At 74.5% G+C, this 46,929-nt stretch carries 38 protein-coding genes (1 of these 38 cut by a window edge); 17 read left to right on the top strand and 21 right to left on the bottom strand.

Features of this window, described 5'->3' with window-relative positions; all coding sequences use genetic code 11:
* Nucleotides 1-317, bottom strand: a 317-nt coding sequence (locus CLV70_RS25115) for an AfsR/SARP family transcriptional regulator (protein WP_146164151.1), incomplete at its 3' end; no start/stop codon positions are given.
* 122 nt (nt 318-439) lie between these two features.
* Between CLV70_RS25115 and CLV70_RS25110 the strand changes: the two genes are divergently transcribed.
* Nucleotides 440-2,014, top strand: a complete 1,575-nt coding sequence (locus CLV70_RS25110) for an FAD-dependent oxidoreductase (protein WP_211303868.1) — start codon at nt 440-442, stop codon at nt 2,012-2,014.
* A gap of 32 nt (nt 2,015-2,046) precedes the next feature.
* On the opposite strand, the gene CLV70_RS25105 is transcribed toward CLV70_RS25110, so the two are convergent.
* Nucleotides 2,047-2,397: a transcriptional regulator gene (locus CLV70_RS25105; protein WP_106129068.1), complete on the bottom strand. Its 351-nt coding sequence runs from the start codon at nt 2,395-2,397 to the stop codon at nt 2,047-2,049.
* A gap of 5 nt (nt 2,398-2,402) precedes the next feature.
* Nucleotides 2,403-3,083 (bottom strand): hypothetical protein, encoded by a 681-nt coding sequence (locus CLV70_RS25100; RefSeq protein WP_106129037.1) that lies wholly within the window; start codon nt 3,081-3,083, stop codon nt 2,403-2,405.
* Nucleotides 3,084-3,148: 65 nt separating this feature from the next.
* Between CLV70_RS25100 and CLV70_RS25095 the strand changes: the two genes are divergently transcribed.
* From CLV70_RS25095 to CLV70_RS25090, 3 genes are all read left to right on the top strand, one after another.
* Nucleotides 3,149-3,616, top strand: a complete 468-nt coding sequence (locus CLV70_RS25095; RefSeq protein WP_106129036.1) for a hypothetical protein — start codon at nt 3,149-3,151, stop codon at nt 3,614-3,616.
* A 123-nt stretch (nt 3,617-3,739) separates the two neighbouring features.
* A complete protein-coding gene (locus tag CLV70_RS41235; protein ID WP_245908442.1) occupies nt 3,740-4,174 on the top strand; it encodes a hypothetical protein in 435 nt (144 codons plus the stop codon).
* A 5-nt stretch (nt 4,175-4,179) separates the two neighbouring features.
* Nucleotides 4,180-5,322 carry a methyl-accepting chemotaxis protein gene (locus CLV70_RS25090; protein WP_245908441.1) on the top strand — a complete coding sequence of 381 codons (1,143 nt, stop codon included), beginning with the start codon at nt 4,180-4,182 and terminating at the stop codon, nt 5,320-5,322.
* On the opposite strand, the gene CLV70_RS25085 is transcribed toward CLV70_RS25090, so the two are convergent.
* On the bottom strand, nt 5,312-10,573 hold the full coding sequence (locus CLV70_RS25085) for a diguanylate cyclase (protein WP_158277823.1): 5,262 nt from the start codon (nt 10,571-10,573) through the stop codon (nt 5,312-5,314). The genes CLV70_RS25090 and CLV70_RS25085 overlap by 11 nt on opposite strands.
* Nucleotides 10,574-10,859: 286 nt before the next feature.
* Nucleotides 10,860-11,708 (bottom strand): LysR family transcriptional regulator, encoded by an 849-nt coding sequence (locus CLV70_RS25080; RefSeq protein WP_106129034.1) that lies wholly within the window; start codon nt 11,706-11,708, stop codon nt 10,860-10,862.
* A 147-nt stretch (nt 11,709-11,855) separates the two neighbouring features.
* On the opposite strand from CLV70_RS25080, the gene CLV70_RS25075 reads away from it, so the two are divergent.
* Nucleotides 11,856-13,640, top strand: coding sequence for a serine/threonine-protein kinase (locus tag CLV70_RS25075; RefSeq protein WP_106129033.1), 1,785 nt, complete (start codon nt 11,856-11,858; stop codon nt 13,638-13,640).
* A 4-nt stretch (nt 13,641-13,644) separates the two neighbouring features.
* Here CLV70_RS25075 and CLV70_RS25070 read toward each other — a convergent pair whose 3' ends face one another.
* Nucleotides 13,645-14,664: a synaptic vesicle VAT-1 family membrane protein gene (locus CLV70_RS25070; protein ID WP_106129032.1), complete on the bottom strand. Its 1,020-nt coding sequence runs from the start codon at nt 14,662-14,664 to the stop codon at nt 13,645-13,647.
* Nucleotides 14,665-14,742: 78 nt separating this feature from the next.
* Nucleotides 14,743-15,330, bottom strand: coding sequence for a TetR/AcrR family transcriptional regulator (locus tag CLV70_RS25065; RefSeq protein WP_106129031.1), 588 nt, complete (start codon nt 15,328-15,330; stop codon nt 14,743-14,745).
* Between the two features lie 137 nt (nt 15,331-15,467).
* Here CLV70_RS25065 and CLV70_RS25060 point away from each other — a divergent pair, with 137 nt between their 5' ends.
* Nucleotides 15,468-16,361 (top strand): aldo/keto reductase, encoded by an 894-nt coding sequence (locus tag CLV70_RS25060; protein WP_106129030.1) that lies wholly within the window; start codon nt 15,468-15,470, stop codon nt 16,359-16,361.
* Between the two features lie 12 nt (nt 16,362-16,373).
* Here the strand turns inward: CLV70_RS25060 and CLV70_RS25055 are convergent, their stop codons facing one another.
* A complete protein-coding gene (locus CLV70_RS25055; protein ID WP_146164150.1) occupies nt 16,374-19,682 on the bottom strand; it encodes a S8 family serine peptidase in 3,309 nt (1,102 codons plus the stop codon).
* Nucleotides 19,683-19,835: 153 nt separating this feature from the next.
* On the opposite strand from CLV70_RS25055, the gene CLV70_RS25050 reads away from it, so the two are divergent.
* The 4 genes from CLV70_RS25050 to CLV70_RS25035 all read left to right on the top strand — a co-directional run bounded on the left by CLV70_RS25050 (nt 19,836) and on the right by CLV70_RS25035 (nt 23,755).
* Nucleotides 19,836-21,932: a 2Fe-2S iron-sulfur cluster-binding protein gene (locus CLV70_RS25050; protein ID WP_106129067.1), complete on the top strand. Its 2,097-nt coding sequence runs from the start codon at nt 19,836-19,838 to the stop codon at nt 21,930-21,932.
* 70 nt (nt 21,933-22,002) lie between these two features.
* Nucleotides 22,003-22,419: a nuclear transport factor 2 family protein gene (locus CLV70_RS25045; RefSeq protein WP_106129028.1), complete on the top strand. Its 417-nt coding sequence runs from the start codon at nt 22,003-22,005 to the stop codon at nt 22,417-22,419.
* 31 nt (nt 22,420-22,450) lie between these two features.
* Nucleotides 22,451-22,996: a TetR/AcrR family transcriptional regulator gene (locus tag CLV70_RS25040; RefSeq protein WP_106129027.1), complete on the top strand. Its 546-nt coding sequence runs from the start codon at nt 22,451-22,453 to the stop codon at nt 22,994-22,996.
* 21 nt (nt 22,997-23,017) lie between these two features.
* Nucleotides 23,018-23,755: an ATP-binding protein gene (locus CLV70_RS25035; RefSeq protein ID WP_425440215.1), complete on the top strand. Its 738-nt coding sequence runs from the start codon at nt 23,018-23,020 to the stop codon at nt 23,753-23,755.
* A gap of 4 nt (nt 23,756-23,759) precedes the next feature.
* Here the strand turns inward: CLV70_RS25035 and CLV70_RS25030 are convergent, their stop codons facing one another.
* Together CLV70_RS25030 and CLV70_RS25025 are read right to left on the bottom strand one after the other, a co-directional pair.
* Complete coding sequence (locus CLV70_RS25030; protein WP_106129026.1) at nt 23,760-24,125, bottom strand: STAS domain-containing protein; 366 nt, start codon at nt 24,123-24,125, stop codon at nt 23,760-23,762.
* Nucleotides 24,126-24,326: 201 nt separating this feature from the next.
* Complete coding sequence (locus CLV70_RS25025; RefSeq protein WP_245908440.1) at nt 24,327-25,010, bottom strand: TetR/AcrR family transcriptional regulator; 684 nt, start codon at nt 25,008-25,010, stop codon at nt 24,327-24,329.
* A 154-nt stretch (nt 25,011-25,164) separates the two neighbouring features.
* Between CLV70_RS25025 and CLV70_RS25020 the strand changes: the two genes are divergently transcribed.
* Both CLV70_RS25020 and CLV70_RS25015 read left to right on the top strand, forming a co-directional pair.
* Nucleotides 25,165-26,415 (top strand): cytochrome P450, encoded by a 1,251-nt coding sequence (locus CLV70_RS25020; protein ID WP_425440214.1) that lies wholly within the window; start codon nt 25,165-25,167, stop codon nt 26,413-26,415.
* 10 nt (nt 26,416-26,425) lie between these two features.
* The gene (locus CLV70_RS25015) at nt 26,426-26,635 is read left to right on the top strand and encodes a (4Fe-4S)-binding protein (RefSeq protein ID WP_106129023.1); all 210 of its coding nucleotides are present in this window, start codon (nt 26,426-26,428) and stop codon (nt 26,633-26,635) included.
* Between the two features lie 7 nt (nt 26,636-26,642).
* Here CLV70_RS25015 and CLV70_RS25010 read toward each other — a convergent pair whose 3' ends face one another.
* Nucleotides 26,643-27,455 (bottom strand): SAM-dependent methyltransferase, encoded by an 813-nt coding sequence (locus tag CLV70_RS25010; protein WP_245908438.1) that lies wholly within the window; start codon nt 27,453-27,455, stop codon nt 26,643-26,645.
* Between the two features lie 262 nt (nt 27,456-27,717).
* Between CLV70_RS25010 and CLV70_RS25005 the strand changes: the two genes are divergently transcribed.
* Nucleotides 27,718-28,545, top strand: coding sequence for an SDR family NAD(P)-dependent oxidoreductase (locus tag CLV70_RS25005; RefSeq protein WP_106129021.1), 828 nt, complete (start codon nt 27,718-27,720; stop codon nt 28,543-28,545).
* Here the strand turns inward: CLV70_RS25005 and CLV70_RS25000 are convergent.
* From CLV70_RS25000 to CLV70_RS24985, 4 genes are all read right to left on the bottom strand, one after another.
* Nucleotides 28,538-29,197, bottom strand: coding sequence for a response regulator (locus tag CLV70_RS25000; protein WP_106129020.1), 660 nt, complete (start codon nt 29,195-29,197; stop codon nt 28,538-28,540). The two genes, CLV70_RS25005 and CLV70_RS25000, sit on opposite strands and share 8 nt — an antisense overlap.
* Nucleotides 29,194-30,348 carry a sensor histidine kinase gene (locus CLV70_RS24995; protein ID WP_106129019.1) on the bottom strand — a complete coding sequence of 385 codons (1,155 nt, stop codon included), beginning with the start codon at nt 30,346-30,348 and terminating at the stop codon, nt 29,194-29,196. Before CLV70_RS24995 ends, CLV70_RS25000 begins: the two co-directional genes overlap by 4 nt.
* Nucleotides 30,345-31,181, bottom strand: a complete 837-nt coding sequence (locus tag CLV70_RS24990; protein ID WP_106129018.1) for a CPBP family intramembrane glutamic endopeptidase — start codon at nt 31,179-31,181, stop codon at nt 30,345-30,347. The genes CLV70_RS24995 and CLV70_RS24990 overlap by 4 nt, the downstream gene beginning before the upstream one ends.
* Before the next feature lie 144 nt (nt 31,182-31,325).
* A complete protein-coding gene (locus tag CLV70_RS24985) occupies nt 31,326-31,895 on the bottom strand; it encodes a TetR/AcrR family transcriptional regulator (RefSeq protein ID WP_106129017.1) in 570 nt (189 codons plus the stop codon).
* 109 nt (nt 31,896-32,004) lie between these two features.
* Between CLV70_RS24985 and CLV70_RS24980 the strand changes: the two genes are divergently transcribed.
* The 3 genes from CLV70_RS24980 to CLV70_RS24970 all read left to right on the top strand — a co-directional run bounded on the left by CLV70_RS24980 (nt 32,005) and on the right by CLV70_RS24970 (nt 36,428).
* Entirely contained in the window at nt 32,005-32,550 is a 546-nt protein-coding gene (locus CLV70_RS24980; protein ID WP_106129016.1) for an AAA family ATPase, read from the top strand.
* A 57-nt stretch (nt 32,551-32,607) separates the two neighbouring features.
* Nucleotides 32,608-33,129, top strand: coding sequence for a MarR family winged helix-turn-helix transcriptional regulator (locus CLV70_RS24975; RefSeq protein ID WP_245908437.1), 522 nt, complete (start codon nt 32,608-32,610; stop codon nt 33,127-33,129).
* 95 nt (nt 33,130-33,224) lie between these two features.
* Nucleotides 33,225-36,428, top strand: coding sequence for a TIM-barrel domain-containing protein (locus CLV70_RS24970; protein WP_106129015.1), 3,204 nt, complete (start codon nt 33,225-33,227; stop codon nt 36,426-36,428).
* A 24-nt stretch (nt 36,429-36,452) separates the two neighbouring features.
* Here CLV70_RS24970 and CLV70_RS24965 read toward each other — a convergent pair whose 3' ends face one another.
* The 6 genes from CLV70_RS24965 to CLV70_RS24940 all read right to left on the bottom strand — a co-directional run bounded on the left by CLV70_RS24965 (nt 36,453) and on the right by CLV70_RS24940 (nt 43,637).
* Complete coding sequence (locus CLV70_RS24965) at nt 36,453-37,217, bottom strand: IclR family transcriptional regulator (protein WP_106129014.1); 765 nt, start codon at nt 37,215-37,217, stop codon at nt 36,453-36,455.
* A gap of 56 nt (nt 37,218-37,273) precedes the next feature.
* On the bottom strand, nt 37,274-38,128 hold the full coding sequence (locus CLV70_RS24960) for a helix-turn-helix transcriptional regulator (RefSeq protein ID WP_106129013.1): 855 nt from the start codon (nt 38,126-38,128) through the stop codon (nt 37,274-37,276).
* A gap of 72 nt (nt 38,129-38,200) precedes the next feature.
* Nucleotides 38,201-39,784: a serine/threonine protein kinase gene (locus CLV70_RS24955; RefSeq protein ID WP_146164149.1), complete on the bottom strand. Its 1,584-nt coding sequence runs from the start codon at nt 39,782-39,784 to the stop codon at nt 38,201-38,203.
* A gap of 217 nt (nt 39,785-40,001) precedes the next feature.
* Nucleotides 40,002-41,375 (bottom strand): DNA polymerase IV, encoded by a 1,374-nt coding sequence (locus CLV70_RS24950; RefSeq protein ID WP_106129011.1) that lies wholly within the window; start codon nt 41,373-41,375, stop codon nt 40,002-40,004.
* A gap of 56 nt (nt 41,376-41,431) precedes the next feature.
* Complete coding sequence (locus CLV70_RS24945) at nt 41,432-42,952, bottom strand: alpha/beta hydrolase (protein ID WP_106129010.1); 1,521 nt, start codon at nt 42,950-42,952, stop codon at nt 41,432-41,434.
* 112 nt (nt 42,953-43,064) lie between these two features.
* The gene (locus CLV70_RS24940) at nt 43,065-43,637 is read right to left on the bottom strand and encodes a nuclear transport factor 2 family protein (protein WP_106129009.1); all 573 of its coding nucleotides are present in this window, start codon (nt 43,635-43,637) and stop codon (nt 43,065-43,067) included.
* A gap of 219 nt (nt 43,638-43,856) precedes the next feature.
* Between CLV70_RS24940 and CLV70_RS24935 the strand changes: the two genes are divergently transcribed.
* Nucleotides 43,857-46,929 carry the 5' portion of a SpvB/TcaC N-terminal domain-containing protein gene (locus CLV70_RS24935; protein WP_106129008.1) on the top strand. The gene runs 4,049 nt beyond the window's last position, so the window shows 3,073 of its 7,122 coding nt (coding positions 1-3,073); it begins with the start codon at nt 43,857-43,859; its stop codon lies off the right edge, out of view.

Genomic DNA, 46,929 nt, shown 5'->3' with positions numbered 1-46,929 from the left:
AAGCGCAGGGCGTCGACGTCGGCGGGGTCCACGTTCAGCCGGTAGCCGCCCGCGACCTGGGTGACGTCGTCGGCCGAGCCGAGCGCCCGGCGCAGCCGCGAGACCAGGGCCTGCAACGCGTGCGCGGGGTCGGCCGGCGGCTTCTCGGGCCAGATCGCGTCGACCAGCACCGCCGGCTCGACCGGGCGGCCACCGGCGAGCGCGAGCCGCACGAGCAGTCCCTGAAGGCGGGCACCCGCGACGGGTAGGACGGTGTCACCCCGGGACGCGCGGAAGGCGCCGAGCAGCGTGACGCGAAGCGGTGCACCCCCGTCCATCCACCGATCTTCCCGCGGCCACCGCCGGGTGCCCAAATCCGGTCGTGTGAGCGGCGTGTGCGGGCCGTGTGAGCGTCCCGGCCCACTCTGTGGCTGCCCGACACGACCAACGGAGGCAACCGATGACCGAAACGACCCGCGGCCGGGACCGGACCCCGGACGCCGCTCACCCGACCATGTCTGACGTCATCATCGTGGGAGCCGGCCCGGTGGGGATGTTCCTCGCCTGCGAGCTCGCTCTGGCCGGCTGCTCCGTCGTGGTGCTGGAGCGGGATCCGGAACCCCGCTCGGAGTGGACGGCGATGCCGCTGGGCATGCGCGGCCTGTCGCCGGCCTCGGTCGAGGCGTTCTACCGCCGCGGGATGCTGGAGGCGCTGCTCGCGGCGTCCGGGGCCCGGGAGGATCCCGGCGTCAAGCCCGACGTGGCCGAGGCGCCGCCGCCGCGGGCCGTCAGCCACTTCGCCGGCCTGAGTCTCGACGCGGCCGCCATCGACGTCGCCGCGCTGCCCTTCCGGCTGCCGAGCCCGGCGATGGAGGGGCTGATGACCAGCCTCGAGGCGGTCGGGACGGTGCTGTCCGGCCGCGCGGCCCAGCTCGGCGTGCGGATCGTGCGCGGCGCCGAGGTCACGGCCGTCGGCCAGGACGACGGCGGGGTGGTCGTCCGGGCCGGGGAGCAGGAGTACGCGGCGCGCTGGCTGGTCGCCTGCGACGGCGGCCGCAGCACCGTACGGGGGCTCGCGGGCTTCGACTTCACCGGCACCGATCCGCGGCTCACCGGGTACGCCACGCGCGTCACCCTCGACGATCCGGACAAGCTGCGCCTCGGGTTCCACCTGACGCCCACCGGCATGTACGTCCGCACGCCGTTCCCGGGGCACCTGGGCATGATGGACTTCGACGGGGGCGCGTACGACCGGTCGCAGCCGCCGGGCCGCGAGCACCTCCAGGCGGTCCTGCGCCGCGTCTCCGGCACCGACGTGTCGGTCGACGAGGTCCACCTGGCCTCCACCTTCACCGACCGGGCCATGCAGGCGACGACGTACCGCCGGGGACGGGTGCTGCTCGCCGGCGACTCCGCGCACATCCACTCGCCGCTCGGCGGGCAGGGCCTGAACCTGGGCATCGGCGACGCGATGAACCTCGGGTGGAAGCTCGCGGCCACCGTGCGCGGGGACGCGCCGGAGGGGCTGCTGGACACGTACACCGGCGAGCGCCATCCGGTCGGGGCCCGGGTGCTCGACTGGTCCCGGGCGCAGGTGGCGGTGATGCAGCCGGGTCCGCTCGCCCCGGCGTTGCAGGCCCTGATCGGCGAGCTGCTGGGGACCCGGGACGGCACGACCTACGCGTACGAGCGGACGTCGGGCACCGCCGTCCGCTACCCCCTCGGCGGCGAGGACCCGCTGATCGGGCGCAACGCCCCGGACCTGCGCCTGGCGGACGGCCGCGGCGTGGGTGACCTGCTCCGGGCCGGGCAGGGCGTCGCGCTCGACCTCACCGCCGGCGGCACCCTGCACGCCGCGGCGGCGGGCTGGGCGGACCGCGTCCGGTACGCCGCCGGCCCGGCGCGGAACGACCTCGGCCGCGGCGCGGTGCTGATCCGGCCGGACGGAGTGGTCGCGTGGGCCGGCGAGCGCGACCCCGATCCGGCGGCGTTCGCGCGGGCCGCCACCCGGTGGTTCGGGCCCGCGCGCGGGTGACGACCACCCGTCGCACCGGACCGGTGGCGCTGTCACCGGTCCGGTGCGGTGTCCGTGGTCTCGATGCGGCTGATGAGCAGCTTCAACCGGGCGATCTCCGCGGCGAGCGCGGCGTCCCCGGCGGCGGTGAGGGTGATCCACGTGCGCCCGCGGCGGCCCTCATAGCCCTTCTCGACGCCGATCATCCCCGCCGCCTCCAGCACGCTCAGGTGCTTGGAGAGGTTGCCGGCGGTCAGCTGCAACTGGTCGCGCAGGTAGCCGAACTCGACCCGGCGGGCCTCGTGCGCGATGGTGAGGATGCCCAGCCGGACCCGCTGGTGCACGACCTCGTCCAGGCCGGTGACCGGATGGCCGTCGGCCCGCGGCCCGGTGCCGCCGGCCACGGCGGTCACCGCTGCCGCCGGCGGGCCAGCGCGAAGCCGGCCGCGCCCAGCAGCAGGGCGGCGGCGCTGACGATCTGCTGCGGCAGGAAGGCCGCCCGGATCCCCCAGCGGGGCTCGAAGTCCATGCCGAAGGTGACCGGCGCGAGCACCAGCACCAGGTAGCCGGCGGTGAACGCCAGCAGCGGGACGTTGCGTTCCAGCCGGGCCAGCACCAGCAGGGCGACCCCGATCATCCCCCAGGGGGTGAGCAGCCGGTCGAACACGAGCACCCACTCCGGGAACCGTTGCGGGTGACTCGGGAAGTACAGGGCCGCCGCCACCCACGCGGCGGTGAACAGGGCGGTCGTCAGGGCACCGGTGATCGCGTACGGGAGCACGCGCGCACCCAGCCCCCGGGCCCGGGCGGCGCGCACGTACCAGACGGCGATCGCCGCGTACGCCAGCAGCAGCGCGGGCGGCCAGTAGAGCAGCACGCCCCGCCGGGCGAATTCGCAGCCGCCGCCGGGGGCGCAGTGGACCTTCATGCCGTACCAGTCGAACGGCATGCCGGCGAGCGTCACGACGGCCAGGACCAGCAGCGCGAACCAGGTGACGCGCTGATCGCGGCGGACCCGGTGGGCGAGGGTGCGTACGTCCGACAGGAGCCGGCGGGGATCGCCGCCGGCGGGCACCGATTCAGTGGTCATGCCAATAGGTTTCCACAGCAAACCGATTGGCGCCAGTCCTTCGGGAAGTCCGTTAGGGTGTCGCGATGGCCGGCGAGCTCGTCACCGCGATCACTTCCCTGGGCGGCGTGGTGCTCGGTGGTGGTCTCTCGTTCCTGGTGCAGAACAACACCCAGCGCATGAGCGCGCGCATCGAGCAGCGCAAGCAGGACCTCGCCCGGGCCGAGAGCCGCCGCGCCGAGCAGCTCACCCATCTGGAGCGCTTCATCGCGGTGGCCGCCGAGGCGGAGCGCGTCGCGTTCGGGCGGCCCGGCGACTTCGTTCCCGGTGACGCGTGGTCCGCCTCCGCCCAGGAGGTGATGCAGCGGCTCTGGGTCGCCGAACGGATGCTCCAGGTGCTCTATCCGTCCGGCGTGCACACCGCGGCCCGTGCGTATTTCGAGCGGATCAACGGCGCCGTCTGGGAGGGCGTGCCGCAGATCGAGTCGCTCTACGCCGAGCTGGATGTGCTGAGGGGCGCCTTCCTCGCCGCGTCGCGGGCCGCCATCGGCTGAGGCCGCCGCCTGATCGATCATGCATCGATGCCCCGGGCCTCACGGAATCGCGAATCGGCCTCGCGGACGAGGCCGGGTCAACGAGGATTCCCGGAGGAGAGCAACTCATACGGGGGTGTGAGGATGGGCGTGGCGCGGGCGTTCGACAACCGTTCCCTGAGGACGAAGATGAGCGCGGCGATGCTCGCGGCGATCATCAGCGGCCTGGTGGTCGGTGCCGTCGGGATCCAGACGGTGCAGCGGCTGAACCGTGATGCCGAGGCGGCGCAGCGGCATACCGCCGTCGTCGACACGGCGGTGGCCGCGTTCGGCAAGAACATCGAGGCGTACAGCGGCGGCCTGTGGGCGGCGGAGCTCTTCCCCGGGCTCGCCGACGTCATCAAGGACGGGCAGAACGAGAGCCAGCAGGCCATCACCGACGCGCTGAACGGGCTGCGGAAGGCCCTGGCGAGCGACGCGAAGGGCGTCGCGCTCGTGGGCAAGGCCGAGCAGGACTGGAAGGCGTTCGTCGCGTACCTCACCTCGGTGCCGGCCGAGAAGCGTCCGGCCAGGACCTGAACGCGGTGCTGCAGAACTACCAGACCCTCTACGGCGCGCTGGCCGCGGACGAGGCCGGCCTGCGGGAGCGGGCGGCCGCGGCGACCAGCCAGAGCATCCGCACCGCCCAGGACCGGGCGTGCAACGCCATGCTGACCATCGGCGTCCTGCTGACCGCCGGCATCGTCCTGAGCATCCTGATCGGCCTGCGGGTGATGAACGGCATCCGCCGCGCGGTACGCGGCGTCGCCCACCTGGCCGAGGGCCTCACCCGCGGCGACCTGACCCGCACCTCCGGGGTGACCGCCACCGACGAGGTGGGCCGGATGGCCGGCGCGCTCGACGACGCCATCGGCCGGCTGCGCGCCGACATCGTGCAGCTGGCCGGCACCGCCACCACGTTGCAGGGCGCCGCCGGCCAGCTCACCGCCGTGTCCGGCGCGGTCGACGCGGCCGCCTCGGACGCCTCCACCCGGGCCGGCTCGGTGGCGCAGGCGGCCCGGGCGGTGTCCGACAACCTTCAGGTCGTCTCGACCGGCTCCGACGAGGTCGGTGCGTCGATCCGCGAGATCTCGGTCTCCACCAGCGAGGCGTCCGAGGTGGCCGCCAAGGCGGTCGAGGTCGCCACCGCCACCAACACCATCGTCTCCCGGCTGGGCGAGTCGTCCAGCGAGATCGCCACCGTCATCAAGGTGATCACGTCCATCGCGGAGCAGACGAACCTGCTCGCCCTCAACGCGACCATCGAGGCCGCCCGCGCCGGCGAGATGGGCAAGGGCTTCGCGGTGGTGGCCGGAGAGGTCAAGGATCTGGCGCAGGAGACCGCGAAGGCGACGGACGACATCTCCCGCCGGGTGCAGGCCATCCAGGCGGACACCGGCAGCGCGGTGACCGCGATCGCCGAGATCTCGGCGATCATCGAGCGGATCAACGGCATCCAGCTCACCATCGCCTCCGCGGTCGAGGAGCAGACGGCGACCACGGGGGAGATGAACCGTACGCTGACCGGCGCCGCCACCGGCGCGGGCGACATCGCCGCCGGCATCAACGGGGTGTCCGAGGCGGCCCGGCGCACGACCGAGACCGTCGGCGACACCCGCCGGGCGGCCGACGACCTGATCACCGCCGCCCAGCAGCTGCAGACCCTGGTGACCCGCTTCAGCTACTGACCGCCCGGTGCTGCACCACCCGGTCGCGGCCCGCGCGCTTGGCGTCGTAGAGGGCCGCGTCCGCGTTGTTCAGCAGCGTCTGGAGGTCCTCCGTACGATCGTCGGCCACGGCCAGGCCGACACTGATGGTGATCTCCAGCGGCCCGGCCCCGGTGGGTACGGGGGTCTCGGTGACCGCCGCGTGCACCCGGGCCGCCGCGGCCCGCGCCGCTTCCGGCGGGCAGGTCTGCAACAGGATGGCGAACTCCTCGCCCCCGTAGCGGCAGAGCACGTCCGCCTCCCGGCAGGCGCGTTCCAGCCGGTAGGCCACCTCGCGGATCACGTCGTCGCCCACGGCGTGGCCGTACGTGTCGTTGACCCGCTTGAAGTGGTCGATGTCGATCATGGCGACGGCGTGCGGCTCCGGGTTGCGCTGCCGGGCGCTGAGGTAGCGCGTCGCCAGGTGGAAGAAGTGCCGGCGGTTGAACAGGCCGGTGAGCCCGTCGCGGATCGCCAGGTCCTGCGTCTGCCGGAAGAGCAGCGCGTTCTCCAGCGCGATCGTGCCCTGCCCGGCCAGCGCGACCGCCAGGTCCACCTCGGCCTCGGTGTACCGCCGGTCTCCCGCGGCGGCGGCCAGGATGAGGCCCCGGTGCTCGCCGCGGACCGTCAGCGGCAGCGCCAGCCAGGTGAACGTGCCCGGTCCGAGCAGGTCGGGCAGCGGATCGGTGCCGCTGGTGACGTTCGCGGTGGCGAGCAGCGCGGTGAGGCGCGGGTCGGCACCGGTGTCGACCGGCGCGCCGTCCAGCGGGCCGGCACCGACGACCGTGTACTTCTCGGCCTCCGACTGGCGGTGCAGCAGGACGGCCTGATCGACGTTCAACAGTTCCCGTACGGTGCCGAGCAGGGTCGAGGTCACCTGCTCCAGGTCCAGGTCCGCGATCAGCCGGCTCATCGTGCGGTGCAGCGTGCGGGCGGTGTCGCGCTCGCGGCGCGTGGCCTCCACCGCCACCTCCAGCTGCGCCGCCCGCGCGGTCTCCAGGGCGACGGCGACATGGTTGATGATCGCCTGCAGCAGCTCCAGGTCGGCGCCGGCGAACACGCCCTTGGCCACCCGGCTGTCGAGGTAGACCACGCCGAGAGTGCGGCCCTTGAGCAGCAGCGGCGCGACCATGATGCTGCGCAGGCCGTGCGCGACCGTGCTCAGCGAGCCGAGCGCCGCCCCCTCGTCGCTGCCGGTCACCACGAGCGGCGTGCCGGTGGCGTGCACGCGTTCCACGAGGCTGGAGCCGTACCCGGTGAGCTGCTCGATGTCCGCGCCGGCGCTGTCGCGGCCCAGGTACGGCAGCAACTCGTCGGCGTCGTCGGCGGTGAACAGGAAGGCCCGTTCGGCGCCGAGGATGCGGATGATCTCGTCGAGCGCCACCCGGGTGACCTCGGCCGGGTCGAGCACGGTGCTCGCCGCCACGCTGACCTCGCGCAGCGCGTCGAACCGGCGCTGGGTCAGGTCGCCCCGGCCGACGACGGCCGACGAGGTCTGGTGGGTGGAGGGACCGGCGGAGACGTCGAACTCGGCGCGGATCCACCGGGCGCGCACCGGCCAGCCGTGATCCGTGGCGATCATCAGGGCGGTACGGGCGTGCCGGGACGCCGGGCCCGGCCGGTCGAGGGCGCGGCAGGCCCGCGCCCGGACGCGGGCGATCTCGTACTCCAGCACGGGCATGTCCAGGTCCGCGGCGGCGTCGTCCAGGCGGGCGAGCCCGGCCAGCGCTGCCTTGTCGTCGCCGCACAGCTGTCGCAGGCTCGCCCGGGCGACCCCGTGCGCGGCCTTCAGGACCGGCCCGTTGGCGGCGTGGCCCAGGGCCGCCACGGCCTTCCCGGCCTGCTCGAGCGCCTCGCCGCGCGCGTCCGCCGGAAGTGCGGCGGCGCGCGCCAGCCGCCCGAACGCCCGGACCATCCAGGCGCAGCGGATCGGGCCGACGGCCGACCGTACCGTGATGCCGGTGGCGTGGAAGGCCGCGACGGCCTTGTCGAACTCCTCGCCGTGCTCGTTCTGCTCCAGCAGCACGAACATGGCGGCGGCGGCGACGCTGACGCGCAGCATGGCGTTGCCGGGATTGGCGTCCACCTGCGCGCGCATCTCCGCCAGCCGGGACGCCGCCTCCGCCGGCCGGCCGGCCAGGGCCGCGATGACGGCGTCGGCGACGCCGGCGAAGCTGTCGGTGAGCAGGCCGCTGCCGGCACCCACCTCCCGGGCGCGTTGCTGCCATTCCGTCGCCCGGCGCAGGTCACCCCGGTACGTCGAGTACACCTGGAGCAGCCCCGCCGCGGCGAAGTACGGTCCCGCGTCCAGCCACTGCCCCTCGGTGCGCAGCATCCGCTCGAGGTAGTCGCCGGTGGTCGCGGACATCGGCTGCATGGCGTCGTAGTAGATGCTCTGGTTCATCCGCATCTGCGCGATGAGCCGTGGGTCGCCCAGCGGTACGGCCGCCGCGATGGCCCGTTCCATCCGGCGGTCCGCCTGGCGCAGGCGCCCCATCAGGGCCTCCAGCGTGCCGAGCGTGGTCTGCGCCAGCAGGTACTCCGGGCCGTCCGCCAGCCGTTGCGCCAGCGGCAGGGTGCGCAACGCCAGGGCGCCCGTCGCCGGCACCCGCAGGGCGACGTTGGCGGCGGCGGCGCACGCATCCACCAGCACGAGGCGGCGGCGCAGGCGCTCGGCCTCCTCGCCGGACGCCACGCGCAGCCGGGCCGGCAGGGCGCTCAGCGCCAGTCCCCAGCCGACCTGGCCGATCGTGGAGAGGATCCACTGCCGGGGACGCTCCGGTAGCGGGTGGCCGAGCTCCGCGAGTCCATGCCCGGCGGCGGTGAACGCGTCGTGGCCCTGCAACCGCATCATGTACGTGCGGGCGAGATGCGTGTGGATCAGCGCCCGGCGCAGCTCGTCGGTCTCCGCCTCCAGCGCGGCGTGCAGCTCGGCCACCGCGAGGGGGTAGTCGCCCGTGGTGGACGCGGCCTGGCCGAGGTCGGCGTGGAACCGGGTGTCCAGCGCGACGCCGTGCTCGGCGGCCACCCGGGCCGCGGCGGTCAGCAGGTCGAGCGCCATGGTCGGGGCCTGCTGGCGCAGCGCGAGACGGCCGGCGGCCACGGCGGCGGCCACCGCCCGGTCCGGGGTGTCACCGACCCGGCCCCGGAGATAGTGCCGGGCGATCTCGTACGCGGCCGTGCCGTCGCCGCCGCCGAGCCGCCCCCACTGCTCGGCGATCCGCTGGTGGGTGTCCCGCCGCGCCGCCTCGTCCAGGCCGCCGAGCAGCGCCTCCCGGACCCGATCGTGCACGAAGAGATACCCGCCCCCCGGCGCCATCTCGATCAGGTGCCGGGACACGGCCTCGGCGAGCAGCCCGCGGGCGTCCTCCACGTCCAGCCCGGCCGCCGCGGCCACCAGCGGCAGCGGGAACCGTACGCCGACCGCGGCCGCGACGGTCAGCACCTCCCGCGCCCGCGGGCCGACGCTGTCGATGCGCCGCAGGACCAGGTCCATCACCTCGGCGGCGAGCGGGATCGCGGCCAGGCCCGACTCCTCCAGCACCCAGCCACCCCAGGACGGGCGCAGCAGGCCCGCGTCGATGACGGCGTGCAGGTACTCCAGGGCCGCGAGCGGGTTCCCGCCGCCCCGGCCGGCGAGCCGGGCCAGCAGCGCGGCCGGCGGCGCCGACGCGCCCAGCTCGGCGGTGAGCAGGGCGGCGATCGCGGCCTCGTCCAGCGGCGCGAGGCTGATCCGTACGTCGAGCGCCCCGCCCATGTCGGCCTCGAACGCCGCCACCGCCGCCCGGCAGTCCTCGTCGTCGCGGGCGGTCGCCACCAGCAGCAGCGGTACGTCCGACGCCACGGCGGCCAGGCGGCGCAACACCTGCCGGGAACCCGGGTCGCACCACTGCACGTCGTCCAGGTGCAGCAGCAGGCCGTTCTCCGTACGCGCGAGCCCGGTCAGGAACGCGGTCACGGCCTCGGCCAGCTGGGTCTCGTAGTCGCCGCCCGGCAGATCGGCCGCGTCGACCATCGTCGCGAGGGTCGGCGACACCGCCCGCAGCAGGGCGGCCGTCGGCGCCACGAGCTCGCGCAGCCGCCGCCGCGCCGCCTCGCCCTCGGGCCCACCGCGGGACCGCGCGCGGCGGGCGTACCCCTCGATCATGTCCCGCAGCGCGGCCAGCGGCACCGAGCCCTCCGCGACCGCCTTGCCGTGCAGGGTCACGCCGTGCCCGGCCCGTACGGTCGCCGCCAGCTCGCGGACCAGCCGGCCGCGGCCACCGCCCGCGGGGCCGGAGACCAGCGCCATGCCGCCGTAGCCCGCCGCCGCCCGCCGCCAGCGGGCCGCCAGCTGGGCCGCCTCGGCGGCGCGGCCGATGAGCGACCGGGACCCGGGCATCTCCCGCGCGGCGCCGGCGGTGTCGAGCGGAAACGGCTCGTGCTCGCCCGCCCTGATCCGCTCGAGGTCGGCGCTCAGGCCCTGGGCGCTCTGGTAGCGGTCGTCGGGGTCCTTCGCCAGCAGCCGGGCCACCACCCGGGCCAGGGCCGGTGGAGTGCCCGGCGCCACCGAGGCCAGGTCGGGCGCGGGCACGGCCAGGTGCATGCGGACGAGCTCGGCGACGTCCGGCGCGGTGAACGGCGGTACGCCCGTCACGCACTCGAACAGCACGACGCCCAGCGCGTAGAGGTCGGCCCGGGCGTCGACCATCCGCCGCAGCGCGCCGGTCTGCTCGGGCGCGGCGTAGAGGAACGTGCCGACCGCGGCGTCCTCGTCCTGGTCGCCGGCGCGGGTGGCGAGGCCGAAGTCGAGCAGGCGGGCGTACCCGGCGGTGGTGACCATGATGTTGTCGGGCTTGAGGTCGCGGTGCACCAGGCCGGCGCTGTGGGCGCTGGTCAATGCGTCGGCGAGCTCGGCGCCGAGCCCGGCGGCCCGGTCGGCCGGGAGCGGGCCCCCGGCCAGGATCTCGGTGAGGGTCTGCCCGTGCACCAGGTCCATGACCAGGTGCGGCCGGCCGTCGACGGTGGCGACCTCGTGGATCTTCACCAGGCCCGGGTGGTCCAGGCAGGCGAGCAGCGTGGCCTCGCGGCACAGCGCGGCCGTGCGGCCGGCCCCGGCCGGCCCGGTCAGGACCTTCACGGCATAGTGCTCGCCCGTACGCCCGGGGCCGGCCGTCCTGCGGGCCTCGTACACCACGCTGCCGGCGCCGCGGCCGAGCTCCCGGACCGGCTCCAGGCCGGGCAGACGCTGCATACCCTCCCGGTCGGCAGTTCGCCCGGCGAACTGAGCCACCATGATCAGCGCGGCGGCCCGACCCCTGCTCGCCCTCCCGCCATCGCGTCCGCGCGGCCTGCTCGGCGGCGTTCTCCGTCCCTGCGGCCTTCTGCGTGCGGCGGCGTTGTCCGTCCCGGCGGCCTTCTGCGTGCGGGCGACGTTGTCCGTTTCGGCGGTGTTCCGGCCTCGGCGGCGTTTTTCGGCCCGGCGGCGTTTTTCGGCCCGGCGGCGTTCTCCGGCTCGGCGGCGTTCTCCGGCCCGCGGGTCAGAGGCTGGCGGCCGTGCGGACGAGGGCGGCGACCGCCTGCGAGCGGCTGTGTGCCGGCCAGGCGAGCACGGTGGTGACGTGCGGTGCGTCCGTGAGCGGCACCGCCTTGTGGGCGCTCCACAGCCATGCCCGGGCCGAGGCGCAGATGACGGCCGAGGTGTGGCCGAGCGCGATCAGCTGGGCCAGCTGGGACAGGTCCTGGATCTCCGGGCCGGGGCCGGGCTCGTACGTGCCGTCCTGGCGGGGCCAGCGGGCGACCGGCAGATCGGGCACGTCGGCGATGTCGGCCGTGGTCAGCGACGGACGATCGGCGAGCGGATGCGCGGCGGGCACGATGACGACCTGCTGCTCGGTCAGCAGATCCTCGGTGTCGAAGCCGGCGAGGGCGTCGAACGGCCGCTGCATGAACGCCACGTCGGCGCGGCCGTCGCGCAGCATCCGCGCCTGGTCGCCCATGCCGCACAGCACCACGTCGATCTCGGCCGAGCCGGGTTCGGCGGCGTGCGCGTCGAGGAGCTTGCGCAGCAGCTCGTGGTTCGCGCCGGCCTTCGTGGCCAGCGTCAGGCGGTTCGTGGAGGCCGCCGCGCGGCGGGTGCGGCGAGCGGCCGCCTCGGCGCTGTCCAGCAGGGCGCGGGCCTCGTCGAACAGCACCCGGCCGGCGTGGGTCAGGGTGACCCCGCGGCGGTCGCGGTCCAGCAGGGTGACGCCGAGGCGCCGTTCGAGCTGCTGGATGGCGCGGGACAGCGGCGGCTGGGCGATACCGAGCCGCCCGGCGGCCCGGCTGAAGTGCAGTTCCTCGGCCACGGTGACGAAGTACCGCAGCTCACGGGTCTCGAGCGTGTCCACCGGACAACGATACTGCGGTGATACCGCCGCGGTATGACAGCGCCGCGAACGGCGGTCGGCCGAGTGCCGGCCGAGTGCCGGGCGGGAGTGCCGGAGGGCGGCCGGCCGAGGGCGCCGGGCGGGGGGTCGAGCGGGTAGATTGCGGGGATGGCGGAGGGGGCGGCCCGGGTGATCGCGGGTCGTTACCGTCTGACCGGGCCGCTCGGGCGCGGCGGGATGGGCGTGGTGTGGCGCGCGCACGATGTTCTGCTCGGGCGGGACGTCGCCATCAAGGAGATTCACGGACCGTACGCCGGGGATGTCGATCTCGTGGTGCGCCGGGCGTTGCGTGAGGCGCAGGCAGCCGCCCGGTTGCGGCACCGGGGCATTGTGACCGTCCACGATGTCGTCACGTCGCAGGGGCGGCCCTGGATCGTGATGGAGCTGATCCGCGGCCGGTCGCTGGATCAGGTCATCGCCGCGGACGGGCCGCTGCCGCCGGCCTCCGCCGCCGCGGTGGCGCTCGAGGTGCTCGACGCGCTGGAAGCCGCGCACGGCCAGGGAATTCTGCACCGCGATGTGAAACCGGCGAACATCCTGCTGGCCGGCGACCGGGCGGTGCTGACCGACTTCGGGATCGCGGCCATCGACGGCGCCACCGGGCTGACCGGCACGGGACTGATCATCGGGTCGCCGGAATATCTGGCGCCGGAGCGGATCAGCGGGCTCCCCGCCACGGCGGCGGCCGACCTGTGGGGGCTGGGCGTCACGCTGTACGCGGCGCTGACCGGGCGGTCGCCGTTCCACCGCGAGGATACCCGGACCACACTGGCGGCGGTGCTCGCCAGCGATCCGGTGCGGGTGGACAGTCCGATGTGGCCGGCCGTGCGAGGGCTGCTGGAGAAGGACCCGGAGCGGCGGCTCACCGGGCCCGACGTGATGCCGATGCTGACGGTCCTGGCGGAGACCCCGCTGCCCGGGCGGCCGAAGACGTTCCTGCCCGGCCGCGCCCGCCCCGACGACGTGTCCCCGCCCCCGGCACCCCAGCCGGAGAGGCGGGAGAGGCGGGAGAGGCCGGAGCCGGAGAGGCCGGAGCCGGAGCCGGAGAAGCCGGAGCCGGGGCCTGAGCCGGAGAAGTCGCCGGCCCCCGCCCCGCCCGCGAAGCCGGTGCCGACGCCGGCCGTAACGCCGGCACCGGCACCGCCCGTGGAGCCGGCCCGGGCGAAGCCGGCGCGGAGCCCGGCGCCGCGGCCGGTCGTCACCAGGCTCGACACCGCGCCCGTCCGCCGCAAACCGCTCGGGATCAGGATCGCCGAGGTCCTCGTCGCCCCCGTTCTCGCGATCGTGCTGCTGGGCGTGGCGGTGTGGCTGGGCGAGCGCCGCTCCGACACCCCGGCCGCCGGTGATCCGCCCGTGTCCGCCGGTTCGTCGGCCGGCCGGGCGAATCCCGTCGTGGCCCCGTCGAAGCCGTGGTCGCCGCCGCCACCGCCGCGCGGCTACGAGACCGTCACGGGGGAGGGCTTCAGCCTGGCCGTACCGAAGGAATGGGCGAATTCTTATCCGCCCGGGTGGCAGGCGCCCGGCGGCCGGCTCGCGAACCCCCTCGTCAAGGTGGAGGTCAACTACGGGCCGCGGAAGAAGGGGTCCACGGCACGGTCCCTGCTGGCCGACGACGGGGACGAGCGGCCCGTACGCAAGACGGACCTGCCGGTGATCGCGGGCGCCGGGAGCGTGAGCGAGGCCGAGTACGTGACCACCCTGCCGAAGTATCCGATCTGGGGGCATCGGCGCGAGATCCACCGGATCGTGCTGACCGCCGCCGGCACCGCTTCGTACACGATCGTCGTGCGGGTGTGGTCGAACACCTCGTCGGGCCTGCGGAGGGACTGGGCGAAGTACCGGCCCGTGCTGGTGAAGATCCTGGACAGCTTCCGGATCAGGCCGGCGGCGTGACCGGTCAGGGCACCAGCACGACCTTGCCGACGTTGCGGCGCTCGCCGATCCGGCGGTGGGCCGCCGCCGCCTCCTCGAACGGGAAGACCGCGTCGACGCGCGGCCGCACCGCGCCCGCGCGCCACAGCTCCAGCACGGCCTCGAGCTCCTCGCGCAGCAGGTCCGCGCGGTTCCAGAGGTGGCCGAGGTTGACCCCGCTGACCGTGTGGTTGCGGTCCATCAGCCCGTACGGGGTCAGCAGCGGCACCCTCGCGAGCTGGCTGGCCATCCGCCGCAGGCTGCGCCGCTCGCCGGTGCTGAGGTTCGCGAAGCCGTACGCGACGAGCTGACCGACCGGCCGCAGCAGCCTGAGGCCGCGCCGCCAGTCGCGACCGCCGAGCGGGTCCAGGACGAGATCGGCGCCCTCGCCGCCGGTGAGTTCGCGGATCCGGGCCACGTAGTCCTCGGTGCGGTAGTCGATCGGGTGGGTGCAGCCCTCCTCGCGCAGCACCTCGTGCTTGGCCGCGGACGCCGTGCCGAACGTGACGACGCCCGGCACCGTGCGGCACAGTTGCAGCACCGCGATGCCGACGCCTCCGGCGGCCATGTGCACGACCACGCGGGCCCCCGGGCGCAGGTTCGCCACCCGGAACAGCATGTGGTACGCCGTCAGGTAGTTGACCGGCAGCGCGGCCCCGTCGGTGAACGTGAGGTCGTCGGGCATCGGCACGACCCGTTCGACCGGCGCGCAGACCGCCTCGGCATGTCCCCCGAAGCGCACCAGCGCCTGCACCCGCTGTCCCACCTCGACGCCCGTGACGCCCGCGCCGAGGGTGTCGACGACGCCGGCCACCTCGTAGCCCACGACGCACGGCGGCTCCGGCGCGTCCGGGTAGAGGCCCTGCCGCGCCATGACCTCGGCGAAGTTCAGGCCGGCGGCGCGCACCGCGATGCGTACCTCGCCGGGGGCGGGCTGCGGGCCGGGGCTTTCGCGTACGGCCAGCACCTCGGTGCCCCCGGCCCTGGTGATCCACACGGCGCGCATCGATGCTCCGTTCCTGGGCGACCCCTTGGACAGCAGGCTAGTAGGCCGGCTCGCTCGCGTCGCCGCCCGCGGTGAGCGTCAGCGGGCGCGCAGCCCGTCGAGGACGAGCGAGAGGACGCCGTCGGATTCCGCCTCGATGGCGGGGGAGCTCCACTCGGCGGCGTGCGAGGGATCCACGAAGCGGGTGACCGCGTGGAAGACGTCGCGGGCGAGCAGCGCGGGGTCGCCGGGCGCGAAGTCGCCGCCGGCCATGCCGTCGGCGACGATCGCGCGGATGAGGTCGAGGAGGGCGGCGACGTGGGCGGCGGAGACGGCGCTGTGCTCGGCGGCCAGGACCCGGAAGGTGGCGAACAGCTCCGGGTCCTCCCTGGCCTTGCGCCATTTGACGGCGAACATGGTGGTCAGCAGCCGGCGGAGGCGGTCGGGCGGTGCCAGGCCGGGCTCGCGGGTGGCCGCGACGAGGTCGCCGCGCACCCCGTCGAGCCAGCGCCGGATGACCGCCTCGCGCAGCGCCTGCTTGGACGCGAAGTGCCGGTACACGCTGCCGTGGCTGACGCCGAGCGCCCGCGCCACGTCGAGCACGGTGGCCTTGCCGGGGCCGTGGCGGCGCAGCACGTCCTCGGTGGCCGACACGATCGTGGCCGCGTCGAGTGGCTCTGCGCGCATGGATCTCCTCACCGGTCCGACAGTTTCCCCAGTATGTCAGCCCGATCGGGCAGACTCCGGCTGACAATATTTGAAATCTGTCATCTAGAACTTGTACGGTGGCCGCACCCGTCAGCACCCGCCCGAGGAGCTCCGCGATGACCGTCCCGACCGCCCCGTTCGCCGGCCGTACCGTCTTCCGGGCCGGCTTCGGCGCGCTGCAGCTCGAACGGCTGAGCGACCGCCGCGCCGACGCCGTCGCCCTGCTGCGCCGCGCGGTCGAGCTCGGCGTCGACCACGTCGACACCGCCGAGTTCTACGGCTTCCGCTTCGCCAACGAGGTGATCCGCGAGGCGCTGCGGCCCGGGGACGGCGTGCTGGTCGTCACGAAGGTCGGCGCCGACCCGGTCGAGGGCGGGCGCCCGCCGCTGCGGCTGGCGCAGCGGCCGGAGGAACTGCGCGCCAGCGTCGAGGACAACCTGCGCAGCCTCGGCACCGAGCGGCTCGACGTCGTCAACCTGCGCCGCGCCGACACCGGTCCGGGCGTACGGGCCGAGGGCGACCAGGCGGTGGACCTCGACGACCAGCTCGCGACCATGACCGCCCTGCGCGACGAGGGCAAGATCGGCGCCATCGGCCTGAGCAGCGTCACCATCGACGGCCTCCGGCGGGCCCTGCCCGCGGGCATCGTCTGCGTGCAGAACGCGTACAGCGTCGTGTCCCGCGACGACGAGGGCATGCTGCGGCTGTGCGCGGCCGAGGGCATCGCCTGGGTGCCGTTCTTCCCGCTCGGCGGCGCGTTCCCCGGCCTGCCCAAGGCGACCGACGAGCCGGTGGTGCGCGAGGTGGCCGCCGCGCTGGACGTGACCCCCGCCCAGGTGGGCCTCGCCTGGCTGCTGCACCACGCGCCGAACGTGCTGCTCATCCCCGGCACCGCCGACCCGGACCACCTGGCGGCGAACGTGGCCGCCGCCCGGATCACCCTCGACGCGGCGACGCTCGCCTCCCTCGACGCCATCGAGTCGCGCTCCAGCGACATCGCCCTCGGATAGCCGGCGGGAGCCTCAGTACCGGAAGGCGTTCATCACGGTCTGCTCGACCACCCCGCCGTCCTCGCCGGTCGCCGTGCTGCGGAGGGAGACCGTGCCGCTGCCCGCCGGCCGCGTGATCAGCGCGGTGCCGGTGCCCCGGCTCTGCTCCACCGCCTGCCGCGCCCAGGTGCGCCCGCCGTCGTACGAGAGGTCCAGCGTCACGTCCCGGATCGGCGCGGCGGCCGAACCCGGCTGGCGCTCGGCACCGAACGCCAGCGTGTAGCGGTCCTCGCCGAGCACCCTGTTGCGGTCGTCCACCTGCGGCCGGAACCGCAGCATCGACAGAGGCAGGGGCTCCGCCGAGCCGGTCCGCGCCGAGGCGAACGTCCAGGTGATCATGTTCTGGGTGGCGAGCCCCACGGCCGGGCGCCGGCCGGTGTTGACCATCAGCCGGTAGGTGGCCGCCGCGGCCGGGACGGTGGCGTCCAGGGCGAGGTACGACTGAGCCGTGACGGTCTCGCCGTTGCGTTCCAGGCGTACGGCGGTGCCGACGGTGATCGCGCTGCCGTAGCGGCCCTGGTCGTCGCTGTACATGGTGGGGGCGCCGACGATCCGGTCGCCGTCGCGCACCAGCGTGCCGGAGCCCGGGGTGAAGGCGGGCCCGAAGACGGCGCGGTTCCACCGCTGGGTGTACTCCTCGCCGGCCCGGAACGTGCGGGGCTCCGCGACGACGCTGTTCGCGTACGTGGGCACGCCCGGCGGGAAGTCGGCAATCCCGAGCGCGTTGTGCCAGAACTGGGTCTCCCAGCGGACGCCCGGTTCGCCGGTGAAGTAGTCGGTGCGGCTGCCGGGCAGCGCGGACTCGACGCCGGTGGCGAAGTCGTCCGGCCCGTGGTCCGGCCAGTACGGCGTGTGGAACACGTCGCCGGTCGAGCCGTCCACCGCGGACGCCATCTCCTGCCGTACGGCGGCGGCCCCGGCCGTGCCGACCGTCCGCGACCAGCCGTCCAGCACCCCCGGCTCGGCGAGCGCCACGTTCAGCGTCCACGGGCTGCCGGTGCCGTGGCCGTCGCTGCCGGGCTCGGCGAAGCCCGCGCTGATCCGCGACTCGACGTGGTCCTCGGCGCCCTTGCCCACGCGGGCGCTGAACACCTCGCCGAAGGGGCCGCCGATCCCGTACGCGAGCAGCGCCCCCGCCCCGACCGTCGCGGCCACGTTGAGATAGCCGCCGATCTGCACGGCACCCGGGCGGTCGTTGGTGAGCGCGACCGCCTTGCCGAGCCGGGCGTCCATGGTGAGGTCGGCGTCCTCGCGCAGATCGAGCTCCGGGTCGGTGAGCATGGTGACGGTACGCCCGGTCCCGGCGAGCGTCATGACCGTCGACGACACCAGGTACCGGCCGGCGGGCAGTCGCAGCTCCAGCTTGCCGCCGCTGAGCTGGTCGGTGCGCCGCACGATGCGGTTGTCGAGCCCCGCCACGACGACGCGGGCGATGGAGGTGGGCGCGCCGTCGCGGTCGAGGTGGCGCAGGGTCAGGCGGACGGACGGCTCGCGGTCGAGGCCGATCGGCGTCCGCACGCCGACCCCGTCGCCCGTGGCGGTCAGCACGCCGCCGAACGTGCCGGGCCGGGTCGCCGTACGCGCGTCCACGACGACGTCCACCGCGGCCGAGCCGCCGGCCGGCACGGTGACCGAGTCCGCGCCCAGCCGGAACATGCCCTCGGGCGCCGGCCCGTCCAGCGCGGTACGCCCGGCGAGGCTGAGCGCGAGGGTCACGTCGGCCGGGCCGTCGTTGCGGTAGGTGACCGTCCGGGTCGCCTCCGCGCCGTCCGGCGTCACGTCGTCCACCTGCACGGTCGCCGGCGACGTCGTGACCGTCTGCGTGACGGCGCGGCCCACGTCGAGCCGCCCGGCCCCGGCCCGGTACGCCGACACCTCGGGCGCCGTGGGGTGCGCGGAGCCGGTCAGCGCCGCCCTGAGCTGCTCCGCCGTCCACTCCGGATGCTGCTGGGCGAGGATCGCGGCGGCGCCGGCGACGTGCGGTGCGGCCATCGAGGTGCCGCTCAGGGCGACGTACCCGCTGCCGCTGTCCACGCTCGCGGCCGCCGCCGCGGTGATGTCGCTGCCCGGCGCGGCGATCTCGGGCTTGAACACCCCGGCGTCGGCGCGCGGCCCGCCGCTGGAGTAGTCGGCGACGACGTCCTTCTTGGTCGTCGCCGCGACCGCGAGCGCCGCGTCCGCGCTGGCCGGCGACTCGACCGCGCCGTTCGCGCCGCCGTTGCCCGCGGCGACGACGAACAGCGTGCCGTACTCGCGGCTCAGCGTGTCGACGGCCTGCTCGAGCGGGTCGGTGCCGGGCTCGTCGGGGGCGCCGATGCTGATGTTGACCACCCGCAGCCGCAGGTCGGCCGCCATCCACCGCATCGCCTCCAGCATGGCGGACTCGGGGCAGAACCGGTCGGGGCACACCTTGCCGCTGAAGACCCGGGCCCCGGGCGCGATCCCCCGGTAGCGCCCCTCCGAACGCTGCCCGCCGCCGGCGATGGTGGACGCGACGTGCGTGCCGTGGCCGGTGGCGTCCGTCAGGCCCGTACCGGTGAAGTCGCGCTGCTCGACCCGGCCGGCCAGGTCGGGATGGGCGGTGTCCACGCCGCCGTCGATCACGCCGACCGGCACGCCCGCGCCGGTCAGCCCGGCGGCCCACGCGGCGGGCGCGCCGACCAGCGCGGCGCTCTCGTCCAGCCGCAGCTCGCGCTTGCCGTCGAGCCAGACCTTGGCGACCTCGGACCGCAGCGTACGGGTGCCGCCCGCGGCCGGAGCGGTGAGCGCCTCCCACAGCGCGGCGGCCCGGCCCCGGCGCTGCTCGACGGCGAGCCCGTCGACGGCCGCCAGATCCTTGACCACCGTGGCGTCCGCGGCGGCGGCCCGGGAGCGCACCGCCCGCTCGCCGCGGTCGCCGCCGGCGTACTCGACGATCAGCGGCGGGCCCGCCCGGCCGTCGTCGTAGCCCGCGTCGAGCAGCGTGGTGATGTCGAACAGCCGGGGGTCCAGCCTCCCGGCGCCGAGCAGCGGCAGGGCGTCGGCGGGCACGACCTCGAGCCGGCCGCCGTAGCGCCGGGTCAGGAAGGGCACGTCCGCGCGGCCGGGGGAGGGCAGCCGGACGACGCCGTGGCCGTCCGGCCGGACCGCGAGCCGGTCACCGGTGATCAGGGTGACGACGCGGGCGCCGGCCGGGGTTCGCACCGGGCCGTCCGGGACGGCGGCGGCGGGGGACGAGGGCGCCACCGCCAGGGCGGCGGCGAGGGGGAGCAGGCACGCGGCGGCTCGGGTACGCAGAAGCACGGCCGTCACTATAGGGGATTGTTAGGAGCTTTAACAGATTCGTATCTGTCGACGCCTTCTCGCCTCGGGCCTCCGCGACCGAGACCTGTGAGGTCTCGGAGTGATGCAAACGTTGTCTTGGACACCACAGTGGACGCGCCGAACAATCGGGGCATGCAGCGGATCACGACCCTCGGCGAGCTCGAAGCGATCATCGGCAGACCCCCGGACCTGGTACTGCGCAAGGAGATCGGCATCCTCGACGAGGGGTGCCGCGGCGTCCTGGCCGCCGCGCCGCTCGCCGGGCTCGGCTACCGCGATGCCGCCGGGCGGTCCCGCACGATCCTGGCCGGCGGTCGTCCCGGCTTCGCGTGCGCCGACTCGCCCCGCCGGCTCTCGCTCACCCTTCCCGGCGGCGCGGCCGCTCCCGCCGCCGGGACCGGGGTCTCGCTCGTCTTCCTGCTGCCGGGGATCGGCGAGGTGCTGCGCCTCAACGGCTCGGTGCACGAGGTCACGGACCGCCTGGTCGTGGCCGTGGAACAGGCGTACGTCCACTGTGCCCGGGCCGTGCTGCGGTCCGCGCTGTGGGGGCCGCCCCGCCCGGTCGCGGTCGCCGGCGCCCCGGCCGGGGACGGGCCGCTCGCCGCGCCGCCGGTCGCCGCGTTCCTGGCCGCGGCGCCGTTCCTCGTCGTCTCGTCGTGGGACGCCGGCGGTGGCAGCGACACCAGCCCGCGCGGCGACGGCCCCGGCTTCCTGCGGATCCTCGACGGCCGCACGCTCGCGCTGCCGGACCGGCGGGGCAACAAACGCGCCGACACGCTGCGCAACGTGCTGGGCGACGACCGGATCTCGGCCGCGGTGCTCGTGCCGGGCCGGCTCGACGTGCTGCACCTCGGCGGCCGGGCCCGGATCACCGACGACCCCGCGCTGCTCGCCACGATGGCCACCGGCGGGCAGGTCCCGCACGCCGCCGTGCTGTTCACCGTCGACACGGCGGACCTCCGGCCGGACGGCGTGCTGGCCTCGGCCGGGGTGTGGGACCGCGGCCGGCATCTCGACCCGGCGACCGCGCCGGACCTCAACGCCGTCGCCATGGGGCACCTGGCCGCCAACGTCGCCGGCGGCTGGAAGGGGCGGCTGCTGGGCCTGATCGGCAAGCCGGTCACCGCCTTCCCGCGGCTCACCCGCCGCCTGCTCGCCGCCGGCTATCGCAGGCAACTGCGCAGCGAGGGGTACGCCACCGGCACGCCGGCCGCCCCGCGGCCCGGCCGCGCGGTGCGGGTCGCCGAGGTGGTGCGGGAGACGCCCGAGGCCACGACGCTCGTGCTCGAGGACCCGGCGGGGGAGCCGTTCGACTTCCTGCCCGGCCAGTTCTTCACGCTGGTCCTCGACATCGACGGGCGCGGGGTGCGGCGGGCGTACTCGGCGTCGTCCGCGCCCGGCTCGCGGCGGCTCGCCCTGACGATCAAGCGGACCCCGGGCGGGGTCTGCTCGGCGTACGTGCAGGACCGGGTCCGTCCCGGCGACGAGCTGCGGGTGCTCGGCCCGTCCGGCTCGTTCCACGTCGCGCGGCCACCGAAGGAGCTGGTGCTGCTGGCGGCCGGGAGCGGGATCACCCCGGTGATGAGCATCCTCCGGGCCACCCTGGCCACCGCGGCGGACACGCGGATCACTCTGCTCTACGGCAACCGTACGGAATCGGGCATCATCTTCGGCCGCGAGCTGACCGCCCTGGCCGGCGCGCACGACCGCCTCACGGTCCGCCACGTCCTGTCGCGTCCCGGTCCGGACTGGGCCGGCCCGCGGGGACGGCTCGACCCGGACACCGTACGCCGGGAGCTGACCGCCCTCGCCCCCGGCGCTGAGGCCCACTACTACGCCTGCGGCCCCGCGCCCATGCTCGACGGCATCCGCGCCGTCCTGGACGCGCTCGGGGTGCCCGCCGACCGCCGCCACCAGGAGCTCTTCAGCGCCGCCCCGGCCGGATCCGCCACCGGCACGGATCAGCGGCTGACCGTCGGGAACCTCGGCACGGTCGCGGTCGCCGCCGGCCGGACGCTGCTGGCCGCCGGGCTCGAGGCGGCGCTGCCCATGCCGTACTCCTGCACGGTCGGCAGCTGCGGCGAGTGCCGCGTCCGCCTGCGGCGCGGCGACGTGACGATGGCCGAGCCGAACTGCCTGACCGGCCCGGAGCGCGCCGAGGGCTGGATCCTCGCCTGCGTCGCCCGTCCGCTCACTGACACGGAGATCGATCTTGACGGCGCCTTATGAGAGTGGCTAATTACTTACCAGCGACGCGGTGTCATGGAAGATGCCGTTCTCACAGGTAGGAGACTGGTGAGTGGATAACCACAAGACGGTGCGTTCCGGCGCCCAGCAGGCGTTCCTGAGGCACGTCGAGCTCCTCGGGGCGGGGCGCGGCGCCGAATGGGCGGAGTTGTTCACCGAGGACGGCGTCCTGGAGTTCCCGTACGCGCCGCAGGGCTACCCCCGGCGGGTCGCGGGCCGCCGCGACCTGCTCGCCCACCAGGAAGGCTTCGCGCGGACCTTCCGGGTGGAGTTCACCGGGGTGCGGTTCCACGAGACCGTCGACCCGGCGCTGGTGATCGCGGAGCTGGAGTGCGACGGCGTCGCCCTGGCCACCGGGCGGCCGTACCGGCAGAAGTACATCTCGCTCGTCGAGACCCGGGACGGCCTGATCAGCCGCTACGTCGACTACTGGAATCCGCAGGTGGTCGCCGAGGCCCTGGCGGCTTGACCCGCCGCCCGGGAATTGGTTGATTACTCGCATGGCAACCGGGGTGCGGCAGCGGTCGACCGCGGCGCAGAGGCGGGACACCGTGCTGCGCACGGCTGTCGCCGCCTTCGCCGCGCGCGGGTATTACGGCACCTCCACGATGGAGGTGGCCGCGGCGGCGGGGATCTCGCAGGGGTACCTCTACCGGCTGTTCAAGGACAAGCAGACGCTGTTCGCCGCCGTGGTCGACCACTGCTCGGATCGGCTGCGCGAGTCGGTGGCCGCGGCGGCGGCGACGGCGCGGAGCACCGAGCCGCAGGACGTGCTGGAGGCCCTGACGGCGTCGTACGACGAGGTGATCGCCGACCGGGAGCTCCTGATGATCCTCCTGCACGCCCAGGGGTGCGCGGGTGAGCCGGTGATCGGTGAGGCCGTGCGCCGCTGCTACGCCCGTCAGGTCGAATACGTCCGCGCCGTCTCCGGCGCCGCCGAGCAGCAGATCCGACGCTACTTCGCGGATGCCCTGCTCAGCAACGTCATGGTGGCCATCGATGCGGCCGCGGTCGACGCGCCCTGGGCCCGCACGCTGCGCGCGTAGGCGGTGCGGCGGGAGGTCACAATGGGGGCTGTGCCCGCTGTCCACTGCGAGATCGTCCAGGTCGGGACCCGGACGCTGGTCCACCTGACCGGTGAGCTCACGCTGCCCGGCGTGCCCGCGGTGCGTGCGGTGCTGGCGAAGTGCCTGGTCGAGCAGCCCGACGCGCTCGTCGTGGACCTGGCCCGGCTGACGGTCGCCGAGCCGGCGGCGCTGTCGGTGTTCCCGGCGGTGAGTCGCCAGGCGGCCGTGTGGCCGGGCACGCCGCTGCTCATCTGCGTCCCCGGCCCGGCGCTCGCGGCGGCGCTGACCGGCGGCGGCTACGGACGGCTCAAGGTCTTCCCCAGCGTGGCGCAGGCCCTGGCCGTGCCGCCCGCGCGCCGCCTCACCGCGATCAGCGATCGGCTGCTGCCGGTCAGTGGCGCCACCCGCCGGGCCCGCGACGTGGCCACCGAGGCGTGCCTGCGGTGGGAGCTGCCGCACCTGACCGCTCCGGCCGCGCTGGTGGCCGGCGAACTGGTCACGAACGCCGTCGTGCACGCCAGGACGATGGCCGACCTGCGGCTGTCCCTCGGGCGCCGCTACCTGATGATCGCCGTCCGCGACGGCAGCAGCGCCGTGCCCCGGATCGTGCCGGCGCCGCCCGCCGACCCGGCCACCGGCCGCGGACTGGTGCTGGTGGGCGCGATGGCGCGGCGCTGGGGGAGCCTGCCGGCCGAGGGCGGCAAGGTGGTGTGGGCGACCCTACCGACCGCCCGCTAGCGCGTCAGCCGGCGCTGGGGCGGGTGCGGGCCGGCGCCGGGGCGGGTGCGTCGTCGATCTCCAGGACGTCGAGCACGCCGGTCACCTCGAGCACCGTCCGCGCGGTCTCCTGCACTCCGGTCACGACGTAGCCGCAGCCGTGCCGCCGTGCGGTGTCCCGGCCGGTGAGCACGTCCCTGATCCCGGCGGCGTCGAGGAACGACACCCGGTGCAGGTCGAGCAGTACGGCGGCGATCTCCGGGCGGGCGGCGGCGTTGTCGATCAGCGCGAGCAGAGTCTCGCTGGTGTCGGCGTCGACGGTGCCCAGCACCGCCAGCCGCGCCGTACCCGCTCCGTCGTCGTGCCGCTGCACCGCGAAGCGTTCGGTCATGCACCAGCTCCCTGGGCTCCGGACACACCGTTCGCGGTCATGCGGCCACGGTCGGTGTCCATGCGTCGTCACGGAGACAATAGCGCCGCGGACGAGCCGGCGCAGTGCCCCGGAGGTTGTGTCTCTTCCCGCCCCGCGTAGCGCCCGCTGGGAGCGACCCGGCCGGGTGACGGCCCGGCGGGTCCCAGGGCCCCCGGGGTGTCAGCGCTCGGCGGCGCGGCCGAGGCCCGCGATGATGCCGTGCCGGCGCAGGTGCTCGACGTCGTCGTAGCCCACCGGCCGGCCGGGGAGCGGCGACTCCGCCCGGGGCCGGAACCCGTCCAGCATCAGGGCGAACAGCCGCTCGAACACCATGGCGCCCAGGCCGTCGCCGCCGGCCGGCAGCATCCGGGACACGGCCACGAGCATCAGCAGCACGTCGCCGGCCCGGACGTCGCGGCGTACGGCGCCCTGCTCCTGGGCGCGGTGCAGCAGGCGGTCGATCACCCCGAGCAGTTCGTCGCGCCGCTCCTCGATCGCCGGCAGGTCGCCGGCCGCCCGGAACGCCATGGCCGCCGCGGACGTCAGGACGATGCCCAGGTACTGGTCGCGGACGGCGCGCAGCAACGCCTCGAGGGCCGCCGCCGGGTCGGGCTCCTCCCGTTCCAGCCGCGCGGCCAGCTCGTTCATCCGCTCCAGGTTGTCCAGGCTGACCGCCTTGATCAGCTCGCCGCGGTCGGGGAAGCGCCGGTACAGCGTGCCGATGCCCACCCCGGCGGCGCGCGCGATCTCCTCCATCGGCACGTCCGTGCCCTCGCGGAGGAACATCGCCCGGGCGGCCTCGATGATCTGCTCCCGGTTGCGGCGCGCGTCGGCCCGCAACGGGGCCGCTGCCTGCTGCTTCACGTACGCCATCACCCTCTCGCCGTGCTCGCGCCGGAGTATCGCACGGCCGTGCCGGTCCGGCCCGCGAACGCCGACCCATCCGTCCGGTGTGGACGAAATTCCTCCGCTTCGGTACGCTCATAAGCGGAGGAAAATCGTCCAGATACCCCTTGAGGTGGTCAGCGTGACAGAAGCCGTACCCGCCACGACCGTGCCCGCGGAGCTCGACGACGTGGCGTTCCCGGTCGCCCGGGCCTGCCCGTTCGCCGAGCCGGCCGAATACGCGTGGGCCCGCGAGCGCAGCCCGGTCCGCAAGGTCCGCGTCCGGGGCGGCGAGGAGGCCTGGTGGGTCTCCCGGCTCGCCGAGGGACGCACGGTCCTGGCCGATCCCCGGTTCTCGTCAGACCGGCGCCGCGACGGCTTCCCGCTGCCCGGCGCGGACAAGGCCGTCCGCGAGCGCTTCCGCAGTCAGCCGCCGAGCATGATCGGCATGGACGGCGAGCAGCACGCGGCGGAGCGGCGCGCCCTCATCGGCGAGTTCACCGTCAAGCGGCTCGCCGCCCTGCGGCCCCGGGTCCAGGAGATCGTCGACGGGTTCATCGACGACCTGCTGGCCGCCCCGGACCGCTCCGCCGACCTGGTGCGGGCGCTGGCGCTGCCGGTGCCGTCGCTGGTGATCTGCGAGTTGCTCGGCGTGCCGTACGCGGACCACGACTTCTTCCAGAACTGCACCGCGAAGCTGGTCAGCCGCTCCACACCGGACGACGAACGCGGCCGTGCCGTCGACGACCTGCGCGGCTACCTCTCCGACCTGATCACCCGCAAGGAGGCCGAGCCCGGCGACGACCTGTTCAGCCGGCAGCTCGCCCGCCGCCGCGAGCAGGGCGAACTCGACCGCCCCGGCCTGGTGAGCATGGCGTTCCTGCTGCTGGCGGCCGGCCACGAGACGACCGCCAACATGATCTCGCTGGGCGTCGTCGGCCTGCTCAGCAACCCCGATCAGCTTGCCGCGCTCAGGGCCGACCCGGGCCGTACGCCGATGGCCGTCGAGGAACTGCTGCGGTATTTCGCCATCGTCGAGGCGGCGACCGCCCGGGTGGCGACCGAGGACGTGGAGATCGGCGGCGTCACCGTCGCGGCCGGCGAGGGCATCATCGTCTCCGGCCTCTCCGCCAATCGGGACCCGGCGGCCTTCCCGGACCCCGCCACCCTCGACATCGCGCGGGGCGCCCGGCACCACCTCGCCTTCGGGTACGGGCCGCACCAGTGCCTCGGCCAGAACCTGGCCCGCCTCGAGCTGCAGATCGTCTTCGACACGCTCTTCCGGCGGGTTCCCACGCTCCGGCTCGCCGTCCCGATCGACGAGGTCACGTTCAAGCCCGACGCCGTCATCTACGGCGCGGCCGAGCTGCCGGTCACCTGGTGAGGCGGTCCTGATGCGGATAACAGCGGACACCGGCGTCTGTGTCGGGGCCGGTCAGTGCGTCCTGACCGATCCCGGCGTCTTCGACCAGGACGCCGACGGCATCGTCACGCTGCTCACCGACCGGCCGGACGCCGCGGCGGCGGAGGGTGTCAGGACCGCCGTCGAACTGTGCCCCGCGGGCGCGCTCTCGATCGTCGAGGACGAGGCGGCTCCCGCGTAGGGACCGGTCAGAGCGGCTTGCGGGCCACCCCGGCGTATTCCGACGCCGGGGTGGTGTCGTTGCCGTCGGGGCGCCACTGCGAGCAGGTGACCACCCCCGGATCGAGCAGCTCCAGGCCGGTGAAGAACGTGGCGATGTCCGCCGGGTCGCGGACGACCATCTGCGCGGCGCCGCCCGCGTTCCACATCTGCACCGCCCGGTCCACCGCCTCGGGCGCCACCTCCCGGGTCGGGTGCGACAGCACGAGGTAGCTGCCGGCCGGGACCGCCGAGACGAGCGTCTCCACGATGCGCCGGGCCTCGGCGTCGTCCGGCACGAAGTTCAGGATGCCGAGCAACATGATCGCGACGGGCTCGCGGAAGTCGATCGTCTGTCCGGCGGTGTCGAGGATCCGTTCGGTCTGCCGGATGTCGGCGTCGACGTAGTCGGTGGCACCCTCGGGGGTGCTGGTGAGCAGCGCCCGCGCGTGCACCAGCACCATCGGGTCGTTGTCCACGTAGACCACCCGCGACTCCGCCGCGCTCGCCTGCGCGACCTCGTGGGTGTTGTCGGCGGTCGGCAGCCCGGTGCCGATGTCGAGGAACTGGCGGATGCCCGACCCGACGAGGTGGCGCACGGCCCGGCCGAGGAACTCCCGGTTGAACCGGGCGGACTGCACCAGCTCGGGCATGAACGCCAGCACCTGCTCGGCCGCCTCCCGATCGGCGGCGAAGTTGTCCCGGCCACCCAGCAGGTAGTTCCAGAGCCGGGCGGAATGCGCCACGCTGGTGTCCAGCGTCGCCAGCCGGTCGTCGTCCTGCGGCGAGATCTCCCCGGGCACGGTGCACCTCCGTCGCCGGAGTCGCGGTCCCGGCAGGCCACCGACCCTAGCGGACGGACGCCGCCCGGCCGATCCCCTGAACGGTCGCACCGCTGAAGGGTGCCCGGCGTCGTACCGGGCCGGACGACCGGTCCCGCGGGAACACGCCGGGGACGCCGGGTCCCGGTACAAGTGGGCAGACACCCCGAAGGCGACGGGCAGCGGGCGGCCCGGGACCCCGAGCGTCGCGGACCGCCGGCCGGTCGCGAAGTAGGGTCCCGGCATGCCGAAAACGATCATCATCACCGGCGCGGGTTCCGGCCTCGGCGCCGCCTCCGCACGCCTGCTCGCCGGCCAGGGACACGAGGTCGTCCTGGTCGGACGGTCGGCCGGCAACGTGCGCGCGGTGGCCGACGGGCTGGGCTGCGCGTGGCACACCGCCGACTTCACCCGGCTCGACGAGGTGCGGGCGCTCGCCGCGACGCTCGACGCCCGCTACCCGCGGATCGACGCGCTGGCGAACAACGCCGGGGCGCTGCGCCGGGAGCGTACCGAGACGGTGGACGGCTTCGAGGAGACGCTCCAGGTCAACTACCTGGCGCCGTTCCTGCTCACACACCTGCTGCTCGGCAAGCTGACGGAGAGCCGGGCGACGGTCGTGCAGACGTCCAGCAACGCGGCGAAGCTCAACGGCCGGGTGGACCTCGACGACTTCGGCAACACCGTGCGCTACACGCCGACGCGGGCGTACGGGACGGCGAAGTTGCAGTTGATCCTGTTCACCCGCGAGCTGCACACCCGGTTCCACGACCGGGGGCTGACCGCCGCCGCGTTCCATCCGGGCGGGGTGCGGTCCAATTTCGCCCAGGACACCACCAGTCCGGTCCGGTACGTGTTCGGCTCCCCGCTGCTGCGCCGCCTGATCCTGCGCCCCGCGGACGTGGCCGCCCACCAGCTGGCACGCTTCGTCACCACGGAACCGGGCAGCGGGTGGGAGGCCGGTGCCTACCACGAGAACGGCAAGGTGCGCCGCAGCCACGCACAGGCCGCCGATCCGGTGCTGGCGGCGCGGCTCTGGGAGCGTACGGAAGAAGTCCTGGGCCTCAGGTGACCAGGCCGTTGCGGTAGGCGAAGACGACGGCCTGGACGCGGTCGCGCAGGTCGAGCTTGGTGAGGATGCGGGACACGTACGTCTTCACGGTCTCCTGGCTGATCACCAGCGTCGCCGCGATCTCGCTGTTGGACAGGCCGTTGGCGATCAGGCGCAGCACCTCCAGCTCGCGCGGCGTCAGCGCGACGTCGGCGGGGCCGCCGTCGGCCGGGCGGATGCGGGCCGCGTACCGGCCGACGAGCTGGCGGGTCACCTCGGGGGCGAGCAGGGCCGCGCCGGTCGCGACCGTACGGATGCCGTGCAGCAGCTGCGCCGGCGGGGCGTCCTTGAGCAGGAACCCGCTGGCGCCCGCGCGCAGGGCCTCGTAGACGTACTCGTCGAGGTTGAAGGTGGTCACCACGAGCACCTTGACCGGGTGGGCGACCCCCGCGCCGGCGAGCAGGCGGGTGGCCTCGATGCCGTCGAGCACCGGCATCCGTACGTCCATGACGACGACGTCGGGGTGCACCTTGGCGGCGAGGTCGACCGCGCTGCGCCCGTCGCCGCACTCGGCCACGACCTCGAGGTCGGGCTGGGCGTCGATGATGGTGGCGAAGCCGGTGCGGATCAGAGCCTGGTCGTCGCAGACCAGGACGCGGACGGGGGCGGTCACGAGAGGGTCCCGTTGGGGATGTCCGCCCGCACGGCGAAGCCGCCCTCGGGCAGCCGGCCGGCGCTGAACTCGCCGCCGAGCACCTCGACCCGCTCGCGGAGCCCGGCCAGGCCGCGCCCGCTGCCGCCGGGTGACGCGGAGTTCGACCCCGAGCCGTCGCTGCTGATCTTCACGATGATCTCCCTCGCGCCGTAGTGGACGTGCACCGCCGTCGGGGCGCCGTGGTCGTACTTCAGGGCGTTCGTCAAGGCTTCCTGCACCACGCGGTACGCCGCCGCCTCGGCGCTGCCCGCCGCCTCCTGGGGCCGCCCCTCCTCGGTGAACTCCACCGGCTGCCCGGCCCGCCGGGTCTGCTCGATCAGCGCGCTGATCTCGCCGACCGGCGGCGTGCCGGTGGCGGTGCCGTGGTCCGGGTTGAGCAGGTCGAGCATCTGCCGCAGGTCGGAGATGGCCCGCCGGCCGGTGTCGGTGACCGCCGCCAGCGTCTGGTCGAGCCGTTCCGGCGCGGCGGTCAGGTAGCGCGCCGCCTCGGTCTGCACCACCATCGCGGTGACGTGGTGGGTGACGACGTCGTGCAGCTCGCGGGCGATCCGGGTGCGTTCGGCGGTGCGGGTGCTCTCCTCGAGCCGCAGCCGGCGTTCCGCCTCGGCCCGCCGGGTCTGGCGCAGCCACGCCCCGAGGCCCCAGGCCAGGATGAGGGCCAGGAAGAACGTCAGGAACCCGGTGACGCCCTCGCCCGATCCCAGCGAATCCAGTCCTCTCGCCAGCGGCAGGTAGGCCACGGTGAGCAGCAGCATGATCGGCCGGCGGTACCGTTCCAGGTAGATACCCGCGCTGACCAGTGCGAACGGCAGGGCGCTGGACGCCACCAGGTGGTACCCGCGCAGCTGGTCGATCGCGAAGCCGGTGCACACCAGGATCACGCAGACGGCCGGCCAGCGGCGGCGTACGGCCAGCGGCAGGCACTCGAGGAGGACCACCAGGACCGCCAGCCCGTCGAAGGGGTGGCTCGGCAGGTCGCCCAGCCGGGTGCCGTACTCCTCCAGGCCCGGGACCAGCGATCCGAGCATCAGGGCCAGCGCCAGCGGGAAATCCCGGACCGTGACGTCTGCTCGCCGCCACCGGTCCGGGATCGTCCGGATGTCGATCACTGGGAGACTGTAGCGGTCGGCTGCGCGCCGGTCGCGCGGCGGCGGCGGGGGAAGATGGTGCCGCGGCGGTGGGCCAGCCACAGGAACACCACGGTCAGCACGATGCCGGCCCCGATCGTGTAGAGGCTGCCCTCCGGGCCGAAGTCGCCGCCGCTCACCAGGGACGAGCCGGAGAAGGTGGCGTCCAGCAGGCCCTTGGAGGCGCCGTTGCCGGAGACCGGCGCGCTGAAGATGGCGCCGAGGGCGAGGTTCCAGCCGAAGTGCAGGCCGATCGGCACCCACAGGCTGCGGAAGGCGGCGTAGCAGGCGGCGAGCATAAAGCCGGCCTCGATCGCGATGGCGGCGGCGCCCCAGAGGGTGGCGTCCGGGTTGACCAGGTGCATGCCGCCGAAGGCGAGGCCGGTCATCGCCAGCGAGAGCCAGGTGCCGATGCGCTCCTCGATGATGCGGAACAGGATGCCGCGGAACAGCAATTCCTCGGTCACGGCCGCGGCCGCCATGAAGCCGAGCAGCCCCAGGGCCCCGGGCACCGAGCCCATGCCGTGCACGTGGTAGCCGCCGAGGAAGGCGATGTTCAGGATGACCGCCGCGAACATGAGGATGCCGATCAGCATGCCCAGCAGGAGCCGGCCGGCGCCTCCCTCCCGGGCCACCTCGGTGGGGGCTCTGCGTTCGGTACGGCGCACCACCCACGCGTAGACCGGGATCGCGAGGGCGGCGGTCAGCAGGCCGAAGACGAGCTTGAGCCAGTTGTTGTCGTTGACCGCGGCGACGGCCTGACCACCGACGACGGCGACCGCCGCGACCGCGAGGAACTGCTTGATGAAGCGCATTGGGGGGGGGCTCCTTCCGAGGGTGCCGCGGCGGTGCGTCGCGGCTGGAAAGAAACCTATGGATCCGCGGGCCCGGAATCGTCACCGGACGGTGGACACTTGCGGGTAGCTCGCACGGGGGACAAGGGCGCCGGGACGGCCGGCTCAGGCCGGGAGCGGGCTCACCCCGGCCACGGTCAGGGCGAGCAGCCGGTCCGCCGCGGCGCCGGGGTCGGCGAGGTGCTCGGTGGCCAGGGCGATGCCGGTGATCAGGGCGAGCAGGTCGGTGATGGTCACGCCGGGGGCGACCGCTTCCTGCCGGGCGGCGCGGCGGACCAGCGGGTCGCCCGCCTCGGTGAGCTGGGCGGTCGCGCAGGCCGGTTCCGTGCCGCCGGGGTCGGCGGCCAGGTCGAGGTTCAGCGCGACCGCGAGGCCGCGGATCGTGGACGCGTACCGGGTGACGGCGCCCAGCCATTCCAGCAGGGCGGCGCGGGCGTCGGGCCGGTCCGCCAGCTCCGCGGCGAGGGTGCGCAGGGCGTCGATCCGCTCGCGGAAGACGGCGTCCAGCAGGGCGCGGCGACCGGGGAAGTGCCTGCGTACGGTGGCGGACCCGACCCCGGCCACGCGGGCGATCTGCTCCAGGGAGGCGTCGGCGCCGTGCCGGGCCACCTCCTGCGCGGCGACGGCGAGCAGGCGGGCGTAGTTGCGCCGGGCGTCCGCGCGCTGGACCGGCATGGTGTCACCTCGGCGACTAAGTGGCGGGGTCCGCCGCATCTTAGCGCGATCGGCGCGGCGGGAAAGACAAGACTGTTTCCCGGGCCGGGCGCTGATTAACGTCCGGGGCGTGAACGGTGAAGTCATGATCCTGACCGGGCCCCCGGCCGCCGGGAAGACGACCGTGGCCGGACTCCTGGCCGCCGGCGCCGGCGTGCCGACGGTCCATCTGGCGACCGACTGGTTCTACCGCTCGATCCGCACCGGTTTCGTGCTGCCGTTCCTGCCGGCGGCCGAGCGGCAGAACACGGTCGTCATCGAGGCGATCGTCCGGGCCGTGGGTGCGTTCGCGCGCGGCGGCTACGACGTGGTGGTGGACGGCATCGTCGGGCCCTGGTTCCTGCCGCCCTTCCTGGCCGTCGCCGCCGAGGACGAGCTGACGGTCTCGTACGTCGTCCTGCGGCCCGGCCTGGAGACGACGCTGACCCGCGCGCGGGAGCGGGCCGGCGCCGAGCTGAGGGACGTCGAGGCGATCACCGGCCTGCACGGCGCGTTCGCGCGGCTCGGCGACCTCGAGCACCACGCGATCGACACCGGCGCCCTCGACGCGGCGGAGACGGTCGACGAGGTCCGCCGGGCCTTCGCGTCGGGGGAGTACCGGCTCGTGGCGCCGTGAACCGGCCCGGCGCCGCGGGGCCGATCTCCGCCCTCGCCGGGCCGGTAGGATCGCCGCGTGGATGGCCGGGACGAACCGCGGTGGCTGTCGCCCGAGGAGAGCGACGCCTGGATCTCCCTGTGCTGGCTGATGGTCAAGTTCCCCGGCGAGTTCGAGGCGCAGCTCCAGCGGGACAGCGGCCTGTCCTTCTTCGAGTACCTCGTGCTGTCGGCCCTGTCGATGGTGCCGGGGCGGCGGCTGCGGATGAACGAGCTGGCCCAGCACGTGAACGGCTCGGTGACCCGGCTCTCCAACGTGGCCAAGCGCCTGGAGCAGCGGGGCTGGATCACGCGGGTCCCGTGGGCCGAGAACGGCCGGTTCATCGAGGCGATCCTCACCGACGAGGGGATGGCCGTCGTGCAGCGGGCCGCCCCGGGGCATGTGGCCGCGGTCCGGCACCACGTGTTCGATGCGCTGAGCGACGAGCAGGTGAACGCGTTGCGTGAGATCGGCCGGCGGATCGCCGACCGGGTCGAGGCCGGGCACGCCGGCTCACGCGCGTGGCGGCCGGCCCCGGACCGCACCGACGCCGCGGGCTGAGTCCCCGCGCCGCCCGAACGGGCAGCCTCGGTTGTGCAACACGCCGGAAACCTTATAGTGCACGCATCGACGGGTGTCGCCGGAAAGGTCTCGTCATGCTCACACGCTCCTCCACCAGGCGGTTCGCCGCCGGTGTGGCCGCCCTGCTCGCCGGGCCGGCCCTGCTCCTCGTGCCCGGATCGGCGGCCCAGGCCGGCCACCGCTCCGTCGCCCGCTCGGCCGTGGTCTCCGGGCCGGCCCGCTTCGAGGTTCTCTCCCCGACCCTGATCCGCACCGAGTACGCCGGCGATTCCCGGTTCGTCGACGCGGACACCTTCAACGCCGTCAACCGCGAGGGCTTCGCACCGCCGAAGTTCACCAGCCGGACCCGTGACGGCTGGCTGACCATTGACACCGGCGCGCTCACCCTGCGTTACAAGGTCGGTTCCGGGCCGTTCGCCACCGACAACCTGACGGTACGGCTCAGGAACGGCCGGCAGGTCGTCCAGGCCGCGCCGTGGGCCGACCGGGCCGCCCCCGCCTGCGCCGTCGGCGCGCTGTGCGAGGCCGAGACCGCCAAGCTGCGCGGCCCCGGCGTCGCCACCGACCACGGCGGCTACACCGGGCCCGGGTTCGCCGCCGGCTTCGAGGCCGCCGGAGACTTCCTCACGTACGCGGTGACGGTCCCCGCCGCCGGCACGTACCAGTACGCCGTCCGCTACGCCAACAGCACGGGCGGCGACGGCCAGAACACCACCCGGACGCTGAGCGTGGCCGTCGACGGCACCGCCGCGGCGCAGGTCTCCCTGCCCAGCACCGGATCCTGGGACACCTGGGCGGTGGCCACGGCGGCCGTGGCGCTGCCGGCGGGCCGGCACGAGATCTCGCTCACCCGCGAGGCGGCCGACTCCGGGCACGTCAACGTGGACAGCCTCGCCGTCGTGCGGCCCGGTGACGCGTACCCGCAGCCGCAGCCGCCGGCCCCGCAGCAGTGCGCGTTCGGTGCGCTCTGCGAGGCGGACGCCGCCGTGCTGGCCGGCGGGGCCAAGCTCGCCCGGGACCACAACGGCTACTCCGGCGGCGGCTTCCTGGCCGGGCTGGAGCGCACCGCCTCCTCCGCCACGCTGACCGTCACCGACGTGCCGAAGGCCGGCACCTACCGGCTCCAGCTGCGCTACGCCAACGCCCGCGCCGGTGCGCAGGCGCCCCGGTCCCGTACGGTCTCCGTGGCGGTGGGGCAGGGCGCGCCGGGCACGGTGGCGCTCGCCCCGACCAGCGGCTGGGACTACTGGCGTACGGTGTCCGCGCCCGTCACGCTCCCCGCCGGAACCAGCACCGTCACCCTGGGCTGCCCCGCCGCCGACAGCTGCAACGTCAACATCGACACCGTCGCGTTCGTCGCGCCGGCCACCCCGATCCTGGCCCCGCACGCGGCGCTCGGCGGATACCGCCGCTCGCTCGACGGCGTCGACGGCGGCGCGCTGACCGCGCCCGGCCTGCTCTACGCCGACGGCTGGTCGCTGCTCGACGACACCGAATCGGCGCTCTACGAGCCGGGCGCGCGGACGGTGACGCAGCGGTCCGCGCACCCCGGCGGCTACCAGGACGGCTACGTCTTCGGGTACGGCCGGGACTACGCCCGCGCGCTGCGGGAGCTGTCCGTCCTCACCGGACCGACCGCGCTGCTGCCGCGCTGGACCTACGGCGTGTGGTATTCGGAGTACTACGACCGGTCGGCCGCGGACTTCCAGCAGACGATCGTGCCCCGGTTCCGCAGCGAGAACATCCCGCTGGACGCCCTGGTGGTCGACACCGACTTCAAGGCCGGCGACAAGTGGAACGGCTGGGAGATCGACCCCGCCCGGTTCCCCGACCCCAAGGGCTTCCTGGACTGGCTGCACGCCGAGGGCCTGCACACCTCGTGGAACGTGCACCCGAGCATCGACGGCTCCGACCCGAAGTTCGCGGCGGCGCAGGAGACGGCCAAGGGCAAGCTGCGCCGGGCCGGCTGCAACAGCGGCCCCGACTGCTACGTGTTCGACTGGGCCGACCCGGACCAGCTCGCCGCGTACTTCGGCCTGCACAAGGACATGCAGGACCTGGGCATCGACGCCTGGTGGCTGGACTGGTGCTGCGACCAGGCGTCGTCCTCACTGCCGGGCGTGACCCCGGACGCGTGGATCAACCACCAGTACGCCGCCGAGAACGGATTCGCGTTCTCCCGGGCGTACGGATCGCTGCAGGCCGGCGGCTACAGCAACCCGACCGCCGTGCCGACCGGGCCGTGGGCCGACAAGCGCACCACCCTGCACTTCAGCGGCGACACCATCTCCAACTGGGAGACGCTGCGCTACGAGGTCGGCTACACGCCGGGGGAGTCGGCCGCCACCGGGCTGGCCGCGATCAGCCACGACATCGGCGGGCACACGTTCGGGCTCCAGGAGCCGGGCACCGAGCCGGGCAGCACCAAGCTCCCGGACGACCTGTACGCCCGCTGGGTCCAGATGGGCACCTTCCAACCCATCGACCGCCTGCACTCCAACCACAGCGACCGGCTGCCGTGGCAGTACGGGCCGGCCGCGCACAAGTCGTCCGCCGACTTCCTGCGGTTGCGGGAGCGGCTGATGCCGTACACGTACTCCGCCGCGGCCCGGGCGAACCGGGACGGTCTGCCCATCACCCGGCCGATGTACCTGGCCTACCCCGGTGAGCAGGAGGCGTACGCCACGGCCGGCTCGCAGTACCTCTACGGCCCGGACCTGCTGGTCGCACCCGTGACCGAGCCGGGCACCACGGCGACGACCTCCGTGTGGTTCCCGCCGGGCAGCACCTGGACGGACTTCTTCACGGGGGTCACGTACCGGGGCGGCACCACCGCGGACATCACCACCACGCTGGACACCATGCCGGTGTTCGTCCGCTCCGGCGGTGCGGTGGTGACGCGGACCGGCGACGTCAGCGGCGACGTGGGCAACCCGCTGAGGGCGGCCACGGTCACCGTCGGCGTGGGCGCGAACGGAGGCGGCGAGCTGTACGAGGACGACGGCACCGACCACACCCGGCACGCCACGACGGCGCTGAGCGTCCGCGACGCCGGGCGCACGCTGCGGATCGACGCGGTCCGCGGGCGGCACCCCGGCCAGGTGACCGGCCGGGACTGGACGGTCGTGTTCGCCGGTGCCGCGGCGCCGCGCAGCGTCCGGGTGAACGGGCACGCCGTGGCGCGTACGGCCTGGACGTACTCGGCCGCCGCGCGCACCCTCACGGTGCACGCGGGCCCGCAGCCGGTCCGGCACGACGTGACCGTCAGCTACAGGTAGGGACCCCGCCTCCGGCGTCCCGGCTCATTGCAGGGCCGGGGCGCCGGGCGGGGCGCCCAGCTCATCGCTCAGCGCGGTCGTGGCGGCCAGGAGTTGGTCCAGCACCGGCGTCAGGTCGGGCAGCTCGCCGGCGCCGAGGATCGCCACCGTGGCGGCCAGCCCGCCCTCGTCGAACACCGGCGCCGCCACCACGAACGGGCCGCCGCTGGGCCGCACGAAGCTGAAACCGCGGCGGCGGGCCGCGTCGACCTCGGCCTCCAGCCGCGCCCGCTCGACCGGCGGCAGCTCCTCCAGCATCGCGTCCAGCGCCGCGTTGGCGCTGTGGGCCAGGAACAGCCGGGTCTGCGCCGCGGTCACGTCGAGCTTCGTGCCGGGGTGCACGGTCACCACCAGCATCCGGCTCGTGTCCTCCTGGGCGAGCGCGACGACCGGGCCCTGTGCGCCGAGCACGCTGAGCACGGACGTCATCCGGACCGCGGCGCTGAGCTTGCGCAGGTGCGGCCGGGCGAGGTCGACGACCCGCTGCCGGCCCAGCGCCAGGGTCCCCAGCTCCAGCATCAGCGGCCCCAGCGCGAAGGTGCCGCGGCGCGAGCCCCGCTCGAGGATCCGCGCGGCGACCATCGACGCGCAGTACCGGTACGCCGTGGTGCGGTTCAGCCCGGTGCGCTCGGCCACGTCGGCGGCCGAGAGCTCGGGCACGCGGGGGCCGAACAGGGCACAGATCTGGCCGACGCGGGCGACCGCCTGGATGTCGGACGTCGAGGCATCGCTCGGATCGGTGTTGGCCATTGCGGAATCGTAGTTCACATCGCATCGGGCCGATCCGCATACCGCACCGGTGCCGCTCAGCCCGCGGACGCGCTCCCGGCGGGGAACTCCTCGACGCCGAGGACCAGCAGCAGCGCCAGCCGCTCGCGCGACCCCTCGTCGGCCGGGGTGAGGACCACCAGCTGCTGGCCCAGGTCGGGTGTCATCAGGGTCTCGCAGTCCATCACCACCCGCCCCACCCGCGCGTGGTCGAAGGTCTTGCGGCCGGCGCGGCGCACCGCCACCTCGTGCTCGGCCCAGAGGCGGCGGAAGTCCGGGCTCGCCGCCCGCAACCGCTCGACGAGGCCGGTCACCACGGGATCGCCGGACCTGCGGCCGGCGGTCGCCCGCAGGTCGGCGACCAGCTGACGGCCGTGGTCCTCGCGCTCGTCCGGCAGCAGGTGCGGTCCGTACCCGGGGTCGGTGAACCATCGGTACGCGAGGTAGCGCGCGTCGCCGGAGAAGCCGGTGTGATCGCCGACGAGCAGCACGGACGCCCTGTTCTGGGCCAGCACCTCGCCCAGGTCCGACAGCACCATGGCCGGGTTGTCGCCGAGCAGGTCCAGCAGGCGCATCAGGCCGGCCCGGGCGAAACGGGCCACCCCGTCGGCCGCCGGCGGGCGGAGACCGGCCAGGTGGAACAGGTGCGCGCGCTCGTCGTCGGAGAGGCGCAACGCCCGGGCCAGCGCGCCGAGCAGCTGGGTCGAGGGCTGGCTGCTGCGGCCCTGCTCCAGGCGTACGACATAGTCCACCGACATGCCGGCCAGCATCGCCACCTCCTCGCGCCGCAGCCCGGCGGTGCGCCGCCGCGGGCCGTCGGCGATGCCGACCTCCGCCGGGCGGATCGCCTCGCGGCGGCGGCGCAGGAAGTCGGCGAGCTGCTCACGGTGCATGTACCCATCGTGCCCCGCCGCGGACGCGGGCATCCAGGGAGCCGCGCTCCCACGCTCCGCGCGGCGACCGGGTCAGCGGACCTCCAGCTCGTAGAGCGAATAGCCGTAGCCGCCGCTGCGCTGGGTGCCGTACACCCGGACGTAGCGGCCCGTCGACCGGTCGACCGGGACCCTCACCGTCCCGCCGGCACCGGCCGAGGTCCGGAAGACGGTCGACCAGCGCGAGCCGTCGGCGGAGATCTCCACGCGATAGCTCTTCGCGTAGGCGCGCTCCCATCGCACGACGATCTCGGTGATCTGCCACCGGCCGCCGAGGTCCACCCGGAGCCACTGCGGATCGTTCCACGCGCTGCCCCAGCGGGTCGACCCGTCGCCGTCGACCGCGTTCGGTGCCGCCCACGCGTCGCCTTCCGAGGTGGACGCCGCGGCCGGACGGTGCAGGGCCAGGTTCCGGCCGGACGTGTTGACGGCCGCCCGGGGCTTTCCGGCGGACTTCGAGGCCGGCGGCCGGGTGCTCCCGGCCTCCCGCGAGGAGGCCGTCGCACTCGGCCGCGCCAGCGACATCCGATCGGCCGGCGGCGTCCGGGCCGACCGTGCCGCGGTGGGCGATGCCGAACCGCCGGAGTGCAGGGCCACGGGATTCCGGTCGTTCGACGGCGGGGCGGTGTCCGGACCGCGTTCCCCCGGCCCCCGCAGGGCGGCGAACGCCCCCACGGCGGCCAGGACGGCGACACCGCCGGCGAGGATGCGGCGCGAACGAGGTTTCCGTGCCGCCGGAAGCCCGGCGCCCGTGCCGCTCGCCGCCGCGGATCCGGGTGCCGGCACCGGAATCCGGCCCACCAGCATGCCCAGCAGGTCCGCCGCGGCCGGGCGATCGGCCGGGTCCTTCGCCAGCGCCAGCCGCACGATGGGGCGCAGGGAGTCCGGCAAGCCGTCCAGCTCGGGCTGATGGGTGAGGATCCGGCCCGCGGTCGCCGACGGTGAGTCACCGCGGAACAGGGTTCTGCCGGTTCCCGCGTACGCGATCACACAACCCCAGGAGAACACGTCGGCCGCCGACGAGACCGGCACCTCCTGGTCGGAGAACCGTTCCGGCGCCATGTAGGCGACCGTGCCCACCATCATGTCCACGTGGGTCAGCGCCCGGGTGGGCGCGAACGGCCGGGCGATGCCGAAGTCGATCACCTTCGGGCCGCTCGGCGGCAGCAACACGTTGTCCGGCTTCAGATCGCGGTGGATCACGTGCGCACCGTGGATCCCGGTGAGCGCGGTGGCCACACCGACCGCGAGGGAGTGCAGCGCACCGCCGGTCAGCGGGCCACGCTCCTCGACGATCTCCGGCAGGCTCGGTCCGTCCACGTACTCCACGACCAGGTACGGCGGCTCGTGGTCGAGGTCGGCGTCGAGGAACTCCGCGGTGCAGTACGGGGGCACCTGCCGCGCCCGCGCCACCTCGCTGTGGAATCGGGCGACGAACTCCGGGTCGGCCGTCAGACCGGGGTGGATCAGCTTGATCGCCGCGGGCAGGCCGGCCGCGTCCCGCGCCAGGTAGACCACGCCCATGCCGCCGGCCCCGAGGCGGCCGATCAACTCGTAGTCACCGAGCCTCGTGGGATCCGCCGAGCGCAACGGACTGACCCGGTAAGCGTGATCCACCCTCTGTTCCCCACCTCTCCGGCATCCGGGCGTCACCGCACGGGCCCGCTCCGGCCGACGACGGTAGGCGGGACGCGCCACGTGTGCCCGAGCCCCGCCGCGACGGTGCGTCGGCGCGGAACCGCAGTTCAGATGCGCTGCGGAACCGTGCGGCCCCCGCGCCCGCCGGGGTCGTCTCGGCGGGCTTCTGCGCGATGGGGAGATGATCTTTGCCTGATCAGCCGCCGGGCGCCCACTCCGGGGGGTCGCCGGGGCACAGGGCCGGGTCGTCGTCCGCGAAGGTGCGCACCGGTCCGGGCGGTGTCGCGGGGCCCTCGAAGCGGACCGTGACGAGCCCGCGGCCGCTGCCCCAGACCCAACCGGGGCCGTGGACGTCGTGGCGGACGTCCTGGCCGGGACGCCACCCGGCCGGCGGTGCGGCGGCGGGGGCGGCTGGGGCCTGATCTGGGGCTTGATCGGTGGGCGGCTCCTCGGCGGCGGTGGCGGCCGGGCGGTCGGGCGCGGCGCTGCCGGGCGCGGCGGCGAACAGGTCGTCCTGGACGAAGTCCGCCAGGGTGGTGGCGCCGACGCCGAGGAGCCGGATGCCGGCCGAGGTGTCGACGCCGGTGAGCAGGCGGCGGGCCAGCTGGGTGACCAGCCGGGGATCGTCGGTGGGCTGGTCGCGCGTCGTCGAGCGGGTGATGGTCGTGAAGTCGTGGTGGCGCACCTTGATCGTGACCGTGCGGGCCGACAGGCCGCCCGCCCGCAGCCGCCCGCCGACCCGCGCCGCGAGCAGGTCGAGCTCCGCCTCCAGGCGGGCGCGGTCGGTCAGGTCGACGTCGAAGGTCTCCTCCGCGGACACCGACTTGGCCTCGCGCTCGCTGACCACCGGCCGGTCGTCGTCGGCGCGGGCCAGCCGGTGGAGGCCGGTGCCGTGGGCGTGACCGAACCAGTCGAGCAGCTCCGGCAGGGGCACCCGGGCGAGGTCGCCGACGGTGCCGACGCCGGCGCGGCGCAGCCGCTCGGCGGTGGCCGGGCCGACCCCGGGCAGCCGGGTCACCGGCAGCGGGGCCAGCAGCTCCCGCTCCCGGCCCGCGGCGGTGACCGTGATCCCGGCCGGCTTGTGCAGGTCCGAGCCGATCTTCGCGACGAGCTTCGAGGTGCCCACCCCGATCGAGGCGGTCACCCCGCCGGTCGCCGCGGCGATCGCGGCCGTGATCCGGCCGGCGACCGCCGTGACGCCGTCCACCGACAGGTCGTGGTCGCCGGCCGCGGCCAGGTCGACGTACGCCTCGTCGATGGAGACCTGCTCCACCAGCGGCGAGAAGCCGTGGAGCACGGCCATCACCACGTCGCTGGTCTTGCGGTACGCGGCGAACCGGGGCGCCAGGAACGCCGTGCCGGCCGGGCACCGCCGCCGGGCCTCGGCCATCGGCATCGCGGACCGCGCCCCGAAGCGGCGGGCCTCGTACGACGCGGTGGAGACGACACCCCGGCCGGCGACCCCGCCCACGATCACCGGCCGGCCGCGGAGCGAGACCTTGTCGCGCTGCTCCACCGCGGCGAACATGGCGTCCAGATCGACGTGCGCGATGCTCGCCTCACCCCGCACCGGTGCACCCGTCCTCGTCCGTCACCCACCCATTCTCGACCAGACATCGTCCGGGCTCAGGCGGACGGGGGTACCGGCTCGGGCAGGGGCGCGCAGAGAGCGTCCGGGCCGTCCCCGGGCTTGCGGGGCGGACGCTCGCCGGTCAGCAGGTAGCGGGCGATCGCCGGGTCCACGCACGGGTTGCCGCTCAGGCTCGCCGCGTGGCTGGTGCCGCCCGGCTCGAGGATCAGCGAGGCGCCCGGGAAGCGCTTGCGGACCTCGATGCTGCCCGGGAAGGGGGTGGCACCGTCGTACTCCTCGCCGACCATCAGGACGCTCGGCACGCCTTTGCCGTCGATGGTCACCGGCGTGCCCGCGCGGGCCGGCCAGGCGATGCACGGGGCGTTGTACCACGCGTTCATCCAGGTGAAGTCCGATGCCTGCGGGTACGTGCGCCAGTTGTCCGCGTGCCAGCGGTTCCAGTCGGTGGGCCACTGGACGTCCGTGCACTGGGTGGCGAGGTAGACCGCGTAGCCGTTGTCGTTGCCGCGTCCGCCGACGGCGTCGAACAGTTCCTTCGCCGGTTGCCAGTCGCCGCGTACGAGCCGGGCGAAGACGTCGGCAACCGTGGGCCAGCCGCTTTGGCCGTACTCGGCGATCACGAAGATGTCGGTGAGCTCGTCCGGCCCGACGAGGCCGCCCGCCGGGGTGGCCCGCAGCCTGCTGAACTGGGCGTCGTAGACCTTGCGCACCGCCGCCGCCGTCGTGCCCAGGTGGTACACCTGGTCGTACCGGGCGGTCCATTCCATCCAGGCGCCGAGGTTACGGTTCATCGCCACGTCCTGGTTGAGGTTGACCTGGTAGAAGACGTAGCGGGGGTCGACGGTGCTGTCGAGGACCATCCGGCGTACCCGGGTCGGGAAGAGCGTGCCGTAGACCTGGAGCACGTAGGTCCCGTACGAGATGCCGTAGAGGGTGACCCGGGAGACGCCGAGAGCCGCCCGGATCGCGTCGATGTCGCGGGCCGTGTCGGCGGTCTTGATGTTGGCCAGCAGGGCCGGATCGTTCTTGGCGCCGCAGTCCTGGGCGTAGCGGCGTACCCGGGTCAGCCAGGTCTGTTCGAGTTTCTCGGTGGTGGGCACGTAGTCGGGGCGGCGATAGTCCATGTAGTCCGGGTCGCAGGAGAGGGCGGGCCGGCTCGCGCCGACGCCGCGGGCGTCGAACGAGACCCAGTCGTACGCCTCGGCGGCGTGATCCGGCACCCGGGGGCCCGAGGCGGTGAAGGTCTGCAGCCCGGACCCGCCGGGTCCGCCGGCGACGGTGATCAGTACGCCCTGGTACTGCGCGTCCGGGACCCGGTGCCGTACCCGGCTGAGGGCGATCTCGACCCGGGGGCCGGACGGGTCGTCGTAGGCGAGCGGGACGGCGAGCGAGCCGCACTCGGCACCGGCGGCGGCGAAGGCCGGGTCGGCGCACGGCCCCCAGGCGATCCGCGGCGAGGCGATCCGCGGCGAGGCGGCGGCCGGCGTGGCGATCAGGGCCGGAGCGGCCGTCGTGGCGGCCACGGCGAGAACGGCGAGAAGTCTTCCCCACAGCATGGATGAGGATCGTAGGGTGACCCGGCGGACAACGGTCCACATTGGTACTTCGGGGCACCGAGCGCGGCCTGACCGGGCCGGAGGGGCCCCGGTCAGGCCGGTCTGCCGAAGATCAGCCGGTGGGCGGCTTCCAGTCCAGGGGCAGGCCCGACTGCACGAGAACGTCCTGGCGGTTGTAGTAGTCGTAGCTCGACTGGACGAGGTTTCCGCGGAGGTGCAGAACGGTCGCGATGGGAATGGAGAAGGGCTTGGGCGCGCCGGCGATCCGGCCGCGGAACAGGCCCTGGACCACGACGCTGTCGCCTCCGCGGAAGGCGCTCTGCAGAACGTACTCGACATCCGGGATGAGCTGGCGGCTGCCGGCCTCCCACTGGGCGACGCCCTTGCGGCCGTGGAACACCAGGCCGAGCGTGTGATCGGTGTACACCGCGTCCCTGGTGTACAGGCGGGCGAGATCCTGGGTGTCGGGCGTCGTCCAGGCATCGGTCCAGCGCTTCGCGATGGAGGGCACCGCGTGGCCCCGCTCGAGGTGGGCCACCCGCTCGTCTCCCGCGACGGCCGACGCCGCTCGTGGTGCCGGTGTGGACGCCGATGATGCCACCGCTCCGGCCGCGAGCGTGCCGCCCGTCATCGCGAGGGCGGCCACTGCGGCAGTCAGGCCGCGCGCGTTGATCAACCTCTTCATGTCGTTGCTCCTTCTATCGTTGTTAGATTTTCTTACGTCGTTAACTTAGCCGCGCCGGAGGGCTGTCGTCAAGCCACCGGCCCCCGGCCTGAACGGGTGATCTCCATGTCGGAAACGCGACGCTGGGGGTGACCGTCGCCGTGAACGCTGTGCAATTGATCGGCGACCCGCCGCGATTGCGCAGGTGGGCGGCACGGCCGGGGGATCGGAGCGGCTGGCATGGCGGGAACGGCGGAGCTCAGCCTGCCCAGCGGCGGCGGGGCGCTCAGCGGTCTCGGCGAGACGTTCGCGCCCGACCCGCACACCGGCACGGGCAACTTCGGCATCCCGCTCGAGCTGCCCGCGGGCCGGGACGGATTCGGGCCCCGGCTCTCCCTGGCGTACTCGACCGGCAACGGCGGCGGCCTGTTCGGGCTGGGCTGGACGCTGCCGGTGCCGGGGGTACGCCGCCGCGTCTCCGCCGGGGTGCCGCGCTACGACGACCTGGCCGACACGTTCCTGCTGGCCGGGGCCGAGGACCTGGTCCGGGTCGCCGGCGGCTACCCGGGGACCGCACGGTACCGGCCGCGGACCGAGGGACTGTTCGCGCTGGTGGAACACGTGCGCGACGGGTCCGGCAACTACTGGCGGGTGCGGGCGGTCGACGGCCGGACGAGCTGGTACGGCACCCCGCGCCCGGCCGGGGCGCCCGCCGGGTGGGCCGACCCGGCGGTCGTGCGCAACCACCGCAGCGCCGCCGGTGTGCCCGCCGAGTGGCTGCTGACCAGGACCACCGACCCGTACGGCAACGAGATCCGGTACGCGTACGACGCCCGGGACAGCGGGTCGGACGGGCCGCACCGCTGGAACCAGCCGCTGCTGACCGGCATCGCGTACGCCGACCACGGCGACCGCGACGACCCCTCGTTCGCGGTCCGGGTGCGGTTCTCCTACGAGGATCGTCCCGACCCGGTCAGCGACTACCGGTCCGGGTTCGAGGTGCGGACCACGCGGCGCTGCGCGGCGATCCGGATCGAGACCGACACCGACGCCGTACGGCCGGTCCGCGAGTACCGGCTGGCCTACCGGCAGGACCCGGTGAACAACGTGTCCCTGCTGGCGAGCGTGCGGCTGGCCGGCTTCGGCGACGACGGCGTGGCGGTCGAGGAACTGCCCGCCCTCGAGCTCGGCTACACCACCTTCGACCCGGCCGGGCGCCGGTTCCTGCCGGCGGGCGGCGACCAGATGCCCGCGCACGGGCTGCGCGACGGCACCGAGCTGGTCGACCTGTTCGGCAGCGGGCTCCCGGACCTCGTCGAGCTGGACGGCGGCATCCGGTACTGGCGCAACCTCGGCGGCGGGCGGTTCGACCGTCCCCGGCCGATGGCCGAGGCGCCGTCGCTGCTCGGCGCCGGAACCGCCGGGGTGGCCCTGCTCGACGCCGACGGCGACGGCCGGGCCGATCTGGTGGTGACCCGGCCCGGGCTGAGCGGCTACTTCCCGCTCCGGTTCGGCGGCGGCTGGGACAAGCGCTCGTTCCGGGCGTACGCGAGCGCGCCGAGTTTCGACCTCGCCGATCCCGAGGTGCGCCTGGTCGACCTCGACGGCGACGGCGTGACCGACGCGATCCGCTCGGGCAGCCGGATGGAGTGCTTCTTCCAGAGCCGGGAGGACGGCTGGCACACCACCCGGGCCGTGGAGCGGGGACCCGCGCCGCTCTTCCCGGACGTGCGGTTCTCCGACCCCCGGGTGCGGCTGGCCGACATGACCGGGGACGGCCTGCGCGACATCGTGCTCGTCCACGACCGCAACGTGGAGTACTGGCCCAGCCTCGGCCGCGGGGACTGGGGTGCGCGCGTGTCGATGCGGTCGGCGCCGGCGCTGCCGGAGGGCTACGACATCCGCCGGGTGCATCTCGGCGACCTGGACGGCGACGGCGCGGCGGACCTCGTCTACGTCGACGCCGGCCGGGTCCTCGTCTGGTTCAACCAGGGCGGCAACGGCTGGAGCGGGCAACCCGTCGTCATCACCGGCACGCCGCCGCTGACCGGCCCCGGCGCCGTACGCGTCACCGACCTGCTCGGCACCGGCACCGACCAGCTGGTGTGGAGCACCGACGCGGCCGGCGCGGGCGACACCCGGCTGTGGGTGCTCGACCTCACCGGCGGGACGAAGCCCTACCTGCTCGACCGGGTCGACAACCGGATCGGGGCGGTGACCCGGATCTCGTACGCCCCCTCCACCCGCTACTTCCTCGCCGACCGGACCGACCCGGCGACGCGCTGGCGGACCCCGCTGCCCATCCCGGTGCAGGTGGTCGCCGGCGTGGAGACCACGGACGCGATCACCGGCGGGCGGCTCACCACCGGGTACCGCTACCACCACGGCTACTGGGACGGCGCCGAACGGGAACTGCGCGGCTTCGGGCTCGTCGACCAGCTGGACACGGAGACCACGGCGGCCGGCGACGTGGTGCCGCTGCTGACCCGTACCTGGTTCCATCAGGGCGCGGTCGGCGACGACGCCGAGGGCTGGCGGGAGTGGGACGGCCGCCCGGAGCACTGGGCCGGCGACCCGGATCTGCTCGGCCATCGCGCCGCGGTCGCCGCGTTCACCGCCGCGCTCCCGGTCACCGCCGGCACGCGCCGGGCCCGGCGGGACGCCCTGCGGGCCCTGCGCGGCCGGGTGCTGCGGACCGAGGTGTACGCCCTCGACGGCACGTCGCGCGCGCTGCGGCCGTACACGGTCACCGAACGGTCCTACGGTGTGCGGCTGGTGGTCGAGGACGGGCCGGAGGCGGTGCTGGTCGAGCGCCCGACGGCCGCCCAGCTTCCGGCCTTCCCGCCCGGCGACCCGCGGCGCCCGGTGTTCGCGACGGTCGGGACGGGCTCGCGGATCACCCAGTGGGAGCGCGGCGACGACCCGATGACCCGGTTCGGCTTCGCGGCCGACCACGACGATCTCGGCCGGCCGGGGAGTACGACGGACATCGCCTGCCCCCGCGGCTGGCGCACCCTGGCGGACAGCGCCGAGGGGGCCGTCGTGACGCGCACCCGCACCGCCTACGCGGTCCCGGACGGCGGCACGCGGATCCTGGACCGGATCGCCCGGGTCACCGGCCTCGCCCTCGAGGCGGGCGCGGGGGCCACCGTGCCCGCGCTGCGTGACCTGCCGGATTCGGCGGCCGGGCTGACCGGGCAGACCGTGCACCACTACGACGGGCCGGCGTTCACCGGGCTGCCGGCCGGGCGGGTGGGGGCGTTCGGCGCGCTCGTGCGTACGGAGAAGCTCGTGCTCACCGAGGAGATCGTCG

Source organism: Pseudosporangium ferrugineum (assembly GCF_003002065.1).
Lineage (GTDB): Bacteria > Actinomycetota > Actinomycetes > Mycobacteriales > Micromonosporaceae > Actinoplanes > Actinoplanes ferrugineus_A.
Note: the sequence above shows the minus strand (reverse complement) of the source record. Positions and strands in the feature narration are given on the sequence as shown.

Excerpts from the sequence above, each read along its gene's own strand:
- CLV70_RS25110 (WP_211303868.1), top strand. The coding sequence starts at position 440 with ATGACCGAAACGACCCGCGGCCGGGACCGGACCCCGGACGCCGCTCAC.
- CLV70_RS25100 (WP_106129037.1), bottom strand. The coding sequence starts at position 3,083 with ATGACCACTGAATCGGTGCCCGCCGGCGGCGATCCCCGCCGGCTCCTG.
- CLV70_RS25095 (WP_106129036.1), top strand. The coding sequence starts at position 3,149 with ATGGCCGGCGAGCTCGTCACCGCGATCACTTCCCTGGGCGGCGTGGTG.
- CLV70_RS41235 (WP_245908442.1), top strand. The coding sequence starts at position 3,740 with ATGGGCGTGGCGCGGGCGTTCGACAACCGTTCCCTGAGGACGAAGATG.
- CLV70_RS25085 (WP_158277823.1), bottom strand. The coding sequence starts at position 10,573 with ATGCAGCGTCTGCCCGGCCTGGAGCCGGTCCGGGAGCTCGGCCGCGGC.
- CLV70_RS25075 (WP_106129033.1), top strand. The coding sequence starts at position 11,856 with ATGGCGGAGGGGGCGGCCCGGGTGATCGCGGGTCGTTACCGTCTGACC.
- CLV70_RS25070 (WP_106129032.1), bottom strand. The coding sequence starts at position 14,664 with ATGCGCGCCGTGTGGATCACCAGGGCCGGGGGCACCGAGGTGCTGGCC.
- CLV70_RS25065 (WP_106129031.1), bottom strand. The coding sequence starts at position 15,330 with ATGCGCGCAGAGCCACTCGACGCGGCCACGATCGTGTCGGCCACCGAG.
- CLV70_RS25060 (WP_106129030.1), top strand. The coding sequence starts at position 15,468 with ATGACCGTCCCGACCGCCCCGTTCGCCGGCCGTACCGTCTTCCGGGCC.
- CLV70_RS25050 (WP_106129067.1), top strand. The coding sequence starts at position 19,836 with ATGCAGCGGATCACGACCCTCGGCGAGCTCGAAGCGATCATCGGCAGA.
- CLV70_RS25040 (WP_106129027.1), top strand. The coding sequence starts at position 22,451 with ATGGCAACCGGGGTGCGGCAGCGGTCGACCGCGGCGCAGAGGCGGGAC.
- CLV70_RS25035 (WP_425440215.1), top strand. The coding sequence starts at position 23,018 with ATGGGGGCTGTGCCCGCTGTCCACTGCGAGATCGTCCAGGTCGGGACC.
- CLV70_RS25030 (WP_106129026.1), bottom strand. The coding sequence starts at position 24,125 with ATGACCGAACGCTTCGCGGTGCAGCGGCACGACGACGGAGCGGGTACG.
- CLV70_RS25015 (WP_106129023.1), top strand. The coding sequence starts at position 26,426 with ATGCGGATAACAGCGGACACCGGCGTCTGTGTCGGGGCCGGTCAGTGC.
- CLV70_RS25005 (WP_106129021.1), top strand. The coding sequence starts at position 27,718 with ATGCCGAAAACGATCATCATCACCGGCGCGGGTTCCGGCCTCGGCGCC.
- CLV70_RS24990 (WP_106129018.1), bottom strand. The coding sequence starts at position 31,181 with ATGCGCTTCATCAAGCAGTTCCTCGCGGTCGCGGCGGTCGCCGTCGTC.
- CLV70_RS24985 (WP_106129017.1), bottom strand. The coding sequence starts at position 31,895 with ATGCCGGTCCAGCGCGCGGACGCCCGGCGCAACTACGCCCGCCTGCTC.
- CLV70_RS24970 (WP_106129015.1), top strand. The coding sequence starts at position 33,225 with ATGCTCACACGCTCCTCCACCAGGCGGTTCGCCGCCGGTGTGGCCGCC.
- CLV70_RS24965 (WP_106129014.1), bottom strand. The coding sequence starts at position 37,217 with ATGGCCAACACCGATCCGAGCGATGCCTCGACGTCCGACATCCAGGCG.
- CLV70_RS24960 (WP_106129013.1), bottom strand. The coding sequence starts at position 38,128 with ATGCACCGTGAGCAGCTCGCCGACTTCCTGCGCCGCCGCCGCGAGGCG.
- CLV70_RS24945 (WP_106129010.1), bottom strand. The coding sequence starts at position 42,952 with ATGCTGTGGGGAAGACTTCTCGCCGTTCTCGCCGTGGCCGCCACGACG.
- CLV70_RS24940 (WP_106129009.1), bottom strand. The coding sequence starts at position 43,637 with ATGAAGAGGTTGATCAACGCGCGCGGCCTGACTGCCGCAGTGGCCGCC.